Here is a 57671-nt window from a genome sequence, read left to right on the forward strand (position 1 = left end):
ACGAAATTTGGCGCAGAGCATGCTGCAGAAATCTTCCATGTCCTCCTGAACGCCAACGAGTGGGAACTGATCAATGGCTTTCATCGATGCCGCCAGTTTCTCGTCCACATTCAAGCGTGTTTGTGCGTCGGTGCCGAGCGGGTAGAGCATCTCCAGCTGTGCCATGGACGCATCGGGCGTCGACCGCGAGAGGTGCTCAACATAGGCGTCCAGATCACCTGCACGTCGACTGGCGTCGGCCAGCAAGTTATCAACGTCAAACTTGGTATAAAAATATTCGGAAAGAAAGCGGTCGACGGGATTCCTGAGTACCGTGACAGCTATGCGTTCCGCCGGGATCTTGTCGGCCTGGCGAGCAATGAAATGCCCGCTGATGACTGCCGCGTGACGCCATTGCAACAATGCCTCGTCCAGCATCATGCCCTGAAGGGCAGGGGTTACTGATTCTTCGCCCAGCTGGTCCACGAAGAAGCGGCGGAGCGCAGTTCCCCCGGTCTTCGGTACGTGCAGGTGCAATAGCTTTGTTGTTTGTTGAATCATTTCTAGGCCCAGTGGGTCTCTGCGAACGCTTACGAGGACGTCGTCGCTTTTGCGGCATGTACCATGCCGAGCTCGCGGTGGAATCAAACCCGCGGTTCTGGCGCAGTGAGGATTAACGCCTAGCCCAGAAGTACGTTGACGTCAGCGTAGCGTAAGGTACACGTAATTGAGACGCCGTGCGCACTTGTCGGTAAACGGCGCGTGCGGCGGACAAATGGCAGGGTTTTACAGAAGCAATGGCTGCCTCCTGGTAATGCCATCCATCTGATACAACGAGAAGAATGAGTGCGCTGCCGCGGTGAAAGTGGGCGAATGCTTTTCCGACCCGTGACGTCTACGTAGCCGACCTCGATGAGGGGTGCGCTAGAAAGCCGTCATTCTTGGCATGTTGTACCCGCACTGAGCGGGCCCATGGCGCTTCGTTCTTGCTTTTGCTGCACCGCGTCACTGTGCGGTGCAGCAGCCTTCCAGCGCCACAAAAAAAGCCGCGCAGGTCATGCGCGGCTTTTTTCGGTCGAGAAATGAAAGGGGGTCAGGACCGCCCGTAAACATCCTCAAAGCGAACGATGTCATCCTCGCCCAGATAGCTGCCTGATTGAACCTCGATAAGTTCCAGCGCCACTTTTCCGGGGTTACGCAGGCGATGCACACTTCCAAGCGGAATATAAGTGCTCTGGTTTTCGCCGAGCAGAAACACGCGGTCGTCACAGGTGACTTCTGCAGTGCCAGAGACAACGATCCAGTGCTCAGCCCGGTGGTGGTGTTTCTGCAGGCTGAGTGCTGCTCCGGGCTTCACGACGATGCGTTTGACCTGGAAGCGTTCCCCGGATTCGATAGAGTCATAGCTGCCCCACGGGCGGCGCACGATGCGGTGGAACGAGTGTTCGCTGCGGCCAGCTGCCTTCAATTCGTCCACTACCCGCTTGACGTCCTGCGCAGAATCGCGGTGCGCAACCAGCGTGGCATCCGGGGTCGTAACGACGATCAGGTTGTCTACACCCACCGTAGCCAGCAGGTGTCGTTCGTGGGAGCGCAGAAGGGAATTGCTTGTATTGACCGCGATGGTGTCGCCTTCACGCAAGTTGCCCTGGGCGTCACGCACGCCGGCAAGCCACAGTGCGGACCAGGACCCGATGTCGCTCCAGTCGCAAGTGACCGGAATGACGGCGGCACGGCGCGTCTTCTCCATCACGACGTAGTCGATGGAATTGTCAGGAACCTTGGCAAAGGCTTCCGAATCGATTCGCACGAAATCAAGGTCAGCCTGTGCCGAGGCGTGGGCGTGCCGCACCGCCTGAAGCATGTCCGGCGCATACAGTTCAAGTTCCTCGAGATAACGCGAGGCCTTGAAAAGGAACATGCCCGAGTTCCAGTCATAGCCGCCGTCAGCGAGATAAGTCTCGGCGGTTGCCAGCGCTGGCTTTTCGACAAACTCCGCGACCTGATAGGCGCCACCGTCAATCGCTCCGGCACGGCGGATATAGCCGAAACCGGTCTCAGGCCGATCCGGGCGAATGCCGAAGGTTGCCAGCCAGCCGGCGCGCGCCGCCGGCAATGCCATGTTTACGCCCTCGGTAAAGCTATCCGTGTCGCCAATCAGATGGTCGGCCGGTAGCACCAAAAGGATCGCTTCCGGATCGCGCTTGATAGCCTGAAGTGCCCCAAGCGCAATCGCCGGAGCCGTATTGCGAGCCACCGGTTCAAGCACGATCGTGGCGTTTCTGACGCCACTCTCAAGCAGCTGCTCGGCAGCAAGGAAGCGATGATCTTCGCTGGCCACCACGATCGGAGGGGCAACTTCGGGTAGTAGTCGGGTGCGCTCGACAGTCTGCTGGAACAGGGTGCCTTGCCCGGTCAACGACAGGAACTGTTTGGGCAGGTTTTTGCGGGACACCGGCCAAAGCCGGGTACCGCTACCGCCGCTGAGGATAAGAGGGATCAACATGGGTATTCACTGTCCAATGGATGCAAGTTCGTGCATGACCAGCTGGAGGCCGTCGCGCCACGAAGGAAGTGTAAAGGCGAATTGATGTTGGAACGCTCTATTGTCAAGCACGGAATATGCTGGACGCTTGGCCTGTGTGGGGAACTCAGTGGTTGTGATGGCCTGGATATGTGGTTGCCTGGTGGAAAGCCCCAGTGACTTTTCCAGTTCAAAAATGGCCGTGGCGAAGCCATGCCAGGTCGTCTCGCCGCTGGCAACCAGGTGATACAAGCCTTCCAGGGCGGGCCGCTGTTCCGCCGTGCTGCCTTTCCATTGCTGCAGCGCAGCTAGGGTTGCGCTGACGATTAGATCAGTGGAAGTGGGCGTGCCGTACTGGTCTGCGACAACGCTCAGCGATTCTCGTTCTGCACCGAGGCGGCTCATGGTGCGGAGGAAGTTCTGGCCATGCGTCGAATAGACCCAGGCGGTGCGGAAAATGAAATGGTGCGCACCGCTGGCGCGCAGTGCGTCCTCGCCGGCGAGCTTGCTACGCCCGTAGGCACCCAGGGGCGCGGTGGGCACATCTTCGGTGTACGGATGCGTACTAGTCCCGTCGAAAACGTAATCAGTCGAGTAATGCACGACCAATGCATGGTGTTGTCGTGCCCAATGCCCCAACATCTCGACGGATTCCCCGTTGACGCGAAGGGCGAGCGTTTCCTCGCTTTCTGCGCGGTCCACCGCCGTATACGCGGCGGTGTTGATAATGACGTCGGGTCGCACCCTGTCCAGTACGGCTGTAAGTGAGCTCGGTACCGTCAGGTCTATCGCCTCAATTTCGACGCCATCGAAGCGCCGACCATCACGACTGGCACTGGTCAAATTGCCAGTGGCGGCGAGTCCGCCTTGCAGAATAAAGCTACGTCCAAGCTGGCCATTGGCGCCGAGCAACAGAATGTTCATGGGGCGAACCCGGGGAGAAACTCAGCCGGAATGTCGCCCAATAACGGTGCCTTGCGGTCCTTGTCCGACAACAGTGGCTCACTGATGGGCCAGTCGACACCGATGGCGGCATCATTCCAACAGATCGCGCGGTCGGCAGCGGGTTCGTAAAGTGCAGTGCATTGATATGTGAACAGGGCTGCCTCGGAAAGCACGCAAAAACCGTGCGCGTAGCCTTCGGGAATCCAGAAATGCTTGTGGTTGTCGCCAGTCAGCATGACCGCAGTCCACTGGCCAAATGTAGGTGACCCGCGGCGTATGTCTACAGCAACATCGTAAACCTCACCCTCCAGCACGCTAACCAGCTTGCCTTGTGGGTTGGGCCATTGGTAATGCAGTCCTCGCAACACGCCACGGGCAGAGCGGGAAACATTGGTTTGCACGAAACGCGCGTCAATGCCGAGCTCGCGAAATTTCGCCTGATGAAAGCTCTCGTAAAAGTAGCCTCGGGCGTCACCAAAAACTCTGGGTTCGATCACCTGCACGCCTGGCAGCGAAGTCGAGCTCACTTTCATTGTGCAAAGCCCTGCGTTGCCAGGTCGTTCAGATATTGCCCATAGCTGCTTTTGATCAGAGGTGCAGCCAAGCGCTGCAATTGCTCACGGTCAATCCATCCATTGATAAATGCCACTTCCTCGGGGCAGCACACTTTGAGACCTTGACGCTTCTCGATGGTCTCGACGTAGTTGCCGGCCTCCATTAGTGATTCATACGTACCCGTATCCAGCCACGCATAACCTCGGCCCAGCTGCTCCAAGTGCAGATCGCCATCTTGCAGGTAACGGCGATTGAGATCCGTGATCTCCAGTTCGCCACGTGCCGAGGGTTTGAGCTCCGCCGCGTAGTCGCACGCCCTGTTGTCATAGAAGTACAAACCGGTGACGGCGTAGTGGGATTTGGGCATGGCCGGCTTTTCTTCCAACCCGATGACTCGTCCATTGCCGTCGAATTCCGCGACGCCGTAACGCTCTGGGTCCTTTACCCAGTAGCCAAATACAGTGGCGCCTGAATCGCGCGAGGAGGCCCGCTTGATGCGCTCAGTCAATCCAACGCCATAGAAAATGTTGTCACCCAATACCAGGCAGCTCGGGGCCCTGGCGATGAATTCGCGACCAATGAGAAAAGCTTGAGCCAGGCCGTCTGGTGAGGGCTGCACGGCATACTGAATGTTGATGCCCCACTTCGAGCCGTCCCCTAGCAGGCGTTGGAACAGGACCTGCTCATGCGGCGTATTGATCAGCAGGATGTCGCGGATGCCCGCCAGCATCAGGGTGGCGAGTGGATAATAAATCATCGGTTTGTCGTACACCGGTAGCAGCTGCTTGCTCACAGCCTGCGTAATCGGGTACAGCCGCGTACCGGAGCCACCGGCGAGGATCATGCCCTTCCTCGTACTCATGCCCCCATCCTCTCAAGGCGATAGCTGCCATCCAGGACTCGCTGCGTCCATGTCTGGTTAGCCAGGTACCAGTCCACTGTTTCCGTGATGCCCGTTTCAAAGGTCCGGGTAGGGCGCCAGCCCAGTTCACGCTGGAGCTTGCCCGAATCGATCGCGTAGCGGCGATCGTGGCCAGGACGGTCCCTGACGAACGTAATGAGTGATTCGCGGCTGATGCCATCAGACAACGGCTTTCGCTGGTCAAGCAAAGCACAGATGGTCTTTACCACCGAGATATTCTCGCGTTCCGCGTTCCCGCCGACATTGTAAGTTTCGCCGATGCGTCCGGCCTCCAGTACGCGTCGAATAGCGGCGCAATGGTCGCCCACAAACAGCCAATCGCGCACATTCAGTCCATCGCCGTAAACCGGTAGCGATGCTCCATGCAACGCCTTCTGGATAATTAGCGGAATGAGCTTTTCAGGAAACTGGAAAGGCCCGTAATTGTTTGAGCAATTGGTTGTAAGTGTCGGGAGTCCGTAAGTGTGATGAAACGCACGGACAAGGTGATCGGACGCTGCCTTGGATGCCGAATAAGGTGAATTCGGCGCATACGGCGTCGTTTCGGCAAATTTTCCGTCGGTGCCGAGTGAGCCATACACCTCGTCAGTCGATATATGCAGAAATCGAAACGCATGCCCTGATTGTTCGTGGAGCTGCTGCCAGTAGTCGCGGGAGGTTTCGAGTAAAGCGAGCGTTCCGACAACATTGGTGTCGATAAATGCTGCGGGCCCATCGATGGACCGATCGACGTGGGATTCCGCCGCGAAATTCACGATGGCGGAGGGCCGATGATCCTTCAGTAGCTGAGCTACCAGCGCACGGTCACCGATATCACCGTGCACAAATATATGTCGGTCATTTCCGCTGAGAGCAGACAGCGTGTCCAAGTTGCCGGCGTAAGTGAGCTTGTCCAGATTGACGACGCGCAAACCATCATCAATAGCCTGCAGCACAAAGTTAGCGCCAATAAAGCCTGCACCGCCAGTAACAAGGATGGTTTTCGGTTCGCTTTGTAAAATATTCATTTAGTCCCTATCAATGAAATCTCATTATCGGCTCCCCGATGGGCCGGCGGACAATGGGATACGGCTGCAGACATCGGTCAATGATGCCTGTTCTCGACCGCCTGACCAAGCAACGCCCCCCGGGGAAAAGCCGGTTTTATGCCTCCTTGCGTTTAACCTTCGTTCGAGGTCGGCGTATCGGCTGGGGTGACCAGAGGGTAAGATGTCTCCCCTTTATCTACCCGAGAGCCCTTACAGGGGGCGTGGACCTTATGAAGACCGGTGACAAGCGATCAAAGATGGGCCTCGGAACGTTGGCAATTCACGCCGGGCAAAGCCCCGATCCGAGTACCGGCGCGATCATGACGCCCATCTACGCTACCTCGACGTATGTCCAGGAAAGCCCGGGCAAGCATAAGGGCTACGAGTACTCGAGGACGCAAAATCCTACGCGCATGGCCTATGAGCGCTGCGTGGCAGCCCTTGAAGGGGGTAAGGCAGGCTTTGCGTTTGGCTCGGGCCTGGCTGCTGCGGCGACCACGTTGGACTTGCTGGACAGTGGCAGCCACGTGATTGCCATGGATGACCTGTATGGCGGTACCTACCGTCTATTCGAGCGCGTGCGTCGCCGTTCTGCCGGTCTGGACTTCAGCTTTGTCGACTTGAACGACGAGGCGGCGCTCAAGGCTGCCCTTAAGCCGAACACCCGGATGATCTGGGCAGAGACTCCGACCAATCCCATGCTCAAGCTCGTCGACTTGGCCAAGGTCGCAAAGTTCGCCAAAAAGCATGGCCTGATTCTGGTCGTCGACAATACATTCTGTTCGCCCATGCTGCAGCGGCCGTTGGAGTTCGGCGCAGACCTCGTTCTGCACTCTGCCACCAAGTATCTCAACGGTCATTCTGACATGGTGGGCGGCGTCGTCGTGGCCGGCAACGATCACCTGGCCGAGCAGATGGGTTTCCTGCAGAACTCGGTTGGCGCGGTGGGTGGCCCGTTCGATTCGTTTCTCGCGATGCGCGGCTTGAAGACCTTGCACCTGAGAATGAAGGCGCATTGCGAAAGTGCGCTGGAGCTGGCCCGCTGGCTTGAAGCTCACCCACAGGTCGAACGCGTCATCTATCCGGGGCTCAAGAGCCACCCCCAGCATGCGCTGGCCAAGCGCCAGATGGACGGGTTCGGCGGCATCATCTCCATGGAAGTGAAGGGTGGGCTGCGCAAGGCCAAGCGGATGCTGGAGCGCTGTCACCTGTTCGCGCTTGCGGAGTCTTTGGGGGGAGTTGAGAGCTTGATCGAGCACCCGGCGATCATGACTCACGCTTCCGTACCCCCGGCCAACCGAAAGCGACTGGGTATCAGCGACAGTTTGATTCGACTGTCGGTAGGTATCGAAGACATCAACGATCTCCGCGAAGAATTGCGCGTGGCGCTTGCCTGAGCCTCGGTCAAAGCCGTACTTATGGATAGAGCGGGAATGACATCGGCAAATGGCATGCGACGTATGTCGCTCGCACTTCTGGGCGCGATCAGTCGCTTTGGTACGACGTCGCTGTATCCCAAACTATCCGGCCTTCTGCCCAAGGGCCTGAAGGCACGTGTGCACCGACTGCTGCTGGACGCCGCAGTGGGGCAGCAGTCCGAACTTACTCTACCCACGGAATCGGACCATGCCCGAGCGGCTGCTCCGTTGCCAGCGAAGCAGCCAGGCGATTCGCGACCGGATGAGCCGCAAGGACATGGCGTCAATCTGATTGGCTACGTGCGCGGCGGCCTGGGACTGGCCGAGAACATTCGCTCTTTCGCGAGAGCGTTGCGCGCCAGGCGTTTTCCCTTGGCGTTGATCGATGCCAACGTGATTGAAGCGAGCCGCAACATCGACGACTCGCTCGTTCCGGATGTTGAGAAGGAAGCTCGACACGAGATCGACATCTTCTTCGTCAACCCCGATCAGTTGAGTGAAGCCATGGATGCGCTTCACGGAAGCCGTGCCCGCTATCGCATTGGTTACTGGTTCTGGGAGCTTGAAGACATTCCGCAAGAATGGTTGCCGGCCATCGATAAGGTTGATGAGATCTGGGTGTCGTCAGAGTTCGTCAAAGCCGCTTTCGCAAAGGTGACCCAAAAGCCCATCACGCTGATACCCATGGCGGTGGAAGTCGACACGAGCCATCTACCGGGGCGGCAGGTTGGGGGCAAATCAGGGCCCTTCACTTTCCTTTTCAGCTTTGACTTCCATTCCTATATCGAGCGGAAGAATCCAATAGCATTGATCGAAGCTTTTCGCCTGGCTTTCCCCGTCGAAAGAACAGACGTACGCCTGATCATCAAGTCGATCAATGGCGAAGTTTTTCGGCGACAGTACTACGAACTCCTGTCCAAGGCTGCGGGTGACAGTCGGATCGTTACCAGCGATGGCTTCATGTCACGCCAGCAGATGCTTCAGCTGGTGAATGGGGCTGACGCGTACATATCCCTGCATCGTTCGGAAGGGTTTGGCCTGGGGTTGGCAGAGTCGATGTACTTGGGCAAGGCCGTCATCGGGACAGGCTACTCCGGCAACCTCGAGTTCATGAAGCCCGATAACAGTTGTCTCGTGGACTTCTCCATGACTCGCCTGAAACAGGGTGATTACGTCTATGGTGAAGGGCAGTACTGGGCGAACGCCAACATCGAAGACGCTGCGCGACACATGCGCAAGCTCGTCGATGAACCTGCTTACCGGGATGCGCTGGGTCGTCGGGCGGCGGACTACATGCGGTCTCACCATTCGCACAAACGAAGCAGCGAGGCGGCGGTTCAACGGTTGCAGCAGATCCAGCAGGAGCTCGGCCTGGAGATTTCTGCCACCCAATTTGGGGAGCAATGAAGAGATGTTTGTTAGCGCGGAAGAGCATTCATGAACGAGATGCTTGAGGCTGTATGGCGTTATCGCCATTTCGTGGTGTCGTCGATCAAAAATGATCTGCGCTCGCGTTTCGCCCGAAGCAAGCTGGGCGCGCTGTGGATGATCCTGCAGCCGTTGGCGCAGGTCGCGATCTACTCGCTGGTGCTGTCGCGCATCATGTCGGCGAAGTTGCCAGGCATCACCAACCCTTACGCCTACTCGATTTATCTGCTGGCAGGTATGCAGGGCTGGTCGCTGTTCAACGAAATCGTCAGCCGATCGTTGACGGTGTTTGTAGACAATGGGCGCCTGCTCAAGAAGATTGTTTTCCCGCGAGTTTGCCTTCCGATCATTACGGTGGGTTCTGCTCTCGTAAACAACTTCATGCTATTCCTGGTGATGGTGGTGGTATTTGCCATGCTCGGTCATTTCCCGGCAGCTGCGCTACTGTGGATGCCCGTGCTCATGCTGCTGACGGCGGCTTTTTCGTTGGGCCTCGGTCTTCTGCTGGGCGTACTGAACGTGTTCGTGCGCGACATCGCCCAGTTCATGATGGTAGTCCTGCAGTTGTGGTTCTGGCTTACCCCCGTCGTGTACATGTCGTCGATCGTGCCTGCTCAGCTGCGCTCGCTCATGCAGCTCAATCCCATGTACTGGATTATCGATGGTTACCAGCAGACGCTGGTTTTCGGGCATAACCTAAACGCCATGAACTTCCTACCTGTAGTGGTTACCTCACTGGTGCTGCTGGTGGTTTCCTTCTTTCTGTTTCGCAAAGCGGCGCCGGACATGGTGGACGTGCTATGACGGATGCTGCTCTTACCGTAACGAATGTTGGCAAGTCCTATCGCGAGTACGGCAGCGAGTGGCGCCGTTTTGGCATGTGGTTTGGCTGGCGCTCTCCCCGCATCAAGGAACACTGGGTTCTACGCAATATCAGTTTCAACGTTCGCCGCGGCGAAGCGGTAGGCGTCGTCGGGCAGAACGGTGCGGGTAAAAGCACGCTGCTGAAGATCATCACCGGCACACTGGGCGCGACCGAAGGCAGCGTTGCAGCGAGCGGCAGAATTGCAGCCATTCTTGAGCTTGGCATGGGCTTCAATCCCGATCTGACGGGTCGCCAGAATGTCGAGCACAGTGCGGGGCTGATGGGCTTCTCGCGTGGCCAGATCCAGGAGTTGATGCCCGAGATCGAGGCATTCTCCGAGATCGGTGAGTACTTCGATGAGCCGATGAGAACCTATTCCAGCGGCATGCAGATGCGCGTGGCTTTCAGTCTCGCCACTGCCGTGCGCCCGGAGGTGCTTATTGTCGACGAAGCATTGTCTGTCGGCGATGCGTACTTCGTGCATAAATGCTTCAAGCGTATTCGTCAGTTTCGCGAAGAGGGAACCACGCTGCTTATCGTGTCTCACGATAGAGGAGCGATACAGGGTCTTTGCGACCGGGCAGTCATGCTCGAAAAGGGCCGGTTGATTGCGGACGCCTCGCCGCAGGAAGTGCTCGATCTCTACAACGCACTGATTGCTGAGAAAGAGAACGGCTCTATTCGCCAAGTCAGTTCTGCCGACGGCCAGGTGGCAACGGTCTCGGGCACCGGGGAGGCCAGCATCGAACGTATCTGGCTACAAGACGAGCAGGGCCGACCGCTGGAATACATCGGCGTAGGAGATCCGGTTGACCTGGTGATCAGGGTACGCGTGAATGCACCGATCAGCAGTCTTGTCATCGGCTATATGATCCGGGATCGGCTTGGTCAGCCCATGTTTGGCACAAACACGTCGTATGCCGAACAGGTGATCGAAGATGCTCGCCAGGGCGACGAGTTTGATCTGCATGCACGCTTCGCCATGAATCTTGGCGTAGGCACCTATTCAGTTTCCGTCGCGTTGTCGAGCACCGAAACGCATTTGGTTGATAATTTTGAGTGGCGCGATCTGGCCCTCATCTTCACCGTGGCCAATACGCAACGTACTCCGTTTGTTGGGTCTTCGTGGATCCCACCAAGGATGAGTATCGACTGCAATGGCAAGCACATGTCTTCAGAGCCTTTGCTGGAGGCTCAGGATGGCCCCCGGCTGGTGACTGGGCGGTAATGTGCTGGAAGGCGGCGCATTTTCAAGATTCGAGGAAAGATGCATGAGTGATAACAAGCAGTCGAACCCCGACCGCGTTGCGGAGCCGGCGCCGGTATTTCCCGTGAATGCCTCCTTGTCCATCGACGAGCTCATGGGTCGTGTGCGCGCTGAGGTTGAGCGTCGTCGCACTTTGCTGCAGGAGGAGGGGGCTGGTGACAGCGCGGACCAGCGACCTCTCCCGCGCTGGGGTGGCTTTGGCTCCAGGCTGCCCATCAAGGACAGTTATTCCCTCGGTGAATTTCTGCAGCTGTGGGACGAGGAGTTTGTTACGACCGTATACCGGGCCGTCCTGCGCCGCCCTCCGGATTCCGCTGGCTATAAGGCGCAACTCGATGCTTTGCGCAGTGGTCAGCAGAATCGCGTGCAGCTGCTTGGCCAGATGCGTTTTTCGGAGGAGGGGCGGCGCCAAGGTGTTCACATCGATGGTTTGCTGATTCCTTACCGGCTGCAGAGTCTTCGTCGCATTCCATTCGTGGGCCGTCTGGTTGCACTGGTTCAGACGCTGGTACGTCTTCCCATGCAATTACAGTCGTTGGCTACGAACTCCGGACGATCGTCCCAGGCATTGGTTGGCCTGGTTGGTCGCATCGAAGAGAGTATTGAGCAGCATTTTCATGCCATCCATGCGGACATCGCCGAGCGTGCCAAGGCCTCAGTGCAGAGCCTGGTTCAAGCCAAGTTGAGCGAGCTTGAAAAGGAACTGGTCCCGATGCCCGGCAAGCTCACAAGCCTGGACGCGCAATTGGACGCCTTGCGTGCCGACATTAATCGCTGGAATGGCATTGATTCCAATGTCGTACGGGCCCTTATCGAACAGCGGCTGGTAAGCCGTGCTGCTCACGACTTGCTCTCCGCATCGGTCAATGAGAATCGTCGCGGACTGGTTGATTTGCAAAGGAAGCTCATGGCGCTGGCGGAGTCGAGCGTGACACGTGACCCCCTCGCAGCGAATGGGAATGCAGACGCAGTCGCGGCGTCTGCGTCCATCCTTGATGCGGAGTACGCCTCATTCGAGGACACTTTCCGAGGTGAGCGAGGCGATATCAAGAAGCGCGCTGAACATTACCTCGACCATCTCGCTGAAGCCGATATCACGCCATCTTCTGGTTTGGTGGTCGACCTTGGATGTGGCCGTGGGGAATGGTTGGAGCTGCTGCGCGAGCGTGGCTATCAGGCGCGTGGTGTCGATCTGAATCCGGTCATGCTTGACGACTCGAGGTCCCACGATCTTGATGTTGTGGAAGCGGACGCGTTGACCTATTTGCGTGGTCTCGCAGATGTTTCGGTGGCTGCCATTACGTCGATGCACCTCGTTGAGCACCTGCCGCAGTCAGTGCTGATCCAATTACTTGACGAGGCATTGCGTGTCCTCAAGCCCGGCGGATTGCTGGCGCTTGAGACGCCGAACCCCGAGAACATCACGGTGAGCGCCTGCTGGTTCTATTTGGATCCAACGCATCGCAATCCCATTCCGCCGGCTTTGTTGCAGTGGACGGTGACCAATCGCGGTTTCGCAGATGCAACCGTTCACCGTCTCAAAGAGCATCGTGGTATCTCGACGCTGGAGCCGATGTTGGTGGATCAGCCTGGCGCAACGCAGGTCAATGAGATGCTCGGTTGGTTTACGGCTGCACCGGATTACGCCATCGTGGCTCGAAAAGCATGATCGCCCCTCTCTCTCCACCCTTGGACAGGCCTGCGAGGCTCTATGTCACCGGCGGTACCGGCTTTGTCGGAAGGCATGTGGCCAATCTGGTGGCCGAAGGTGCGTTCGGGGCCTGCGAGCTTGTTACTGCTTCACATGGCTTGGACATTCGTGATGCAAAGGCCGTCAGGGATGAGCTTTTCAAGGTAAAGCCCGATCAGGTCATCCATTTGGCGGCACGCAGTTTCGTGCCCGCCTCTTTCACCGAGCCGCAGGAGACCTTGGAGGTAAACCTGCTTGGCACGCTGCACATACTGGAAGCCCTCAAAGAGCTCGAGTTCAGCGGTAGGATGCTCTACATAAGCTCTGGCGATGTCTATGGTGCGGTGCCTGAGAACGCCTTGCCTGTGGACGAGACTCGCCCGCCGGCACCCAGGAGCCCTTATGCGGTTAGCAAGGTATCTGCGGAGCTACTGTGCAAGCAGTACCACCTGAGCGCCGGACTCGATGTGGTAGTTGTGCGCCCCTTCAACCATATTGGACCTGAGCAGCATGAGCAGTTCGTCGTGCCGGGGTTTGCCAAGCAAGTGGCTCGCATTGCCCGGGGCCTGCAGCCTCCAGTGATCGAGGTCGGGGATATCGACGTTACCCGCGATTTTTGCGACGTGCGGGACGTGGTGCGTGCGTACGCAATGCTTTTGCGTTCGGGTCGTGCTGGAGAGATCTATAACGTTGCATCGGGTAGCGAGATCAAGGTTCGTGAGATCTTGCAAAAGCTGTGCGGGTTTGCCGGCATTTCCCCGGAAATTGTCCAGGATGCATCAAGGTTGCGCCCGAGTGAGCAGCGCCGAATGGTGGCGAGTGCGAAAAAGTTAAGGGACGACACCGGGTGGCAGCCAGTCATCTCGCTTGATTCTTCACTACAACAAATTCTCGAATCATTTAGGACGAAGGTTACGCAATGAGCAAAAGTGCATTGATCACCGGCATCACCGGCCAAGATGGCGCCTATCTCGCCAAGCTGTTGCTGGAGAAGGGTTACAAGGTACATGGCATCATGGCGCGTCGTGGCTCCGACAGTCTTTGGCGCCTGCGCGAGCTGGGTGTTGAGCGCGATGTATCTTTGATCGACGGTGACCTCACCGACGTCACCTCGTTGATCCGAGCCATGGAAACTGCCCGCCCCCAGGAGGTTTATAACCTGGGTGCGCAGAGCTTCGTTGGCACGTCATGGTCGCAGCCCATTCTTACCGCTCAGGTGACCGGCGTCGGCGCCGTCAATGTGCTTGAGGCCGTGCGTATCGTTGACGCCAAGGCACGCTTCTACCAGGCGTCCACCAGCGAGATGTTCGGGCTGATCCAGGCCGCGAAGCAAGATGAGAATACGCCGTTCTATCCCCGTAGTCCTTACGGGGTGGCGAAGCTGATGGCGCATTGGGCAACGGTCAACTATCGCGAGAGTTTTGGCCTGCATGCTTCCAGCGGCATCCTTTTCAATCATGAATCGCCGCTGCGTGGTCCTGAATTCGTCACACGCAAAGTGACGCAAGCTGTGGCGCGCATCAAGAAGGGCCTGCAGAAGGAACTGCGCCTTGGCAATATCGATGCGCAGCGCGACTGGGGTTTTGCCGGCGACTACGTAGAAGCCATGTGGGCCATGCTGCAGCAGGATAAGGCAGACGACTACGTCGTTGCCACCGGCACCACGACAACGGTCCGAGACATGTGCGAGATCGCCTTCAAGCACGTGGGTCTCAACTATCAGGACCACGTCGTCATCGATCCGGAGTTCTTCCGTCCTGCCGAAGTGGACATCTTGCTGGGCAACCCGGCGAAGGCAAAGGCACACCTGGGCTGGGAACCGAAGACGTCTCTCGATCAGCTTATTGCGATGATGGTCGATAGCGACCTGAGGCGCTTGGAAGCCGTGGATTCATGAAAGTAGCGGTAGTCACCGTTCGCCCGTCGTCAGGTGAAGAGGGCGGGGCGGAGCGCCTGTACCAGGCACTGGTGCAGGCGTTTGTCGATCTTGGTCACCAGGCTGACGAGGTGACCTTGACGACTGACGAGTCGACGTTCGATCGCATTCTGGAGAATTACCTCCATTTCTATGATCTGGACCTGTCCGAATACGATGTCGTCGTGTCGACGAAAGCGCCGACGTGGATGGTTCGCCATCCACGACAGGTGTGCTATCTGATCCATACGATTCGCGTCTTCTACGACATGTTTTCGCGCGCCTTCCCCAACGCGCCCCGCAGCGTGCAGCAGCAGCGAGAGCTGATTCATCTGCTCGACACCAAGGCGTTGGCGCGACCTGGCTGCAAAGCCGTGTTTTCGATCGGGCATGAAGTGTCGGATCGGCTGCTCAAGTGGAACGAGATCAAAGCGGGCGTCATGCATCCGCCGCTTTGGCAGAACCCTTTTCACGCTCAACCATCCGAGCCGTTTCTTTTCCTGCCCGGAAGGCTGCATAGCTGGAAACGGACGCATTTGGTGGTCGACGCCATGCGGCACGTGCGAAGCCCATTGCGCCTTGTGCTGGCGGGCACCGGTGAGGCAGAAGCGGATCTCAAGCGGCTCGCCATGGATCTGCCCAATGTGAGTTTCCTGGGCCGGGTGTCCGAGGAAGTGCTGGTCGATCACTATGCGCGCTGTCTGGCCGTTCCATTCACGCCACAGAATGAGGACTACGGGTACGTTACGCTTGAGGCTTTCGCCAGCGGCAAGCCTGTCGTCACGTGTGAAGATTCTGGCGAAGCCGCGTTAATTGTTCGACAGCAAGAGGGAGGGCTGATTGCAAAGCCAGATCCGAAATCCATTGCTGCCGCGATTGACTGGTTGTACGAGCATCCGGAAGAGAGCAAGACGATGGGCCAGCGCGGGCATGAATGGGTAAACAGTTTGCGTTGGTCCCAAATTGCGGAAACGCTGCTGGCGGCAGCCCATACGTAGCCCTTGGGGTCGGGGATTGTAGTGTTCGACTATTGATACGCGAGATGGATCAGGACGTGGCCAAGCAACTCAAGGTGGTAATTGTCGACATGCAGCCCATCACCCCAGCCGTGGGTGGGGGGCGGCAGCGGCTGCTCGGTCTGTACCATGGGTTGGGTCCGAAGGTCGATGCGGTCTACGTTGGTACTTACGACTGGCCCGGTGAATCTTTCAGGGATCAGCAGCTCACGTCGGCATTGCGGGAAATCTGCGTCCCTCTAAGCGACGCCCATCACCGCGCTGCGCGCGATACCGCCATCTCGATGGATGGTCGCGGGATGATCGATATTGCGTTTCCTGCGCAGGTTCATCTTTCGCCGGAGTACCTTTCCGTGGCCAGACGCGAGATGGCCGATGCTGACGTCGTGATTTTCTCGCACCCTTGGTGTTACCCGCCCCTTTCCACTGATCTGCGAGCCGATCAGTTGGTTGTTTATGACGCTCATAACGTCGAGGCGGTTCTCCGTGTTTCGCTGCACGACGATTTGCCCCAGGCCGCAGCGTTGATGAAATCGGTCGTCGCCACAGAGGCTGCATTGCTGGAGCGCAGTGACCTCATCTACTGCTGTTCGGCGGAGGAAGTTGCGCTGTTCCAGCGCATATTCGAGGTGCCGATCACCAAGCTGCGCATTGCGCCGAACGGCACGTTTACTGCGCCGTTCGCGAACGACATGCTGGAGCTTCGCCGCAAGGCCCGCGCATCGTCACCCAACCGGCAGGGACCGGTGGTTGTGTTTATGGGGAGCCAGTACGGACCCAACGCGGAAGCTGGGCGATTCATCGTCGACGAACTGGCACCGCACTTGCCGGGGGTGACCTTCTTGCTTGTGGGGGGCGTTGGTGAGGGGCTCACGGCGACGGCTCTACCCAACAATGTGGTTTGCACCGGCGTCGTCGACGATGAAGCCAAGTGGCGGCATCTTCTTTCGTCGGATATCGCGATCAATCCGATGTTCTCGGGTGCCGGCACCAATGTGAAAATGTTCGATTTCATGGTGGCCGGGCTTCCTGTGTTGACCACGGCTGTCGGTGCGCGCGGCATATCGGAGCAGACCACCGAAAAGGGCGAACTGGTTCTGTCCGATCGTCGCCAATTCCTGGCGAAGCTGCAGGAGATGGTCAACCAAACCATTGACCCAGAGCGGCGATTAGCTAGCTACGCGTTCGTGCAACGGAGATTCAGCTGGGAGGCAATCTCGCTGACCTTGGGTGACGAACTTCAGTGGCACGTGAGCTCACGGCAGGCGTCTCGGACGCCGGTTCTGATGGTTTCCACATGGGGTGTCGCCTGTGGCATCGCAGAGCACGGTCAGTATCTGGCGAGCGGCCTGAGGGACGCGGGTGCCGACCTTGTTATTTTTGGCAATGAGCTAAATGGGCATGAGCCTCTGGGCGTTGGTCCGGATCTCAAATTTCCAGTGGTTCGAGGTTGGCGCTGGGACAACAAGTACTGGCGCGAGAGCGGGGCGAATCGCGATCTCTTTGAGTCGACCCTGGATTCTTTGAAGCCGCGCATTGTGATTATGCAGCACCACACGGGTTTCATGCCCATTGGCGAGTACCACGGCCTGGTTGAGGCAGCGGTTCAGCGAGGCATCCCCGTCGTTTTTGAATGCCACAACGCCAGTCGTCTTGCGCAGGGTGAAGTAGAGTTGCTGCGTGAATCGGGCGCAACGATCACCGTGCACAGCACAAGGGAGGCAGAGCGGTTTGGTAACGCGCCGGACATCACGGTTCTGCCGCTCCCGGTAAGAATGCATACCAGAAGCGACGCTGTGGAAGAGGCATTGGCACCCAAAGCAGGTCCCGTAGTTGGTGGCTTTGGCTTCTTCCGAGAGTACAAAGGCATCGATATTACTCTTGAGGCCATGAAGCTATTGCGTCGACGACATCCGAATCTGCGATATCGGGGTTGGCACGCGATCTATCCCGGCGAAGAGAATTCCGAGTTTGTGGTTAAGTGTTTGGAGATGGCAAGAAGGCCGGGCCTGAAGGATGCCGTGACACTCGAAACATCGTTCGCTGAAATCGAAGATGTCATCGAGGGTTTGTCGCAATGCGATCTTGTGGTGCTGCCGTATGCGGACTCCCATGAAGGGGCCAGCGCCTCCGCGAACATGGCGCTTGCTGCTGGCGCCCCTTTGGTGATCTCGACCTCCGGCATCTTTTCGAGCCTTCAGCACGTTGCCAAGGTCGTACCGCAGCGCACAGCAAAAGCGTTTGCCAAAGCGATGGAAGAGTTGCTCAATGACGACGCCAAGCGATCAGACCTTGCTGAGAAGGCACAGCATTGGTCTGAGGCTAATAGCTACCCGTCGATGGCTCGTAAGCTGCTGGACTGGGCTCACGAAAGGAATGGTCGCTCCATGTCTGGTAGCGTGACCTAAGCCTAGCGCCGGCTCTACTTCTGCTGCCATCCTGTGGCCAATCTATGGGGTGCGAGCAAAAGCGGCTTGCGGCTGACTCTCCAGCGTATCCATTGGCGAGTCGGCAAGGACGCGCGTTTGCGTTTCGCACACCAAGTCCGCGCTTTCAGTGGTCTTTGGGCCACCGAGAGCACGGCATAAATGGAATGGCTTGCTGACTCTGGTCGACTGATTGACTGCTAGTAGCTGGGTGTTCCATCGGACTCAATCTCGATGGTTCCATCGCCAGTTACAACGATAGCCTTCGCGCTGCGCGCTATCGGCATTCCATGCTGATGGAACCAGAGTACGTTCTCCTGCACGATACTGGACTCAATGAAGTACTTGCCAGGCTCTCGTGGCGGGATGACGACCACGTCGACCGAGGCATGTTCACCCGGCGCCACATCCGAAGTCAGATCCTTTCGCGCATCCCAGTGATCAAAGGCTCCAAGTTCCTGGTGCGCGGGAGCGGTTCTCCAGGAGAATCGGATCGGATGATCTTCGTCGGAGATCGAGTGCAGCGTATCGCCGGAATGATTGTCAGCCTGTAGCGTCACGACCAGCTTTCCATCAACGATCCTCGGATTGACGACGCTCAAAGTGGTGCCAGCTACAGTCTGTTCTGGAACGCTTCCGCTGAAGTGAGTTCTTTTTGCGAGAACTGGGAGCGGCGTGCACGAGCTTTGGCTACCCAAAATGACGACGCGACGAACTAGCTGGCTGTATTCCTCATAGTTGATATTCGCGAACGAAGCGTAATTGGCCAAACGGTTGTTGACCACGTCGCATACAGTGGGCGCCGGATCAGCGAACGCTTTAGGAACGCTTCCCGAGTAGCCATTCAGTGTCGCGCGGTTGACGTGGGCTACGAGGCGCATGCCATCGAGCTCGTTGGCAAATGGATAGCCGCCATCATTCCGTGGTGGAACGTAGATGATGGCATTCTGCGGCAAATGGGGGGGGACTAGCGACGCCAATGCATTGAGGCGCTGATTAAGCTCCTTAAGCGGCACGGTTTCAGTCACGTACGTCGCGTACTCGACGATCATGAACATCAGTAAGGCGGCAGCCGTCGTCTTCCTCGCAACCGAGGTTGCAGGTGAGGCTGTCAGCCAGTCGAAGCCTCGGCCCGCCATGAAGGCGACGGGGAATATCGTTACCAATCCTATGCGGCTCATGGCGCGAATGGCGTTTGCCAACGGAAGGTTATGGATCAGGAAATAAAGACTGTATCCATTGATGTCTAGCGTAAGAACCAGAAGGATCGCAAAAGCGCCTACTGCAATCTTCGTTGACCGATCCCAATTTGTTTTGATACCGATGCCGGCTAGTACGCATGCCGATGCGCCAAAGAACATCTGATGTTCCCAGCGCATTGGAATGTTGGTGATGTGCCCGCTAAGTTTTCCCCAGACCAGTGACCCGTCGGTCAGCAGATAACTCCCTGGTCGCGGCAGCATGCTCTGGATCTCGGCATATCCGCGGCTCAGCTGATAGAGGTGCGAATAGTGCATGTAGGGATAGAACATATATGCCAGCGCGACCAGGCAAAGTCCGACGATCGCCACGCTGACCACGTCCCTTTTGATCCAAGCATCTCGAATACTCGCTCCAATGGCCTGATGGGGGCGCGAGGCGCCAGCTTCGGGTTTCAGCACCGCGTGCATGATTGCGTAGGCAATCAACATCAGCGTGAGGAAGTAACCTAGGTAGATTGAGCAATAGAATTGCCAGGTGACCCACAAAACGAGAAGCGCCAGCTGTCGCGACGCCTTTGTTTCCAAGAGCCGTTGAGCGGCGAGGACGGCCAAGGGAATCGCAAAGCGGTATGAAAGCTGTGCGTGGCCGTGTCGTGCTGCCACGTTGAAAGCAAAGGTGAAGATGAACGAACCCACCGCGCTTCCCCGGTGGCTGACGCCGGATCGCCGCAATGCGTAATAGCAGCTGATGAAGTTCAGCGGCACAGCCAAGGAATACCAGCCGATGAACGCACCTTCCGGACCAAGTCCAAACAGGCGCAACAAGATGTAGGCAAAGCCCGTGCCGAAATGGTTGTCGCTGAACGTGAGCGTGCCCGGATACGGGTAAAAATAAGGCGGCGACCACAATGACGAATCCTTGCCGGTCACCCAGCGGAACAGGTGCTCAAGGATGTCGTTGTTGAACCTGGCATCACCCATATTGCCGGGTATGGCGCGAAGGAAATCCGATTGATGGAGCGTGATGCAGACGAAACCAAGCACCAGAAGGCACAAGGGCCAAAGGATTTCTCTGCTGGTCAGAGAAAAAGCGCTCTTTGGTTGGTGATCGGGGAGGTCCATGAAATACGTGCCGTTCGAGTTTTGATTACGACACCACCAACGTGGCATCGGCCATAGGTTGCGCGCTGGGTCAACGACCGATCGGGTAGTACTCGAAACCTTGTTCCTTCACGCTCGCCGGTTCATAGAGGTTACGCCCGTCGAAGATGACGGGCTCTTTAAGGAGGCTCTTGAGCTCTGAGAAATCGGGAGACCGGAATTCCTTCCATTCCGTCACGATGATCAAAGCGTCAGCGCCGGACGTTGCTTTAGAAGGAGCATTGACCAGGGTCACTCCCGGTGTATCGCCAAAGATGCGGTGTGCTTCGTCCAACGCAACCGGATCATAAGCAGACACGGTAGCGCCACGCGCCAGCAGATCGGCGATCAGTACGCGACTGGTTGCCTCTCGCATGTCGTCGGTGTTGGGCTTGAATGCCAGGCCCCACAGCGCAAAATGTCGCCCGGAGAGGCTTTCGCCAAAGCGCTTGCTGATCTTCTCCGCCAGTACGTGCTTTTGCGCATCATTGGCTTCTTCAACCGCCTTCAATACCTTCAGTCCATGGCCGGCGTCTTCGCCAGACTTGATCAGCGCCTTGACGTCCTTCGGGAAGCATGAGCCACCGTAGCCGCAACCTGCATAGAGGAAGTGGTAGCCGATGCGGGGGTCCGAGCCGATGCCGTGGCGCACCAGCTCGATGTCGGCGCCCAGCTTCTCAGCAAGCAGTGCCAATTCGTTCATGAATGAAATGCGCGTAGCCAGCATGGCGTTGGCAGCGTACTTGGTCAGCTCGGCCGAGCGCACGTCCATGATCACGAGCTTGTCGTGGTTGCGTTGGAATGGGGCATACAACGACTTCATGAGGCGCACACTGCGTTCGTCGTTGGCACCGATCACAATGCGGTCAGGCTTCATGAAGTCTTCAACCGCAGAACCTTCCTTGAGGAACTCTGGGTTGGACACCACCGAATAGCCGATCTGTACGCCGCGCTTGACGAGTTCTTCTGCGATTGCGGCCTGTACTTTGTCCGCCGTACCAACGGGCACGGTGCTCTTATCGATCACGAGCTTGTAGTCGGTCATCCGCCGGCCGATGTTTCGTGCGGCTTCAATGACGTACTGGAGGTCAGCGGAGCCGTCTTCGTCGGGTGGCGTACCTACCGCAATGAATTGTGCCGTGCCGTAGGCCACGGCACTGTCGATGTCCGTGGTGAAGTGGAGTCTACCGGCAGCCACGTTGGAAGCGATGACCTTGTCCAGCCCGGGTTCGTGGATGGGAACGCCGCCTTCCTGGAGGATACGGATCTTCTCAGGGTTAACGTCGAGGCATAGGACATCGTTGCCCATCTCGGCAAGACAGGCGCCAGTCACAAGGCCTACATATCCGGTTCCAACAACGGTGATCTTCATCGGTACATTACCTGCAGGCCAAATTCGCGGCCGTATTCGGGGGATTCGGGACAGGCAGCGCGAGCCTGATAAGGCTCGTAGGCCGGTGCAGCGGGTGTTGCGATGCCAGAGATGGCGCAAGTGAGCGCGATGCGCGCGCTCTGAGTACTAGGAGTCGTGGAGATAACTCTCTCGCTGGGGAGAGTGGTATCGCAGCAGTAGACGTCATTCTTCATCGCGGAGCGCCAATAGCTATTGCTGGCAGCGATAATTGACGTCCGTCGTACTGTGGCGGAACGGATCGGTTAAAGCGTCAGAGTACTGGCCCATCAGCAATCGGTGCTTCGGAAGCAGATTGTTGCGGAAGAAGCGACTGATGTGCGCCAGTCGTCGCCCTTTGTCCGTCAGAAGTACGCAACCGTCGTGGATCACAATGGTTCCAGATTGCAGTTGCTCGGTAAGGCGCACGTCTACCAGATGGTGCTCTTTGACGTACTCCTTGGTGAATACATCTTCGAACGCATCTTCGCGGATGCCACCGCCGCGTTGTTCCAGCTTCTCAAGAATGTAGAAGGACAGCGAGCGATCAAGCACGGTGGGCACCGAGATCGCGTAGCTGTAACCGAGCAGCAGCCAGATGACGATCAGCTGCAGTTTCTCCACGGGGCCAAGCACACGGAACCATGGCACGATCCACAGCAATGCGCCGCATAGCACCGTGGCAACGACGCCATCGAGGATGGCGCTGTAGAACACCACGTTGACCCGGAGGTACAGCGAATGTACGACGTAGGTAGCCAGCAAAACAATGACGAAGACAGCCGTAATCGCGACGATGCGACCTATTTTTATCGCTTGAATACCCAATGCTTTCCTCCAAAATAACTGCAAACCATCTGTAGGAACGTGCCGAGCAGGAAGCCGATGCGATAGTCCAGTTTGGCTAGATCCGTCCAGACGAACAGCACTGTGGCTTGCATCAGGGCAAGCACCGCGTATAGAAGCCAGAACCGCGCCAGTTGATGCCAGACCGACTCGGTGGTGCCAGGAAAGACGAAATGACGGCTTCCAAGGAAAGAGGCGGTAATACCTGCTATGGCTGCGATGAAGTTGGCTACGCCCGCCGAAGGTACGTGGGCCAGATGAATGCAGGCGTTGAGCACCGCATAACTGACGCACGTTGCCGCCAGTCCGTTGATGACATAGCGAATCGGCTGATGCCTCAGGAGACTACTGATCGCTATGGACATGGGAGGTCGCGAGCACTTTGTCGACCAGCAGCCGGTAATCCAGCGGCAGCACCGTGCTGCTACGCGTAATGCCGGTAAGCATAAGCGTCATCAGGGTGATGGCGCCGGTTTGAAGAAAGACCAGCAGCAGAAGTCCTAATGCGACCGAGAACCAGCCCGGCGTCGCATAGCCCAGTGCCTTGAGGGCGATGGCGACACTCCCGCCGAGCAGAGAAAGAATGGCGACGGCTGCGCAGGCAATGCCGACGCGCACGAGGACATCCTCGGCGAAGATCATCAGCCCCTTGAATCCGTGCAAGGCAAGACCGACGAAGTTCATTTTGCTCTTGCCCGCATAGCGCGGGCCGCGGTCCAATGCGCACGTTCGCCAACGCAGGCGCGACACCAGGACCGTACCTGCCACGTGCGTGGCCAGTTCGCCCATGGAGGCCAGGCGGCGTACAGCGGCGCCGTTCATGGCCATAAAGTTGCCAAAACTGATCCTGCGCCCAGTCAGCAGGTTGAACAGCCATTTATAGACCAAGTAGAACGTCTTGAAGCGCAGCGTTTCGACGCGGCTCTTGCGCTGTGCTACGACCACGTCCACTTCGGCACCGTCCAAATCATCGAGCAAGCTGTCTATGGTTTCGGGCAAATCTTCGCCATCGGAATCCATGATGACCACACGGTCGATGTCTCTGAAATGGTCAGCAACATAGGTCAGGCCCACCGAAATAGCGCGTTGGTGTCCGACATTGCGCTTGAGGCGGATCACCGTACCGTGCACTTTGGCGTCAAACATGCCCTGCAGTGTCAACGGCTGTCGTACAGAGCCGTCGTCGACTGCAACGACATGAATCTCCGTACCGCAGGACTTCGCCAGTTGGGAGAAAAGAATGGTTGACGCCTCGGTGTCCTCGAACACAGGCGTGACGATGATTAGCTTGGGATGACGCATGTGCGATCAGGCCCCGATCCGCTTGCGGAAATAGGCCACGGTTTCTTTCAAGCCATCGTCCAGTGGCACTTTGGGGCTCCAGTCGAGCTTGGTCTTGGCCAGACTGATATCGGGTTGGCGTTGCTTCGGGTCGTCGCTCGGGAGGGGCATGTGGACGATCTTGGATTTGCCGCCCACTAGCGAAATCACCTTTTCCGCAAGCTCGAGCATGGTGAATTCACCGGGGTTGCCGATATTGATAGGACCGGTGATGTCGACGGTGCTATCCATCAGACGACGCATGCCTTCGATCAGGTCATCCACGTAGCAGAAGCTGCGCGTCTGAGTGCCGTCGCCATAAATTGTGATCGGCTCGCCCTTGAGCGCTTGTACAATGAAATTGCTGACGACGCGGCCATCGTTGGGATGCATGCGGGGGCCATACGTATTGAAGATGCGCATGACCTTGATCTCCAACTGGTGCTGGCGCCAGTAGTCGAAAAACAGCGTTTCCGCACAGCGCTTGCCTTCGTCATAGCAGCTGCGGATGCCTACGGGGTTCGTGCGCCCCCAATAGGACTCTGGCTGCGGATGGACCTCTGGGTCACCGTACACTTCGGAGGTGGATGCCTGCAGGATTCGCGCGCGCGTCCGTTTAGCCAGGCCCAGCATGTTGATGGCACCGTGCACGCTGGTCTTGGTAGTCTGTACCGGGTCGTGCTGGTAGTGAATGGGCGATGCGGGGCATGCCAGGTTGTAGATCTGCTTCACTTCCACGTACAGCGGGAATGTCACATCGTGACGCAGCAGCTCGAACGATGGGTGGCCGATAAGATGGCGGATGTTGTCCTTTGAGCCGGTAAAGAAGTTGTCCACGCAGAGGACATCATGTCCGGCCTCAATGAGGCGGTCGCATAGGTGGGAGCCCAAAAAGCCTGCACCGCCGGTTACCAGAATCTGGCTCAAATTATTCTCCATGGATGAAACGTGGCGTATCGGAACCGCAGGGTTGGCTACCAGGGGAAAGTGGCATGCTCATTCATTGCGCCACAGGCGCGAGCAATGGGCTGTCGAGCTGGCCAGTCCCCTTTTGATTGGCATACGTCGACCCCCCTCGATTTTAGCAAACAAGCATACTGTGTGCGCTGACCGAATCGGTCTACACAAGGCGCGTACTCAAGGTGGTCGCCTTCCGGCGGGCCCGGTGCGAGTGCTGCCTATCCGCTTCCCACAACGGTGGCACGTGCTGCCCGAACCGACCGTGGAAGAGGCTCTGTACGGTGCGTCGGGGATGGGCTGGGTTGTCGGCATCGGCTTGAAGGGCCTAGGTGCTCAGGTTTGGACACGCCCGCTGGAGATCCACGGGCTGGCCGGACGGCTGTTCCAGGCCGTGGGCAGGCATCTGCACGAACAGGTACCACGGCGTCTGCTCCCCAAAAGGGCATTTGAGCGGCACGCGCAGCCTCCCTCCTCCTCATGCGGAAGGTCAGCGTCCCTCTGTAAACTGGCTTCACGTTCAACCTCCTCATCGCTGGGAGGTTCCCTCGGTGCACAATGACGGGGTGGTGGCGCAGAGGGATCACTTCGGGCGGTAGACAGTGCACCGGAGTCCTATGCTAGCTTGCTCGGTGCAAATCGAACGCCCTGTTGGGGAGTTTCCCTAGGGTTCTTCTACAACAATCACCTAATTGTTCAATGGCAAACAAATCCATCCGCTTCATCCAGGGCTTTCGCGGCATTGCGGCACTCCTTGTGGTCCTTTGGCATTCGAGTCGGTACTTAGGACCCTACGGTACTGGCACTGGAGCCATGTTGTTCCAGGGGGGGGCAGCAATGGGGGTTGATCTTTTCTTCCTGATCAGCGGATTCATCATGGTTTACACCACGGCGAACAATGATGGATCTCCGCGGTATCTCTTGGATTTCTACATCAAACGGATAACCCGAATCTGGCCAGTCTGGGCAATAGCGCTTGCCATCTACGTTTTTGCAAAGTTCGACTTGTCCTATCTGACTGACATTCCGAAGTTAAAGTGGTTGCTGCATTCGCTCGCGTTCATTCCCACCGCGAACGTTAGTGGCGATTTCGCGCCCGTGTTCGGTTTCCCCGTCCTGGGCGTGGGCTGGACTCTCAACTATGAGATGTACTTCTACCTGTTCTTTGGCGCCTGCATGCTGTTCGGGCGATGGCGCTGGCTGGCCATGGTGACTTGGCTGTTCGTCACACTGGTGGGTATTCCCTTGATCACCGGGCGTTTGGGAGTTATTGGTGGTTGGCAGGCATGGCTCTCGCCGGCTACCGACTATCACTTCCTTCCCCGGTACCTCAGCCTGATAACCAATCCGCTCATACTCATGTTTGCTGCCGGAGCGGCGATCGCGAAGCTATATCAGTCGGGTTTCGTTGTGGAAAGCCGCTTCTATCTTCAGATGGCGATGTTTTTGACAACGGCTTTGGTGATATGGCAGTACATGTATCCATTGCGGACCGATCACGGTGTCCTTCAGTGGGGTTTGACACTGATACCGCTGATGACCGTGTTCTGCATTGCCAGCAAGCGCATCGAGATTCCTGTTCCCACCTGGCTGGTGTACCTCGGTGATATCTCGTTTTCGCTATACCTTCTGCATGGCACTGTTCAAGAGTCGCTCGACGGCCTCGCGAATATTCGTGGGCTTGACAAAATATCCACGGGATACTCAGCGATTGTTTTGAGCACAGCGCTCTCGATTGTGGTGGCGGGTCTATCGCATCGTTACATTGAACGTGGGCTATGCGAGCACCTGAAACGTATTTCGCTCGCTCTGTTTACGATTCGTCGTCAACCTCGACAGGTTCTTGATGCTGTCGCGTCACAGTGACCTTGGCGAAGTAGCCGTCGATCATCAATTTCTGAGTCTAAGTCGGAGGCAACAATGAGTAAGGAAGTTAGCAGCAAAGAGACGGAGCTCTTCAAGGCGCTTCTCGATTTCGCTGAGTTACCATCGAAATTGGCGTCGACGCCGAATGCCGTTGCTGAGAACTTGCCAAGGGCTCGAGAGGTGGTTGAGCAGGTTGCCGCTATCGGCCTGAGCGAGGGCTATACCGACTACTTCAAAGCCTCTGCTGAGCGCTATGCGCACTATCTGGCGGCAGCTATTGGACTGCTGGGGCCCGAAAGCAACATCCTTGACGTCGGCAATGCGCCAGGACACGTGGGTATCGGGCTTCATCTGTTGGGCCACAAGGTTCGCGGATTGAACATGAATTCTGAGTACCGCTCCAACTATGCCTCACCGGAGTGGATCCAGACATTCGATATCATCGAGATGAATTTTGAGCACGAGCCAATACCTGTTGCTGATGGCAGCTTCGATGCCGTTATCTTCACCGAGGTACTTGAGCACATCGCTACGCGGAACCCGGTTCAAGTCCTTCGCGAACTGAAGCGGGTTCTACGCCCCGGAGGTTTGATGATCTTTTCGACCCCGAATGTTTGCAACATTTCGAATATTTATGCGCTATTGCACGGCCATAACATTTTCTGGGACAAGGAAATTTTTTACGGAAGCCTCGACCGGCACAACCGCGAGTTCACGCCGGCAGAGGTACAGAAATGTTTCGAAGAGGCAGGTTTTACAGAAGTCGAGTTCTGGGGTTTGAATGATCATTCAAACTGGCGAGGAGGCGGAAACATGTTCGCCTATGAATTTACCGGCCAGTTTGGAACGGACCATCCATTGCTGCGGAATACAACGGTTGCTGTCTACCGTAGCTAACGTGGTGAGGTCCTTCTGACGGATGCCTGGCAGTGGTGAGCAAAGTTGTTGTCATGCCCTTGCCAATGGGTGCAAAGCAAAAGCAGAGTTTCCGGTCCGCTTTGGTGGCGGACTTCGGAGGGCAACTACCCGCCAATGCCGTCATGGGGAATCTCTTGGTTGTAGGTGGTCAGGCACTACTCGGTGAGTTCCAGAAATTTACCGAGTAGTCTGAATACGTGCATGTCGAGCTGACGTCGTAGGTAGCGTTCTTTGCTCTGGCATTACCTGCACTGTGTCCGTAAGGATCGCGCTTCAGCCGCCAGGCAAGATCGGAATTTCCCCTGGCAGACGCGGATACCTTTTCCGCCCGGTTGTTCTCGATTACGGGTCGCGCAGCAGGTCGATACCGCCTTGGGCCCCCAAAGTTGGTTGCGCCAGCCTTTTGGTATGGGTGGTTCTGTCAGGCCAGATTTGCCAGTTGCTTTGCCTATGTGCAGCGTTCTTGATGGCTTGGCGGGTGGTCGTCGCAATGCATGACGACCCCATCGAGCGCTACACATGCGAGATTGATTTGCACGGCTGCCGCACGCGGTCTCATATTGAATGATTCGGGTATCGCCTGAATACAGGCAGCGCGACATCTGCGGTAAGGTTGACCTCTCTGGCTTACACTCGGCACGAATTGCCCAGAAGCCGAATTCAAGCGATGGCATGGCCTCTTGCGAATACGGCCGGCAGACTCAAGTCACCGAGAATGCACTTATGCGGTGTCGTGTGCCACAGCAGCAGCGCAGACACATGCATAGTCAGTATGCGTATCGCAAACCAATCGATTGGCCGGCGCTGCCAAGCGCTGAAAGGTGCATGACATCCGCTACGCAAGCGTCAGCATCTTGCGAATTTCCAGCACCTTCTCGTGCATCAATGCTACATCCTGTTTCGACTCCACATTGAGTCGAAGCAGAGGCTCGGTATTGGAGCTGCGCAGGTTGAATCGCCAATCACCAAAATCGGCACTCACACCGTCGGTGTGATCGAGCACGGGATTCTGACCTGCAAAGTGCTCTATGACTCGGGCGATGGACGCTTTGGCGTCTTGCACCATGAAGTTGATCTCGCCACTGCATGGGAAGGCTGCCATGCGGTCTTCGACCATTTGCGCCAGCGACTGACCGGTTGACGACATCAGGCTGGCAATCAGCAGCCAGGGAATCATGCCGGAGTCGCAATAGGCAAAGTCGCGGAAGTAGTGGTGCGCACTCATCTCGCCACCGTAGATGGCATTCTCAGCGCGCATGCGCTCCTTGATGAAGGCGTGGCCGGTCTTGCTCATCACCGGGATTCCGCCGGCTGCCTTGACCATCTCGATGGTGTTCCAAGTGAGACGGGGGTCGTGAATGACTTTCGCACCTGGGTGTTTGCGCAACATCGAGGTGGCCAGCAGGCCCACGAGGTAGTAGCCCTCGATGAAGCGGCCAGTGGCGTCGAAGAAGAAGCAACGATCGAAATCGCCGTCCCAGGCCACGCCGAAGTCCGCGCCGCTGTCGATTACGGCCTGTGCCGTGTCGTGGCGGCACTCCGGCAGCAGAGGATTCGGGATGCCGTTGGGGAAGCTGCCATCCGGCGTGTGGTGCACGCGAATGAACTCGAAGGGCAGATGCGGCGCAAGCGCATCAATCACCAGTCCGGCGCCACCATTGCCTGCGTTGACCACGATCTTTAGCGGCTTGAGGGTGCCGCGCTCCAGGTAGCCGAGCAGGTGTTCGACGAATGCAGCGCGGTCATGGTGCGTGCGCTCGCTGCCGGTGAGGGCGATGTCAGGCACTGCTTGTGAGCAGGCGTCGCGAATGGCGAAGAGGCCGGAATCACCGCTAATGGGCCGCGAACCTTCGCGAACCAGCTTCATGCCGTTGTAATCCATCGGATTGTGGCTGGCGGTAACCATGACGCCACCTGCGGCTTTGAGGTGAGCCGTCTGGAAGTAGACCTCCTCAGTGCCGCCGACGCCGATGTCAATCACGTCGCGGCCGCCACGGCGTAAGCCGTCGGCCAAAGCCGCCTGTAGGCCAGGGCTGCTCAGGCGCACGTCTCGGCCAAGCACGACGGGGCCCGGGTCGAGCTGATGAGCCAAGGCAAAGCCGATGCGCTGGGCCAGTACGTCGTCGAGTTCATCGGGTACGCGGCCACGAATGTCATAGGCCTTGAAGCAACGCAGATCCATTACGACGACTTCCTCGCAAGCGATAGTGGGTGTGGCTGGCGTCTCGCATCCCCTGCAGCGAGTCACTGGTCATGGCTGTCCCGAGACGATCAGGGACAACGGCCGTGCAAGAAGCAGCCCTAAGGGTCGGCAGTTTACCGGCTCCCGCGGGGGAGCGCATGCGTGGCTGCCCCCTGGTGCCCGGCGTGGCCGGCGCAGAGGCGGGAAGGGAGCATCGAGGATCGCACCGAGCAGCCGCTTGGGTGCGCGTCTGGTACCCGGAGCGGCGGTGTTCCGCCCCGGGCCTCCAGTGTGGATCAGCCGAGAGCGGCTTCCAGCTCGGGAATGATCTTGAACAAGTCACCCACCAGGCCGATATCGGCAATCTCAAAGATCGGCGCTTCGCCGTCCTTATTGACCGCCACGATCGTGCCCGCATCCTTGATGCCGGTGAGGTGCTGGATGGCGCCGGAGATGCCAATGGCCATGTACAACTCGGGGGAGATGATCTTGCCCGTCTGGCCCACCTGCAGGTCGCTGGGCACGTAGCCGGCGTCGACCGCAGCGCGTGAGGCACCCACGGCGGCACCGATCTTGTCGGCAAACTTGTAGATGATCTCGAAGTTCTCCTTCGAGCCCACGCCACGACCGCCGGAGACGACTTTGTTGGCGCTCTGCAAGTCCGGGCGATCGCTCTTGCCCGATTGCAGCTCGACGAAGCGGGTGTGCGAGGGCAGGGCGACGTCAGCGCTGAGCGCTTCCACCGGCGCGCTGTTGGCGCCGTTGGCGGCAGCAGCCCAAGAGGCGGTACGGATGGTGGCGACGACGGTGCTACCCGCATCAGCCTCCACGGTGATGATGGCGTTGCCAGCGTAGATCGGGCGCTTGAAGGTATGGCTGCTTTCCACGCTCATCACGTCGCTGACCTGGGCCACACCCAGCAGCGCGGCGACGCGCGGCAACACATCCTTGCCGAACGTGGTCGACGGTGCGAACACGTGGCTGTAGCCAGCAGCAGCCTTGGCGATCTGCGGGGCCAGCACAGCGGCCAGCGGGTGCGCGTTCTCGGCGCGGGCGATAGTGAGTACGCGGCTCACGCCCTCGATCTTGGCGGCCTCGGCGGCGATGGCATCGACGCTATCGGCCAGCACCAAGACGTCGATGGCTTCCGGCTTGACGGCGGCAGCCGCACTCACGGCGCGCGCGGTGGAAGAGTTCAGCTTGCCGCCCAGATGTTCGGCGATGACGAGAATCTTGCTCATGTCGTTATCTCCCAGGGCTGCTTAAAGCAGACCCTTCTGCTTCAGCGCCGCGACTAGTTCAGCCGCATCCTTCACCATCACGCCCTTGCTGCGCTTGGCCGGCGCGGCGTAATGCGTGGTCTTGAGGTGGTCGTTGGCCGTCACGCCCAACGAGGCCAGCTCGATGGTGTCGATCGGCTTGGACTTGGCCTTCATGATGTCCGGCAGCTTGATGAAGCGCGGCTCGTTGAGGCGCAGATCGGTGGTGATGACGGCCGGCAGTTCGGCTTCGATCACTTCCAGTCCGGCGTCGACTTCGCGGGTCACCGTGGCCTTGCCGTTGGCGATCTCGACCTTGCTGGCGAAGGTGGCCTGCGGGCGGTCCCACAGCGCAGCCAGCATCTGGCCGGTCTGGTTGGCGTCGTCGTCGATGGCCTGCTTGCCCAGGATCACCAGGCCAGGCTGTTCCTTCTCGATCAGCTTCTGGAAGATGCGTGCCGCCGTCAGCGGCTGCACGGCGTCGCCGGTCACCACGTGGATGGCGCGGTTGGCGCCCATGGCCAGGCCGTTGCGCAGGTGGGCAGTGAGGTCAGCAGGGCCAATACCCACCACCACGACTTCTTCCGCCATGCCCTTCTCGCGAAGGCGCAGGGCTTCTTCCAGCGCGATGTCGTCGAACGGGTTGGCGGAAAGCTTCACTCCGTCCGTCACCACGCCCGTACCATCGGGCTTTACCTGGATGCGGACGTTGTAGTCCACGACACGCTTGTAGCCGACCAGAATCTTCATCAGCGGTTCCTTCGAAATGCCGAGCGCCATAGGGCGCAGGAATTGGTACAAGCGCTCATTCTAACCTTTTGGGCTGGCTCAGTGCTTGGGCGTATGGTTTTCGCGCAAGGCCTGGCCTGGAGCTGTTGCCAGAAGGGCGTGGATGCACCCGGCCAAGCGGGAGGGCTCTCCGGGGGCAGCGTGTTCAGTGGAACCCAGGTCCGCAAGGTTGCGGTGCGCGTTTCACCAGGCAGTTTGGTCGGCTGGGACCAGGGCGATATCATGCCCATCCTCAAAGTCGACGCTGCCCGGGCCAGCATCCAAAGGTGTATGTCAGATCCGCGACTATCGATTGTACTTTGCACCTATAACGGTGCTGCGTACCTGCAGCAGCAGCTTGAAAGCCTGCTCAACCAGACACGCCGTCCTGATGAAATCGTCATTGGCGATGACAGCTCGCTCGACGATACGTGGACCATGCTTCAAGCATTCGCCGAGCGGGCTCGGTCTTCGGGTGTCGGCGTAACGCTGGTGCGGCACCCGGTGAATCTGGGTTACGTCGGAAACTTCTCAGCCATGTTGCGCCAGGCTACGGGCGACCTGCTGTTTCTGAGTGACCAGGACGATGTCTGGCGTCCCGATAAGCTCGAGGTGATGGCACGTCGCTTCCAGCAGGATCCTTCGCTGGTTCTTCTGCACAGCGACGCACGCCTGGTGGATGAGAAGGGAGACAGCATGCAGGCCGGTCTCTTCGAGTCACTTGAACTCAGCGATATCGAGCGTCAAAAGGTGCGTGCCGGCGCTGCTTTCGACGTGTTACTGCGACGAAACATCGTGACCGGCGCCGCTGCATGCATGCGGCGCATCGTGGTTCAAAAGGCACTTCCGATTCCGTCTGGGTGGGTCCACGACGAATGGCTGGCGCTCGTTGCGTCGGTCATTGGTCGCGTCGATTTTATCGATGAGACGCTTATTGATTATCGGCAGCATGGCAATAATCAGATAGGTATCCAGAAGCGAACCTGGAAGATGCGACTCGATGATCTTTTGCTGCCCCGCGCCAAGCAGATTGGAGAGAAAGTGGGGCGACTTGGGGCATTCGCCGATCACCTTCACACTATCGATCCCTTTCCTGTGGGCCAGTACGGGTGCGTCAAGGATATGCAGGCGCATCTCCTGGTTCGCCAGCAGATTCGTGGTGTGCGGGTCGGCAGGCTGATTTCCATTTGGCGTGAATACGCCAATGGCAGATACCGGCTGTATGACACGGGTGCACGTAGCGCACTTCGTGATTTTCTAAGACGCGATTAGCCTCACTTTGTGTCACGGCTGTGCACAAAACCCGAACGCAACGACCTAGCAAAGAGCTTCCATCCATGCCCATTTTGAAAGGCGAGCGTGTCGCCATCCTGCTTTGCACTTTCAATGGCGAGCGCTATCTGCCCAGGCAGTTGGATTCCATAGTGGCGCAGGATCATAGGGACTGGGTCATCTATGCTTCTGATGATGGCTCGACCGACGGCACGCTTGCGATACTACGGAGCTATCAACAAAGGCTTGAAAGCGGGCGTCTGGTGATTCTGCAAGGACCGCATGCAGGTTACGCCGCGAACTTCATGTCGCTGTTGTGCTCGCCAGTAGTCTCCGGCGATTACTACGCCTTTTGTGACCAGGACGACTGCTGGGAAGCAGACAAACTATCGCGCGCATTGGCATGGATGCGCACGCAGCCAGAGGGCGTTCCCGCGCTTTACTGCGGCAGAACCCGGCTGATGAACAACCACGAGCAGACCATTGGTTACTCGCCACTGTTTCGTCGGGAGCCGAGCTTCAGGAACGCCCTGACGCAAAGCCTCGCTGGTGGCAATACGATGCTGCTCAATGCCAGTGGGCACGCGTTAATGGCGCGCACGCTGCCGGGCGTACGCGTTCAGTCGCATGACTGGTGGGCGTACTTGCTGGTAACCGCCTGTGGTGGGCGTGTCCACTACGACGCCAATCCGTCCCTTGGTTACCGTCAGCACGGCGAGAACCTTATCGGTTCGAACGCGGGCATGCGCGATCGAATTGCGCGCCTCAAGCACATGCTTGTCGGTAACTACCGCGAATGGAATGACGCCAACCTGGCCTTGCTGCAGCCATTTGAGGCCAACTTCACTGAGGAAAACGGCCGCGTGCTGGCGCTGTTCAATGACATGCGTGGCGCCGGTTTCTTCAAGCGGGTGGTGTCACTGAAGCGCGGGGGCTTCTATCGTCAAACCCTGGCCGGCAACGTGGGCATGGTGTTGGCGGTCGCCTTTCGACGCTTCTGATGCAAGCGACGAAAACAGCGACGCCCCGATGATCGGGGCGTCGAGTGAGTGCTCGCGTTGTGCTCAGAGGTTCTGGTAATTCGGACCCGAGCCACCTTCCGGTGTCACCCAGTTGATGATCTGGTACGGGTCCTTGATGTCGCAGGTCTTGCAGTGCACGCAGTTGGCGGCGTTGATCTGCAGGCGCTTGCCCGCTTCGTCTTCGACCATTTCATAGACATTGGCCGGACAGAAGCGGGTACACGGATTGCCGTATTCGACAGCGCACTTGGTCACGCACACATTGGTGTCGGATACCTGCAGGTGTATGGGCTGGTCTTCGTCGTGCTCGGTGGCGGCGAAGTACACGCCGGCAAGGCGGTCGCGGGGTGCCAGGTCGCGCTGTACGTAATCGCGCTTGGGCTCTTCTTGCTGACCCAGTTTGTGCAGCGAGGACCAGTCGGCTTTGTTCTTCAGGGTCCACGGCGAAGCGCCTCCGACCATGGTTTCCCAGGCGGCATTGATCATGCCGAACCACAGACCCTTCTTGAAGGCGGGTTTGACGTTGCGCACCTTCTTCAGCTCGGCCATCACGTCCGAGGCGCGCAGCCTGGCGTCGAAGCCTGCCGGGTTCAGCTCGTTGGCGGCGAGGTGTTCGGCGGCCAGCATGCCGCTCTTGATGGCCTGATGCGTGCCCTTGATCTTCGGTACGTTGAGCAGGCCGGCGGTGTCGCCAATCAGCAGGGCGCCAGGCATTTCCACCTTGGGTAGCGACTGGTAACCACCGGTAACGATGGCGCGCGCGCCAGCCGACAGGATGGTGCCGCCTTCCAGCAAAGACTTCACCGTCGGGTGATTCTTCCATTGCTGGAAGGCCTCCCACGGCTGGTAGTTCGGGTCGGTGTAATCCAGACCGCTGACGAAACCCAGGGCGATGCGGTCCTTGTCCAGGTGGTACAGGAAGCTGCCGCCATAGGTGTGGGTATCGGAGGGCCAGCCGAAGCTGTGCACGATCTTGCCTGGCTTTACGCGACCGGCGGGCACCTGCCAAAGCTCCTTGATGCCGATAGAGTAGCCCTGCGGGTCGCTGTCCTTATCCAGCGCAAAGCGCTTGATCAGCTGCTTGGTGAGGCTGCCACGCGCGCCTTCGGCCAGCACGGTGACCTTGGCCTTGATGTCGATGCCCTGGGTATAACTGGGCTTGTGCGAACCATCCTTGGCCACGCCCATGTCGCCGATGCGTACGCCAGCGACCGAACCGTCATCGTTGTAAATGGTGTCGGCGGCCGCGAAGCCCGGAAACACATCCACGCCGAGTGCCTCGGCCTGCGGCGCCATCCAGGCACACATGGCGCCCAGCGAGACAATGATGTTGCCGTGGTTGTTCATGCCTGGTGGCACCGGCAGCTTGCGTGCGCCGGTCTTGCTGAGCAGCAGGAATTCGTCCTCGGTGGCCGGTACGCAGATCGGCGGCGGATTGTCGCGCCAACCCGGCAACAGCGCGTCCAGTGGCTGCGGTTCGATCACGGCGCCGGAGAGAATCTGCGCGCCGATGGTCGAGGCCTTCTCGATCACGCACACGCTGAGGTCCGGCTTGAGCTGCTTCAGGCGGATGGCAAACGACAGCCCGGAAGGGCCTGCGCCAACGACGACAACGTCGTATTCCATGGTTTCGCGGTCGCTCATGGCGGACTCCAGCAGATCTTGGGCAGCGTAGTTCCGTTCCCTGACGTATGGAACGGGCAAACCCGCATTGTCCGGGTTCGGGCCACGGCCAGCAACGGACCATGGTCAGATCCTTGCAAACCTTTCATGTGGGGTGGTGATAATCCGTTCCAGAGACATCTAGGGAAGACAGTATGAATCTCCACCAGCCTCCGATCAGCGACCTCGACCTGCGCCGGGCCACCATGTGCCAGCTATTGCATTGGCTGGCGGTAGATCGGGTGCAGCCACAGGGGCTGGCGGAGACGTACCTGGAGGCTATCGAGCGCCTCAATCCCCATATCAATGCCTATGTCGGCGTGAGTTCGGCCTTGCTGCAGGAACAGGCGCTGGCGGCACAGCATCGTCGTCGCGATGGCGTGATCGGCCGGCTCGACGGCATCCCGGTGGCCATGAAGGACAACTTCGATACGGCAGGCTGGCCCACCAGGGCCGGTCTGGCCGGGCGTCGAAAGGTCGCCAGTGAGGATGCGCACGTCATTGCCCGTCTGCGTGCATCCGGGGCGGTACTGGTTGGCAAGACCAATATGGATGAGGGCGCGCTGGGTGCGGTGACGGATAACCCGCACTACGGGCCCACCCACAACCCCCATCGTCACGGCTACACCGCCGGTGGCTCATCGGGTGGTGCCGCCGCGGCAGTGGCGGCGGGCCTGGCGGTGGCCGCAGTGGGCTCCGATAGCCTGGGGTCGGTGCGTATTCCCGCCAGTTACTGCGGGGTTTACGCGCTTAAGCCGACTCATGGCGAAATCTCGGCGCGTGGCCTGGTGCCCGCAGCGCGACGACTCGATACCGTGGGGCTGCTTGCGCGTAGCGCTGACGACCTCACCGTGTTGCTGCAGGTGCTCGCCGGTTATGACGCGGATGACCCGCGATCGCGGCGTCGCCGCGTCGCCTTGTCGCCGCCGGACTGGGAGCCGGGTCGCCTGCGCGCTGGTTTCTTGCCCAACCTGGCCGCGCTGGGTGTGCTGCCTGAAGTCATCGCGGTTTTCGAGGCGGCGTTGGCCAAGTGGCCCCGCGAATTGGGCGAGCGACGTACCGTGGATTTCTCAGACTGGGATTTTGCACGCACGCGCCGTGCCGGCCTGCTGCTGATGGAAGCGGAAATGCTCGGCACCTTTGCGGCCGATCTCGCTGACACCGAGCATCGTGCCTCCGAACATTTCCGTCGCCTGCTGAGTTATGCGGCCGGCAAAAGCGCGGCCGACTACGCCGCTGCCGACCGCGTGCTCGATGCGGCGACGCTCAAGATGCGCCGGCTGTTTGCGCAGATTGATGTGCTGGTGATGCCCACCACGCCGCAGGGTGCTTTCCCATTCGACGGGCCAGTACCCGATTCACAGGCGGATCTGACCAGTTTTGCCAGCCTGGCCGGTTGTCCTGCTGTGAGCATTCCCATGGGATATCTCCCGGATGGCATGCCCATCGGTCTGCAGCTGGTGGGCGCGCGTGGGTCAGACCTGCGTCTTCTCGAGCTGGCTTCGGTGTGTGCCGCGACGTTGGACGTCGAGCCGACGTTCCCGGCGATCATCTGATCCACACGCAGCAGAAGGTAGACGTGAGTTTGTTTGACGATGCATCGCGCGGAGGTTGGCGGCACTTGCCGTTGCCAGGCGCCGAGCTGTCGCTGTGGTCGCATTGGCTCGGCGTGGCGCAGGCGGATGCCTTGCTTGCGGAGTTGCTGGCCAGCATTCCCTGGGAAACCCATCGCATCCGCATTTTTGGGCGCGAAGTCGATTCGCCACGCCTTAGTTGCTGGATAGGCGACGCCGACGCCACCTATATCTACTCACGCACGCGTTTCGAGCCGCATCCTTGGTCACCGGCCTTGGCCACATTGCGTACCCAGGTCGAAGCCGCTTGCGGTGCGCGCTTCAACAGCGTGCTCGCGAATCTGTATCGCAGCGGCCAGGATTCCATGGGCTGGCATAGCGATGACGAGCCCGAACTGGGCAAGCAGCCGGTGATTGCTTCACTGAGTCTCGGGGCTGTGCGGCGCTTCCGACTGAAGCCGCGTCGCCAGGAAAACGCTCGCGATGCGTGCGCTGTCGAGCTGGATCACGGCAGCCTGCTGCGCATGGCAGGGGATACGCAGCGCTTGTATCTGCATAGCCTGCCCAAAACGACAGCAGCGATGGGGCCACGCATCAACCTCACGTTTCGATGGGTCGATGCCGCCATGCGAACCCATCATGACCGTTATCCCGATGCCAAGGGATAACGATCCGGCTCTTAGTTTGCGTGCGTCCCGTGTGGGTCGAGTGGCTGCTGCAACGTCCAGGTCACGAGCTGCGACGCCAGCGTGTCGCTGGCCTGTCCAAACGCGGTGACCACCTGCGGCACCGCGGTACCGCTCGCGGGCTGGGTGACTTCGAAGCGTCGCGTGGCCACGATGCGCAAGCCGTTGTTCTGCACCAGTCGTGCATCAAACCGGATCACGATCACCGGCTGCCCGCCCTGATACTCGGACCGGAACGCTCTCAAGTCGCCAGCTAATGAGTAGTCTGCCTGCAGGCTGTCTTCGTCGCTGCTGAGCCCGGCAATGCGCCCGTCGTCGCGGAAAGCATCCACCCAGCGATTGCGTAGCAATCGGGTCGCGGTGTCGCTCCAGCGCGCACCTTTGTAGACGCTGACGATGTCGCCCTCGGGCAGTACCGTAATACGCGAGCTGTCGATCATGCGCTCGGCTTGCGGTGTATTGACCCGCAACGTCCAGTTCACTGCGGGCGCCTGCGCATGAGGCAAAGAGGTGGCGGGAAGACGATAGATGCTCTGTGGCTCCGACTTGGGTAACACCGAGCACGCGGCCAGCAGGGCGACAGCTGCCCAGGCGGAAAGGCGGGCGAGCAACCTCATGGCACAAACTCCTTGTTGCGTTCACGACCGAGCAGGAAGCCAGCCGGGTTGTCGTCGAATCGACTTGATATGCGCTGCAGCGATCCCGCCGCGTCGCGCAACTCGCGCACGGCCGGTCCCAGTTCGTTGAAGCCTTGCATGCCACCGTTGATCGCGGCGCGATTGTCGCTGAGTAAGCGGTCGATATTGGCCGTGGATCGCTCCAGTGAGGCCATGGCGTTACGTGCGCTGTCCAGTGCGGCGCGTCCCTGGTTGTCGACCAGGCTGTCGGCATGGCGGATCAACGTCTCGGTTTGCGCGAGCGTGTCGTTGGCTTGTTTGCTGGCCTGAGCCAGTTGCTGCAAGAGCACGCGAATGTCGTCGCGCTGACCGGCGATGGCGCCGGTGGCCTTGTCCAGATGATCGAGCGTGCGGCTGATGCGGTCCACGTTCTCCGGCGAAAGCATCTCGTTGGCCCGTGCCACCACTTCGTTGATATTGACCACCAGGTCCTCGCCATTCGCGAGCAGGCGGCTCAGTGGCGAAGGGTCGGCAATGATGGTGGGCGGCTCATCGTCCTTGCGGACCAACGGAGGACTCTCAGGCGAGCCGCCGCTGAGCTGGATGATGGCGAGACCGGTCACGCCGGTCAGTGCCAGCTTGGCGCGCGTATCCTCGCGCACGGGTGTATCGGCACCCAGGCGGATGGTGGCGATGACTTTGCGCGGGTCGTCCTTGTCCAGCCGGAGCTGGGTGACGCTGCCCACCATGATGCCGTTGTATTGCACCGCGCTGCCCTTCGACAGGCCGGTCACGGCCTCCTTGAATACGACCTGGTAATCGACGAACTGCCGGTCCGAGCTGGCCTTGGCCAGCCACAGGGCAAACAGCAGCGCGGCGGTCACCACGATCACCGTGAACAGACCGATCAGTACGTGATGGGCACGGGTTTCCATGTCAGTTCACCTCAGGCGTTGGTCCGCGCTCGTGCGCCTCTTCGGCGGCACGACCGCGCGGGCCGTGGAAATACGATTGCACCCACGGGTCGTCGTACTTGGCGACCTCGTCGAGCGGGCCGACCACCAGGACTTTTTTCTGCGACAGCACGGCCACGCGGTCGCAAATGGTGTAGAGCGTGTCCAGGTCGTGGGTTACCAGGAACACGGTGAGGCCCAGGGCATCACGCAGGGTCAGAATCAGCTGGTCAAATGCGGCCGCGCTGATCGGGTCCAGTCCAGCGGTGGGTTCGTCGAGAAATAGAATTTCGGGATCCAGCGCCAACGAACGCGCCAGCGCGGCACGCTTGACCATGCCGCCGGACAGTTCGGAGGGGTACTTGGCCTCCGTGCCCGCCGGTAAGCCAGCCAGCGCCAGCTTGACGCCCGCCAGCATCTGCGCATCCGGGCGTGCCAGCCCACCGTGTTCGATCAACGGCATGGCGATGTTCTCCACGACGTTGAGCGAAGAGAACAGCGCACCATTCTGAAACAGCACGCCGAAGCGGCGTTCGAGTTGCGAGCGCTTCTCGGGGGCAAGGCTCATCAGATCCTGGCCAAACACTCGCACCTCGCCCGAGGTGGGGCGACGCAAGCCGACAATGCTACACAGCAGCACCGACTTGCCGGTGCCCGAGCCGCCGACCACGCCAAGGATTTCACCGCGACGCACGTCAAGATCCAAGTGTTCGTGGACCGCTTGCGTGCCGAAGCGATTTACCAGGTTGCGCACCTGGATCACATCCTCTTGCGGCGATGTTTTGGGTAAGGCGTTCACCAGCCCATCTCCATATAGAACAGCGCTGCCAGCGCATCGAGCAGAATCACCACGAAGATCGATTGCACCACGGCAGATGTCGTGTGCTCGCCCACCGATTCAGCGCTGCCACTGACCTTGAAGCCTTCGAGGCAGCCGATGACCGCAATAAGGAAGGCGAAGACCGGTGCCTTGACGATGCCGACCAGGAAGTGGCGCACGGCGATATCCGACTTCACCACGCCGATGAACATCACCGGCGGAATGTCGAGCACCAGGGAGCAAACCAGGGCGCCGCCCACCAGGCCCGAGATCATGGCAAGAAAGGTCAGCATGGGCAGCGAGGCCAGCATACCCAGCACACGTGGCAGCACCAGCAGCTCCATCGGGTCGAGACCCAGCGCACGAATGGCGTCGATCTCCTGGTTGGCTTTCATCGAGCCGATTTGCGCAGTGAACGCGCTGGCGGTGCGGCCGGCCAGCAGAATGGCCGTAAGCAGAACACCGAACTCGCGCAGGAACGAATACGCGATCAGGTCCACCGTATAGATGGTCGCGCCAAAGTCGGCCAGGACAGTGGAGCCGAGGAACGCCACCACCGCACCCACCATGAAAGTCAGCAGCGCCACGATGGGTACGGCGTCGAGACCGGTTTGCTCCACGTGTGCGACCAGCGAGGTCATGCGCCAACGGCGAGGTTGCCAGATGTTACGGGCCAGCGTTTCCAGGGTGAGTCCGATGAAACCGAGCAGTTGTCCCTGTTGATGCCAGACATGCTCCATCGTGCCGCCGATACGAGCGAGTAGCTCGGTGATCGAGTTCTCGCGTCGGGCGGCCTTGGGTCGCTGGTAGTCGGCCATGGCCCGGCCGATGGTCTGCAGCAGCGCACGTTGAGCGGCGGGCAGCGTGGGTTCTGCCGTGGCCAGATCACTCAGTCGAGCAGCGCCCAGCAGGTTCGCCAGCAATGAAGCGCCGGCGGTATCCAGCGCACCGAGGGCGCTCAGATCGATGGCGGTGCTGTCGGCTAACTGGGCCTTGGTTGCGGCGACGACCTTTTCCAGCGTGGCGTAATGGGCCAGTGTCCAGTCGCCCGCCACACGCAGGCGTGGGGGTGTATGGGTGGCATCGAGTTGTGCGCTTCCCGTCGCCATCGATGTGCTCATGCGGTCGATCTTAGTGAAGTGTGGCGTACGGTACGTGACGAAATAAAGGTCAATGTTGCCGTCGGTCAGCGCAGGCGACTCTGAAGCGTTTCCCATGCCCTCTGGCTGGTGGCGCTGTCACATGCCGAATTTTCAGCTAGATTTGTTCGAATGAGTGCCCGTGTTTCCGGGCTTCTGAGCCAAAGGCCGGTAGATCAGCGTATGTCTTCCCTGTCACATCTAGACGCCCTCGAAGCCGAGAGCATCCATATTTTCCGCGAGACAGCGGCTGCTTTTGAGCGGCCGGCCATGCTCTATTCCATCGGCAAGGACTCCTCAGTCCTGCTGCATCTGCTGCGCAAGGCGTTCTATCCGGCCAAGCCGCCGATGCCGTTGCTGCATGTGGATACCACCTGGAAATTCCGCGAAATGATCGCCTTCCGTGATCAGGTGGCCGCGGCCGGTGATGTGGAGGTGCTGGTGCATATCAACCAGGAGGGCGTGCGGCAGGGCATTTCGCCGCTCACCCACGGCTCGGCGGTTCATACCGACGTGATGAAGACGGCTGCACTCAAGCAGGCCCTGGACAAGTACGGCTTCGACGCCGCCATCGGTGGCGCCCGTCGCGACGAGGAGAAGTCCCGCGCGAAGGAGCGCGTGTTCTCGTTCCGCAACGCCCAGCATCGCTGGGATCCCAAACATCAGCGGCCGGAGTTGTGGCACACCTACAACACGCAGATCCACAAGGGCGAGAGCGTGCGGGTGTTTCCGCTCTCCAACTGGACCGAGATGGATGTGTGGCATTACATCCGGCGGGAGCGAATTCCGGTGGTGCCGCTGTACTTCGCCAAGCCCCGGCCGGTCGTGCAGCGTGATGGGGCGCTGATCATGGTCGACGATGAGCGCTTCACCCTGCGCGATGGCGAGCAGGTCGAGATGCGCGACGTGCGTTTCCGCACGCTGGGGTGCTATCCACTGACCGGTGCCGTGGCATCCACGGCCGACACGCTGGACAAGATCATCGACGAGATGGCGGCCTCCCGCAGCTCCGAGCGTGAGGGCAGGGTGATCGACCACGACGCCAACGCGTCCATGGAGCGCAAAAAGCAGGAGGGGTATTTCTGATGGCGACAACGGAAATCATGACCGCCACCGCGCAAGACACCACCAATCTGTTGCGCTTCATCACCTGCGGCAGCGTCGACGACGGCAAGAGCACCCTGCTGGGTCGCTTGCTGTACGACGCCGGCATGGTGCCGGACGACCAGCTCGCTGCGTTGGTGCGTGACAGCCGCAAGCTGCATGCCGACGGTCCGGATGCGCTGGATTTCTCCCTGCTCACCGACGGCCTTGATGCCGAGCGGCAGCAGGGCATCACCATCGACGTGGCTTATCGTTATTTCCACACCCCTGGGCGCAGCTTCATCGTGGCCGATTGCCCGGGGCATGAGCAGTACACCCGCAACATGGCCACTGGCGCCTCCAACGCCGAGCTGGCGGTGGTGCTGGTCGATGCGCGCAAGGGCTTGTTGCCGCAGACGCGCAGGCACACCTATATCTGCGCCCTGATGGGTATCCGCCAGGTGGTGCTGGCGGTAAACAAGATGGATCTGGTCGATCATCGCGAGGACATCTACGCCGCCATCGCCCACGAGTACCGGGAGCTGGCCGTGCAGCTGGGCATTGGCAACGTGCACTGCCTGCCCGTGGTGGCGCCGACCGGTGACAACGTGGGGCAGCGTTCGGCGCGCATGCCCTGGTACCAGGGGCCGTGTCTGCTCGAGCTGCTGGAGTCGGCCGACACCGCCGCGACGCAGGCCGCCGAGTTCCGCATGCCGGTGCAGTGGGTCAATCGTCCTGATGCTTCGTTCCGCGGCTATGCCGGCACCATCAGCGGTGGCCGCCTTGCCGTCGGCAGCGAAATCGTGGTGCAGCCGGCGATGCGTCGTGCCCGCGTGGAGCGCATCGTCACCGCCGGCGGTGATCTGGCCCAGGCTACGGCCGGGCAGGCCGTAACGCTGACGCTCGATCGCGAGATCGACGTGAGCCGAGGCGATGTGATCGCCGATGCGGCGCGCCCGGCACCGGTTGCTGACCAGTTCGCCGCCCACGTACTGTGGATGGGTGACGAGCCGCTGCTGCCCAATCGTGCCTATTGGCTCAAGATCGGCTCGCGCACCGTCAATGCCCGGGTCACCACCATCAAGCACAAGGTGGACGTGAATACGCAGGCCGAGCTGGCCGCCCGCCGGCTGGAGCTCAACGAAGTCGGTTACTGCAACCTCGACCTGGATCATGCGATTGCGTTCGAGTCCTACGTCGACGATCGCACCCTGGGCGGCTTTATCCTGATCGACCGCCAGACCAACGCCACGGTCGGCTGCGGCATGCTCGATTTCGCCTTGCGCCGCGCCGCGAACGTGCACTGGCAGCACACCGATCTCGACAAGGAAGCGCGCAGCGCCAGCAAGGGCCAGCAGGCGCGTTGCCTGTGGTTCACCGGTCTGTCTGGCGCGGGCAAGTCCACCGTCGCCAACCTGGTGGAGCGCCGCCTGCACGCGTTGGGTTATCACACCTATATGCTGGACGGCGACAACCTGCGCCACGGCCTGAACAAGGATCTGGGCTTCACGCCCGAGGCGCGTGTGGAGAATGTGCGCCGCGTGGCCGAGGTGTCGCACCTGATGGTCGACGCGGGCCTGATCGTGCTGGTCTGCGTCATCTCGCCGTTCCAGAGTGAACGCCGTTTTGCGCGAGGCCTGTTCGGCGAGGGTGAATTTCTCGAGGTGTTCGTCGATACCCCGCTGGCAGAGTGCGAGCGCCGCGATCCGAAGGGGCTCTATCGCAAGGCCCGTGCCGGTGAGATCGTCAACTTCACGGGTATCGACTCGCCTTACGAAGCGCCCGAGCATGCCGAGTTGCATCTCCACACGTCCGGCCTGAGGCCGGAACAGTTGGCGGAGCAGGTGGTGGAGCAATTGCTTGCGGGCATGAGCGAGACGCACCCGCACCGATAAGTTCTACGACCTTTCCGCTGGTCATTCCCGCCTGTGCCGGAATGACCAGCGGGGCGAAGATTCCGGCCTGCTGAGGCCTTTCTTTTCGTCCCGATATTGCGTCGCACGATACCCGCGATACGCCGGCGCACGGCGTGTCGCATCGGCTTCGGGTTGGAATGTATCCACGCGCCCGGCGATAATGTCGTTTTCCTCAGAGCACCACTGCGATGACCGAGAAGACCGTACTCAATGACACCCATCGCGCGCTGGGTGCGCGCATGGTCGATTTTGGCGGCTGGGACATGCCGATCAACTACGGCTCGCAGATCGAGGAGCATCACGTCGTGCGCCGGGATGCCGGCATGTTCGACGTGTCGCACATGACCGTCGTCGACCTGCACGGCCCGCGCACCCGCGAATTCCTCCGCTACCTGCTGGCCAACAATGTCGACAAGCTGAAGGCGCAGGGCAAGGCGTTGTACTCGTGCATGCTCAACGAGCAGGGCGGCGTCATCGACGACCTGATCGTCTACTTCCTGGGTGAGGAGTTCTTCCGCCTGGTGGTGAACGCGGCCACCCGCGAAAAGGACCTGGCGTGGATCGAAACCCAGGCCAAGGCCTTCGACGTGCAGGTGAAGGAGCGCCCGGAGTTCGCCATGATCGCCGTGCAGGGCCCTCAGGCCCGCGCCAAGGTGATCGGGTTGCTGGCGGATATCGACCATGAGCGCATCGGCAAGCTCGGCAAGTTCGCCGCTGCAGCTGCGCAGGGCCCGCATGGCATGCCGCTGTTCGTGGCGCGCACTGGCTACACCGGCGAGGACGGTTTCGAAATCATCGTGCCGCAGGAGCACGCCGTCGCCCTGTGGCAGGCGCTGGCCGCCGCTGGCGTGGTGCCGGCCGGCCTGGGTGCGCGTGACACGCTTCGCCTGGAAGCGGGCATGAATCTCTACGGCCAGGACATGGACGAAACCGTGTCGCCGTGGGAAGCCAACCTGGGTTGGACCATCGCGCTCGACGAAGGTCGCGACTTCATCGGCCGCAAGGCACTCGAAGCGCAGAAGGCCGCCGGCGTGAAGCGCGTGATGGTGGGCCTCGTGCTCGACGACAAGGGCGTGCTGCGCCACGGCCAGCCGGTGCTCACTGCCAACGGCGCGGGCGAAATCCTCTCCGGCAGTTTTGCGCCGACCCTCAACAAGGCCGTCGCCTTCGCGCGCATCCCGGTGGGTGAGCCGGGCGATGTGCGTGTCGACATTCGCGGACGCGAAGTGCCGGTGCGCGTGGTGAAGTACCCCTTCGTACGCGACGGCAAGCCCTGCGAGGGCATCTGATTTCATACCACCTTCACGGTCGCGTGCGGCCGGTGTTGCCTGTCGGGTGAAGCGGCTAGAATTGCCGCTCCACCCATGAACCACATTAACGACTGGATTCGATCATGAGCGAGATTCCCGGCGATCTGAAGTTCCTCAAGTCCCACGAGTGGGCCCGCGTCGAAGACGATGGCCTGGTACGCGTGGGTATTTCCGACCATGCGCAGGGCCAGCTGGGCGACCTGGTGTACGTGGAGCTGCCGGAGATCGGCGCCAGCGTGCAGGCCGGTCATGGCGTGGCGGTAGTCGAGTCGGTCAAGGCCGCCTCCGACATCTACAGCCCGGTCTCGGGCGAGATCGTCGCCGTCAACGAAGCGCTTAACGACAAGCCCGAAACCATCAACGAAGACGCCTTCGGCAACGGCTGGATCTTCCTGGTTCGCGCCAGCGACCGCGGCGAACTGGACGAGCTGCTGGATGCCGACGGCTATGCCGAGCTGATCGAGAACGAAGACCACTAAGCCTTCGCGCTCGACGTTTCACCCGACGCCGGCCGCCTTACGCGGCCGGCGTCTTTTTGGATCACAAAAAGGCGAGAGGCACGCTCTCGGTCGCTTGTTGGTGATCAACATCGGGGCCGCTCAAGTGCGTTTTCAAAGACGGGCGGCCATGCCGTTAGATGTCCATCACGGTGTCGACCGACATGGGTCGCCCATCCTCGATTCGGGTCTTCGAGGGCTCGAAGGGGTGGTTGGACAGGCTAAAGCGACGTCCTGTCGGGTGGGGCGCGAAAAATTTTCAGTCGAGTTCTGTTCATCCCCGGAGACGGGTTTTTTGGCTCACGACTGACGAGATAAATGTGTCGAATGAAGCACATAACGCTTTTGCGCGCTTAATGCGGCGTAAAGTCTCAAATGCCTTGTTTTAAGCGGTTTTTATATCGCAAGTGATTATAGGAAAGTGTTTTTGTCTGGCGGTATGGACGTCTGATTGAAAATGCATTGCCACCCCCTGAGGCCTTGTCGGGCGGGGGTTTGAACCCTCCTGGGGTGGATGAAACGAATTGATTTCATGGCTAAAATCAATTGACAGCTGAAATCTTCAGGAATAGCTTTCGCAACGGAACACGGAGAACGGGTGCCATGGCAGCATCGAAATTTATCAAGCCTTATATCGAGCATGGAGAAAAGGCCGGCGCAGTACGCAAAATCACGGTCTCGATTCCACTGCACATTCTGAGGCCACTGTCTGACGAACGCACCCGTCGTCAGGTGAACAACCTTCGGCACGCCACCAATAGCGATCTGCTTGTGGAGGCGTTCCTACATGCTTTTACTGGGCAACCACTGCCAACTGATGAGGAGCTGAGACGAACTATGGCCACTGCCAAGAAAGCCGCAAAGAAAGCTGTTAAGAAGGCCGCTGTGAAGCGCGCGGTCAAGAAGGCCGTTGTGAAGCGCGCGGTCAAGAAGGCCGCCGTGAAGCGTGCCGTCAAGAAGGCCGCCGTGAAGCGTGCGGTCAAGAAGGCTGTTGTGAAGCGCGCCGTCAAGAAGGCCGCTGTGAAGCGTGCGGTCAAGAAGGCCGCCGTCAAGAAGGTTGCCAAGAAGGCTGTCGCCAAGCGCGTAGTCAAGAAGGCTGCCGCCGCCAAGGTGGTCAAGGCCACCAAGGCTGTGAAGGCCCCCAAGGCCGCCAAGGCCAAGAAGTAAGCTTTAAGCCTTACTCTTAAAAATAAGCAAGAACGACTTTTCTCCCCGCGGTGCCCAGCGCGGGGAGAGTCATTCGAAAGAGCGACTCGTCCCGGCCCATGCCGGGACGCTTCGTTTCCGGGGTACGCAAAGCACACCTGGATACCGCTACGCATCGGGCCTGATGGCCTATTGATCTCGCCGGCGACACGGCCAACGAGCAGCAAAGGCGACGCGCGATTTGCCGTAGTGCTGCATTACGGTTACCTTTCGCACATCCGCGCCGCGGCTGGCCTGGGGGCCCGTCGCTCCTGGATTCACAGGGGGAAAAAGCGCGGGTATCTGATGCCACTCGGTGAGAGATCATGGATACCCGATATATAAATCGTGCGCGCCGCCGTGCGCGTGGGGTCGTTCGGCCCGCTACTGTTGCCATTGTTGCTGTTGTTGCCGTGCTCGCCTCGGCTGCGTGGTTCCTTATCATTCGACCGCACCAAGCCATGGTCGACGCCGAGACGGGCGCACACCCGTCTACGCCAGTGACGGCCAGTCAGGCGCCCCCGCCACCAGCCAATGTGGCGGCCATGAGCACCAATCAGCTCTTGTCCGAAGCGCGCAAGGCGGTCAATCAGCAGCGTCTGCTGGCACCCGCCGGCAATAACGCGTTCGAGTTCTATCTGAAGGTGCTGGAGAAGCAGCCGGGCAATCAGGTGGCTACCGATGCACTGCGCGAAACCTTCCCGGTCGGCGCAAGCCTGGCGGAGCAGGCGATCAACCAGCGCGACTTCAACGATGCACAGCGCCAGATCGACCTGCTCGCCAAGGCCGACCCGGCCAATTACACGCTGACCATTCTCCGCTCCAAGCTCGAAGCCCAGCGCAAGCTGCTGGATCGCGAGCAGCAGCTGGCCTCCGACAAGGAGAAGCAGCAGCAACTGGCTGCGCAGAAGGCGGCGGACAAGGCCGAGGTAGATCGCCAGACGGCCGAGGCCCAGCAGAAGGCGCTGGCCGATCAACGTGCAGCGCAGGCGCGTCAGACTCAGCAGCAACAGGTTGCGGAGGCATCGCGTCAGCAGCAGGCGGCGACGTCCACGGCGGCTGGCAGCACTGGCAATGCCGGCTCGGCGGCAACGCATGGCCCGGTGTTGCTGCGTAACGTCGCTCCGCGTTACCCGACCACGGCGATGCGCTCCAACCAGGAGGGCTGGGTGGAGGTGACGTTCACCATCACGCCGGACGGCAATGTGGATGACGTGAAGGTGCTGGATGCCGAGCCGCGTCATGTGTTCGACCGTGCCGCCGTCGAAGCGGTGACCCGCTGGAAGTACCAGCCGGCCACGCAGGATGGCGCGCCAGTGTCGGCACAGGAAAAGCGCCGGATCGTGTTCAAGCTCAACTAACCGGTGCCGTGTCGCGATACCGCGGCACGGAAATCAAAGAAGGGCGTCGCATGGAGACATGCGGCGCCCTTTTCGTTTCAGGCGTTGGAGGCGATCAGCGTTTGGTGCTGTGACCGCTGGTGGCGGTCTTGCTCTTGGTGCGCGTCTTGCCCTTGTTGGTGTTCACCACGGGGGCATCGCTTTCGACGCCGGCCCAGTCGACGTGCGGCAGCCCGAGCAGGCTGTCCATCACCATCGGCAACAGGCCTGCGGGTACCGGGCCATCGGAATTCCACAAGGTCACCACGCCTGCGTGGTACTTGGGCAGGAAGCCGATCATGGTGCGATAGCCCTCGACTGCGCCGGCGTGGAAGATCATCGTTTCGCCGCCGTACTCGAACACGCGCCAGCCCAGCGCGTACTCCGCGTCGGTGACGCGCGCACGCCGCCACGGCGAGGAACGCTCCTCGTTCGGCGTGGGCACCTCCGGCGCGTGCAGTGTCTCCAGCAGCTGGCGCGAAAGCACATCGGGGCGACCACCCATCTGGGCAATCAGCCATTGCTCCATGTCGCGCAGGCTGGCGTTGACGCCCGCCGCCGGGGCGACCCGGTAGTACGCCTCTTTCGGTTCGAACGGGATCCAGTTGCTGCCGTTGGGGCGGTGCGGGCGCGCCCAGCTCTTGCTGGTCTCCAGGCCCTCACGGCCGTAGCTGGCCGTCTTCATGCCTAAGGGAAAGAACAGGCGCTTATCCACTTGGCGGCTGAAGAAATCGCCGGTCTGCGCATAGACCACGTCACCGATCAGGCTGAAAGCGATGTTCTGGTAGCCGTAGCACTGTCCTACTGCGCAGGTGAGATTGACCTCGTCCAGTCGGCGCGCCAACTCCTCGTAGGAAAAGTTCTCCTCAAGCATGTTGTCGTAGGTGTTCTTGGGCAGGCCCAGTCGTTGCCCGAGTATGTCGCGGACGGTGGCCTGCGCGGCGTCGCTGTCGCTCTTGAGCCGGAAGAACGGCAGCACCGCGACGAGCTTGGTGTCCCAGGAGAGCTTGCCCTCGTCCACCAGCACGCCGGCCAGTGCGGTAGCGAAGGCTTTGGACAGTGAGGCGAGACGAAACACGGTCTCTGGTGTCACGCGCTCCTGCGTGGCGGCATTGGCGTAACCGAGGGTGTCCTCAAACACGACCCTGTTGTCGACCACCACGGCAGTAGCGAGGCCAGCCACGGCATGGCGCTCGTCCAGCCGGTCCAGCCATTGCTGGTACGACGTCACCGTTTCCTTGATGCGATCGGGTGGCAGCGTTGCGCCGGCGGTGGGCGGCGGGTTGATGGTGTCGGATGCCGCCGCCGCGCGTGCAGCAAGCGGCGCGCTGGACAGTCCCAGGGCGGCGGCGATGACCCATGAAATCGTACGGAGCGTCATGCGGCTTGGGCGCGTAAGTGGCGCCGTCGGGCGCCGGTGGAAGGGAAGAGCTCCACATGGGAGCAGGGCCAGTGATGTTGAGCTGGGTCCCTCCATGGCGCCCGGCGAGAGTACCGCAGGCGAGCCTGAAAGTCCTCGTAGCCATTCGGCGTATGGGTAGCCCATACCTGTTGCCTTAAGACACGCCGCCGCCTTCCAAAGTTTCACCAAGGATGAGCGCGCTGGCCCGCTCGGCAATCATCACTACCGGGGCATTGGTATTGCCGCTGGGCAGGCTCGGCATCACCGAGGCGTCCACGACACGCAAACCCTGCACGCCGCGCACACGCAACTCGCTGTCCACCGGCGCATGGGCGTCGCTGCCCATGCGGCAGGTACCGGCAGGGTGATAGATGGTCTCCGCCTTGCGGCGGATGAACTCAGCGTATTCGGCGTCGGTGCTGAGCGCTCGCTCTGGAAAGACCGGGGCGCCACGGTACGCATGGAAGGCGGGTTGCGAAAGGATATCGCGCGACAGGCGTGCACACTCGATCATGCGCCGCAGATCATGGCCTTCCGGATCACCGAGGTAGTTCGCACGGATCGCAATGGGCTGGCGCGGGTCTGCCGAGCGCAATCGCAGGGTGCCACGGCTGCGCGGGTGCAGGTAGCACGCGTGAACGGTGTAGCCGTAGCCGGGCAAGCGATGGCGACCGTGATCGTCGAGCAACGCCGGCACGAAATGGAACTGCACATCGCAGCGTTCGTCGGTGGCCAGCCGGCTACGCACGAAGCCGCCACCTTCGGCCACGTTGGAGCTGCCCGGGCCATCACGGTGACGCAGGAAACGCCAGCCGGCAGTCAGTTCGTTGAGATGATCGTAAGTGACCTTTTGCGTGCTGCCATCAAGCGTGCAGATGTCCAGGTGATCCTGCAGATGGCCGCCTACATCCGGTAGATCAGCCTGCACGGTGATGCTGTGCTCGCGCAGGTGATCCGCAGGCCCTACACCGGAAAGCATCAACAGCTGTGGTGTGTTGATGGCGCCGCCCGCGAGAAGGATCTCGCCCGCTTCCAGCACCGCATCTTCGCCCTGAAGTTGCACCCCCACCGCACGCCCATGGCGGATCACCACTCGAGCCACCGCGGCCTTGGTGCGCACCTCGAGATTGGGGCGCTGCCGTGCAGGTTGCAGATACGCCACCGCGGTGGAGCAGCGACGACCGTCGCGCTGCGTCACCTGGTACAGGCCAAAACCTTCCTGTTGGGGGCCGTTGAAGTCGGCGTTGCGCGGAAAGCCCGCGCTGACGCCCGCATCGATAAAAGCACTCGACAATGCGTTGTGATAGCGCAGGTCGCTCACCCCAAGCGGGCCACCGACACCGTGCAGCGCGCTGGCGCCGCGCGTGTTGTCCTCGCTGTGGATGAACCAGGGCAGCACCTGGTCCCACGACCAACGCTCATCGCCAGTGGCTTGCGCCCAGCGGTCGTAGTCGCCGGGCACGCCGCGCATGTAGATCATGGCGTTGATGGCGCTGGAGCCGCCGAGCGTCTTGCCGCGCGGCCACCATAGGGTGCGGTTCTGCAGTTGCGGTTCCGGTTCGGTGCGGTAGTTCCAGTTGAAGTGGCGATTGCTCGCCAGTCGGGCGATACCTGCGGGCATATGAATTAGCGGATGCCAATCGCTGGGACCCGCTTCGAGCAACAACACCCGTTTGCCAGGATGGGCGCTCAAGCGATTTGCGAGCACACAGCCTGCCGAACCGGCACCCACGATGATGTAGTCGTACGTCACGTTATCCCCTGGCCATGACTGTCATGACAGCATGCTAGTCTGTTTGCGCTTGGTTATAGTCGCCGCCCAACTCAGCGCCTATGAGCAGGTCCATCCCCCACGCTGGAACCGCCGGTGAATACCCCCCGACCTGCCGCAGCGAACGAAGGTCTCGCATCGACTCTTTCGACGCTCGCCTTCTTCTTCGTGATGATGGCCTACTACATCATCCGCCCCGTACTAGGGCAGCTCAGTGGCGCCGTTGGTTCGAAGGAACTGCCCTTGTTCTACGGCATGACCTTCGTGGTCATGCTGCTGCTGACGCCGGTCTTCGGTGCCATGGTGGCGCGCTTTCCACGCAAGCGGCTGCTCGGTTGGAGCTATAGCTTCTTCATCCTCTGCCTGATCGCGTTCGTGCCAGCCTTCGTGCTGCAAGATCGCATCGGGGCGCGCCAGCTCGGCTCGGTGTTCTTCGTCTGGGTGAGCGTCTTCAACCTGTTCGTCGTGTCGCTGTTCTGGAGCTTCATGGCGGACATCTTCCAGAGCGTGCAGGCCAGGCGGGTGTTTCCCATCATCGCGTTGGGCGGCATGGCGGGCGCTGTCTGCGGTCCCGGTCTAGGCAGGCTGCTGGTAGGCGTGATCGGTGTGCCGGCGTTGCTGATCGTGTCGGCGGTGGCCTTGCTCGTCGCGCTGGGCTTGCTCATCACGTTGTCTACTCGCCACGACCATTGCTCCACGGAGGCGCATGGCGAAGCCGTCGGCGGTTCCCTGTGGGCCGGTATTAAGGAGCTGTGGACGCGCCCCTTTCTGCGTTACATGGCGATACTGATGGTGCTGGGTGATGGCATCGGCACACTGGCTTACGCGCTGATGGCGGACTACACCAACGTCCACTATCCGGATCGCGTCGCCCGGACCAACTTCTATTACAACCTGGATCTGGTCACCAACCTGCTGGGCGTGGTGCTGCAGCTGACACTCACCCGCTGGTTGTTGCTGCGCAAGGGGGCGGCCTGGGGGCTGGTGGTGCCTTCGCTGGTCAATCTCGCGCTGCTGTTGCTGGTGGTCGTGCTCGGCATCGGCAACATCAACGTGTTCGGTCTGTCGGTGCCCATGCTCGCGATCATGATGGTGGGCACGCGAGGCTTTGCTTATGGCATGACCAAGCCGGCGTCCGACGCGCTCTATACCCGTGTACCGCGCGAGACGCGTTACAAGGGCAAGAACTTCGTCGAGACGGCCATCTGGCGTTTCGGCGATCTGGTCGTCACCAGTGGTGTCACGGTGCTGGGGACCCTGGGCGTCGCGGTGACTGGCATGGCCGCCATTGGCGCAGGTGTCTCTGCGCTGGCCTCCTGGGTGGCTTCGCGCGCTGGGCGTTCACCCGACCTGCTGCCGGAGCAGCAGGTCGAAGCGGCGCGCGCAGGCATGGCCGAAGCCTGAACCACCCGCGCGAGGAATGGTCAGCTGGTGATGTAGCGCTGCAACTGCTCGATCTGCTCGGCCTGCGCGTCGATCACTTCCTTCACCAGGTCGCCGATCGAGATGACACCCACCACGCGCTCGCCACTCACCACCGGCAGGTGGCGAATGCGGCTGTCGGTGCACAGGCGCATGCAGTCGAACACATCGGTATCCGGCCCCACGGTGAGGGCAGGGCTGCTCATGATCTCCGAGACCGCGGTCTGTGCCGAAGAGCGGCCTTGCAGGATCACCTTGCGAGCGTAGTCACGCTCCGAGACGATGCCTATCAGCCGTTCGCCACGCATCACCAGCAGCGCGCCAACACGGCGCTCCGCCATGTGCTTGATCGCTTCGAGCACGGGCGCGTCCGGTGCGATGCTGAAAATGTCGCTGCCCTTGCCTGCCAGCAAATGCTTGACTTGACGCATGCTTGAACCTCCCACGCGGCCGCGGACCGGCCGCAGGAGACCAGTCTAGCGCCGGCGTGCCGGCATGGTGTTGGGGGGATGTGAAGCGGCGCCGTCCGCCGTCTGTTCAGGGCTTGCTGCTGCGTGGCCGGCGTTGCTCTTCAATGAAATACAACGGCCGCTGCTTGCTTTCGGAGTAGTTGCGGCCCAGGTACTCGCCGATAACGCCCAACCCCAGCAGCTGGATGCCGCCGAGAAACAGGATGACCACCATCAGCGACGGATAGCCATGCACGGGGTCGCCAAATAGCACGGCCTTACCAAACACCCACAAGCCATAGAGGAAAGCCAACATCGACGATAACAGGCCGATCCAGGTCGCGAGCTTTAGCGGTGCGGTGGAGAATGAGGTAAAGCCCTCGATGGCCAGCTGCATGAGCCGCCAGTAATTCCACTTGGTCGAGCCCGCCTGCCGCGGCTCACGCAAGTAATAGACGGCTGTCTGCCGGTAGCCGATCCAGGCAAACAGGCCTTTCATGAAGCGCTGGCGCTCACGTAGCTGGCGCAGCGCCTCCACTGCGCGACGTGACAGTAGGCGGAAATCGCCGGTGTCTCGCGGTACGTCGATATCGGACAGACGCTCCATGCTGCGGTAGAACAACGCCGAGGTGAGCCGCTTGAACCCTGATTCGCCAGCACGTGCCGTCCGTGTGGCATACACCACGTCGAAGCCGGCGCGCCATTGTTCCACCAGCGAGGGAATCAGCTCGGGCGGATCCTGCAGGTCGGCATCGATGACCACTGCGGCGTCGGCGTCGACGTGATCGAGACCGGCAGTCAGTGCCGCCTCCTTGCCGAAGTTTCGCGAGAGCTTCAGGGCGCCAGTGCGCGAGTCTCGCGCGGCCAGCCCTTCGATCAGCGCCCAGGTGGCATCGCTGCTGCCGTCATCGACGTACAGCACGTCACAGTCGAGTGGTAGTTCGGCGAGCACGCGGCTCAGTCGACCGTGAAAGGTCTCCAGCACTGCGGCTTCGTTGTAAGCAGGCACGACAACGGTAAGGCGAGGCATGGGCGGCGCAAGGGTTCCCCGGAGTTCGGCGCATGCTAGAGCAACAATCGCCTTGCGGCGAGCGCGCAAGCGCCTGGGCATTGTCAGCGGCGGCGGGTATCTCGCGGAGGCCTGCGGCTTTCTAGGTAAGCGGGGCCACCTAACTGGGCCATTTGCTGCTGGATCCAGTTGGCCCGGCCCTGCACATACGCCGTGGGGCGATCGACACGGAAACGACGAGGGCTAGGCAGCACCGCAGCCAGCTTGGCGGCCTGCGCTGGCCCCAGCTGCGAGGGTGGCACGCGGAAGAACACATCGCTGGCGGCGCCCACGCCATAGATACCGTCGCCGAGCTCCGCGATGTTCATGTACATCTCGAGGATGCGCTGCTTGGGCCAGGTCAGCTCGATCAGCACGGTGAAATACGCTTCCAGCCCCTTGCGCACGAAACTGCGTCCGTTCGAAAGGAACAGGTTCTTGGCAGTTTGTTGGCTGATGGTGCTGGCGCCGCGCAGGCGGCGGCCTTCGTCGGCGGCATCCATGGCGTTCTGGATGGAGTCAAAATCGAAGCCATGGTGGAACGGAAATTTCTGGTCCTCGCCGGCCACCATCGCCAGCGGGACATAAGGCGACACCCGGTTCCAGGGCACCCAGCGGTGCTGCAGCCGAAAATCCTTCTCGCCATGCAGCAGCGCGTTGAATTGGCGCTCCATCATCACCGCCGAGGTTAACGGTGGCACGAAGCGCAACATGAACACCATCAGCCAGGTTACGACCAGCCAGGACAGCAGCAACAGGGCAGACAGGCGTAGCAGGCGGGCGAACAGCGAGCGTCGTGAGGTCATGGCGGCGCGTGGGCAGAATTGGCGGCAGTATACGGGCCATCTCAGCATCTCCCGAGGCACTGAGGTGGCCTTGTTGAGCTGGGATGCAGGCGACCCCATGTAGGGATATTGCTCTGAGAGGTCCATCCTGTGGAAACCGTGCTTGTTGAAGATGTGCTGCACCGCTTCATGCTCGAACGAGCGGGCGTGCGCGGCGTGCTGGTCCGACTGGGGCCGGCCTGGCGCGAAGTCGCTGGCCGCTCGGCGTATCCCGCGCTCCTGCGCTCGGTGCTGGGTCAGACCCTCGCTGCCAGTGCACTGCTCACGGGCAACATCAAACTGGAAGGTGCGCTCTCGGTGGAACTGAAGAGCGGTGGCCCGTTGCGCCTGCTGTTTGCCGAATGCACCGATCAAGGACGCCTGCGTGGCCTGGCACGGTGGACCGATCCGCTGCCCGAAACACTGGACCTGGCTGCGCTGCCCAAGGCCGTCATGGCCATCACCATTGGCCATGCCGAGCGTGGACAGCGTTACCAGGGCCTGGTCGATCTGCAGCATCCCAACCTGGCCTCTGCGCTGGAGAATTACTTCAGTCAGTCCGAGCAGTTGCCGGCACGCATTGTGCTGGCTGCCGACGGTGAGCATGCGGTGGGTCTCATGCTGCAGAAGCTGCCCGATGAGGGTGGTTACGACGCTGTCGAGGACGAAGATGCCTGGACGCGCATCCAGCACCTCACCGCCACCCTGGGTGAACAGGAGCTGCTGAGCACGCCGCCAGAGCAGTTGCTCTATCGCCTCTATCACGAAGAGTCGGTGCGTTTGTTCGAGCCGCGACCGTTGGCATTCGGTTGTAGCTGCACGCGGGAGCGCGTGGAAAACGTACTGCGCTCGCTGGGTCGCGATGAAGTCGAAGCGGCGCTGGAGGCGCGTGATGGGGAGATCGAGGTGATCTGCGAGTTCTGTGCGCAACGCTATACGTTCGATCGTATCGATGCGGAGCACTTGCTGAGCGTGAGTCCTGCGGCGAATGCGCCGACCACTGCACAGTGATTTCGTTGGCGTGTTGAGAAAAAGCCCGCGCTAAAGCGCGGGCTTTTTTTATCCGTCATTCCGGCCTAGGCCGGAATGACGAGCAAAGGCCGAGGCTTATGGCAACGCGAAATGATGCTCCCGCTGCAACCACACTTCGGCCATTTTCGGAGTCGCAAACAAAAAGCCCTGACCAAAGCGGCAGCCGATACGAAGCAGTGCCTGGCGCTGGTCCTCGTCTTCGATACCTTCGGCAATCACCTGCATCTGTAGCGAATTGGCCAATGCCTGGATGGCACGCACCACGGCCGTGCCATGTCCACCTTCGCGTGGCAGTTCGACAATGAACGAACGGTCGATCTTCAGCGTCTCGATGGGGTACTGATGCAGGTAGCTCAGCGATGAGTAGCCGGTACCAAAATCATCCAGGGCAATGCTGACGCCCTGCGATCGCAGGTTGTCGAGCATGCGTTTCACTTGGACAGCATTCTCCAACAGCGCGCGCTCGGTCACTTCGATGCGCAGACAACGCGGCGGCAGGCGATGTGACTGGATGAGATCCAGCATGCGCTTGTCCAGGTCCGGCGAGCGGAAGTGACGACCCGAGACATTGATGCTGACAAAACCATCGCTGCCCGCCAGCGCCTCGGCCTGGGCGCAAACCTGGTCGAAGATCTGCCAGTCGATGCTTTCCGAGCAGCCGCTTTCTTCGGCCACGGCGAGGAAATCGGCGGGTGTCAGCAGGCCGCGATCCGGGTGGCGCCAACGCAACAGGGCCTCATAGCCCACGGTGCGACCGGTTTGCAGCGCCACGATGGGTTGAT

49 protein-coding genes (2 of these 49 running past the window's edge) are annotated in these 57671 nt (G+C 60.1%); 23 read left to right on the forward strand and 26 right to left on the reverse strand.

Annotated elements, in window-relative coordinates; genetic code table 11:
- The 6 genes from AC0GUR_RS14545 to rfbB all read right to left on the reverse strand — a co-directional run.
- Positions 1-540, reverse strand: partial view of a Wzt carbohydrate-binding domain-containing protein gene (locus tag AC0GUR_RS14545; protein ID WP_472878212.1) — the 5' portion only. Its footprint begins 1152 nt before the window's first position; only the first 540 of its 1692 coding nucleotides appear in the window; its start codon is at positions 538-540; its stop codon lies beyond the left edge, outside the window.
- A 532-nt stretch (positions 541-1072) separates the two neighbouring features.
- Positions 1073-2485 (reverse strand): mannose-1-phosphate guanylyltransferase/mannose-6-phosphate isomerase, encoded by a 1413-nt coding sequence (locus tag AC0GUR_RS14550; protein WP_472878213.1) that lies wholly within the window; start codon positions 2483-2485, stop codon positions 1073-1075.
- A 6-nt stretch (positions 2486-2491) separates the two neighbouring features.
- Positions 2492-3427, reverse strand: coding sequence for a dTDP-4-dehydrorhamnose reductase (gene rfbD / locus AC0GUR_RS14555; protein WP_472878214.1), 936 nt, complete (start codon positions 3425-3427; stop codon positions 2492-2494).
- Positions 3424-3981, reverse strand: coding sequence for a dTDP-4-dehydrorhamnose 3,5-epimerase (gene rfbC / locus AC0GUR_RS14560; protein ID WP_472878215.1), 558 nt, complete (start codon positions 3979-3981; stop codon positions 3424-3426). Before rfbC ends, rfbD begins: the two co-directional genes overlap by 4 nt.
- Positions 3978-4865 (reverse strand): glucose-1-phosphate thymidylyltransferase RfbA, encoded by an 888-nt coding sequence (gene rfbA / locus AC0GUR_RS14565; RefSeq protein WP_472878216.1) that lies wholly within the window; start codon positions 4863-4865, stop codon positions 3978-3980. Before rfbA ends, rfbC begins: the two co-directional genes overlap by 4 nt.
- Positions 4862-5932, reverse strand: a complete 1071-nt coding sequence (gene rfbB / locus AC0GUR_RS14570; protein ID WP_472878217.1) for a dTDP-glucose 4,6-dehydratase — start codon at positions 5930-5932, stop codon at positions 4862-4864. The genes rfbA and rfbB overlap by 4 nt, the downstream gene beginning before the upstream one ends.
- 251 nt (positions 5933-6183) lie before the next feature.
- Between rfbB and AC0GUR_RS14575 the strand changes: the two genes are divergently transcribed.
- The 9 genes from AC0GUR_RS14575 to AC0GUR_RS14615 all read left to right on the forward strand — a co-directional run bounded on the left by AC0GUR_RS14575 (position 6184) and on the right by AC0GUR_RS14615 (position 17960).
- Positions 6184-7350, forward strand: coding sequence for a trans-sulfuration enzyme family protein (locus tag AC0GUR_RS14575; RefSeq protein ID WP_472878311.1), 1167 nt, complete (start codon positions 6184-6186; stop codon positions 7348-7350).
- Positions 7351-7671: 321 nt separating this feature from the next.
- On the forward strand, positions 7672-8778 hold the full coding sequence (locus AC0GUR_RS14580) for a glycosyltransferase family 4 protein (protein WP_472878218.1): 1107 nt from the start codon (positions 7672-7674) through the stop codon (positions 8776-8778).
- Positions 8779-8808: 30 nt separating this feature from the next.
- On the forward strand, positions 8809-9603 hold the full coding sequence (locus AC0GUR_RS14585; protein WP_472878219.1) for an ABC transporter permease: 795 nt from the start codon (positions 8809-8811) through the stop codon (positions 9601-9603).
- Entirely contained in the window at positions 9600-10892 is a 1293-nt protein-coding gene (locus AC0GUR_RS14590) for an ABC transporter ATP-binding protein (protein ID WP_472878220.1), read from the forward strand. The genes AC0GUR_RS14585 and AC0GUR_RS14590 overlap by 4 nt, the downstream gene beginning before the upstream one ends.
- Position 10893: 1 nt before the next feature.
- Positions 10894-12600 carry a methyltransferase domain-containing protein gene (locus tag AC0GUR_RS14595; RefSeq protein ID WP_472878221.1) on the forward strand — a complete coding sequence of 569 codons (1707 nt, stop codon included), beginning with the start codon at positions 10894-10896 and terminating at the stop codon, positions 12598-12600.
- Entirely contained in the window at positions 12597-13544 is a 948-nt protein-coding gene (locus AC0GUR_RS14600) for a GDP-mannose 4,6-dehydratase (RefSeq protein ID WP_472878222.1), read from the forward strand. The genes AC0GUR_RS14595 and AC0GUR_RS14600 overlap by 4 nt, the downstream gene beginning before the upstream one ends.
- Complete coding sequence (gene gmd / locus AC0GUR_RS14605; protein WP_472878223.1) at positions 13541-14518, forward strand: GDP-mannose 4,6-dehydratase; 978 nt, start codon at positions 13541-13543, stop codon at positions 14516-14518. The genes AC0GUR_RS14600 and gmd overlap by 4 nt, the downstream gene beginning before the upstream one ends.
- A 71-nt stretch (positions 14519-14589) precedes the next feature.
- Positions 14590-15534: a glycosyltransferase gene (locus AC0GUR_RS14610; RefSeq protein ID WP_472878224.1), complete on the forward strand. Its 945-nt coding sequence runs from the start codon at positions 14590-14592 to the stop codon at positions 15532-15534.
- A gap of 56 nt (positions 15535-15590) precedes the next feature.
- Positions 15591-17960 (forward strand): glycosyltransferase family 4 protein, encoded by a 2370-nt coding sequence (locus tag AC0GUR_RS14615; RefSeq protein WP_472878225.1) that lies wholly within the window; start codon positions 15591-15593, stop codon positions 17958-17960.
- 218 nt (positions 17961-18178) lie between these two features.
- Here the strand turns inward: AC0GUR_RS14615 and AC0GUR_RS14620 are convergent, their stop codons facing one another.
- The 6 genes from AC0GUR_RS14620 to AC0GUR_RS14645 all read right to left on the reverse strand — a co-directional run bounded on the left by AC0GUR_RS14620 (position 18179) and on the right by AC0GUR_RS14645 (position 24803).
- Positions 18179-20302: a hypothetical protein gene (locus AC0GUR_RS14620; RefSeq protein ID WP_472878226.1), complete on the reverse strand. Its 2124-nt coding sequence runs from the start codon at positions 20300-20302 to the stop codon at positions 18179-18181.
- 70 nt (positions 20303-20372) lie between these two features.
- On the reverse strand, positions 20373-21692 hold the full coding sequence (locus AC0GUR_RS14625) for a UDP-glucose dehydrogenase family protein (RefSeq protein ID WP_472878312.1): 1320 nt from the start codon (positions 21690-21692) through the stop codon (positions 20373-20375).
- Positions 21693-21923: 231 nt separating this feature from the next.
- A complete protein-coding gene (locus AC0GUR_RS14630; RefSeq protein ID WP_472878227.1) occupies positions 21924-22538 on the reverse strand; it encodes a hypothetical protein in 615 nt (204 codons plus the stop codon).
- A complete protein-coding gene (locus AC0GUR_RS14635) occupies positions 22520-22921 on the reverse strand; it encodes a GtrA family protein (protein WP_472878228.1) in 402 nt (133 codons plus the stop codon). Before AC0GUR_RS14635 ends, AC0GUR_RS14630 begins: the two co-directional genes overlap by 19 nt.
- The gene (locus AC0GUR_RS14640; RefSeq protein WP_472878229.1) at positions 22902-23858 is read right to left on the reverse strand and encodes a glycosyltransferase; all 957 of its coding nucleotides are present in this window, start codon (positions 23856-23858) and stop codon (positions 22902-22904) included. Before AC0GUR_RS14640 ends, AC0GUR_RS14635 begins: the two co-directional genes overlap by 20 nt.
- Positions 23859-23864: 6 nt before the next feature.
- On the reverse strand, positions 23865-24803 hold the full coding sequence (locus AC0GUR_RS14645) for a UDP-glucuronic acid decarboxylase family protein (RefSeq protein WP_472878230.1): 939 nt from the start codon (positions 24801-24803) through the stop codon (positions 23865-23867).
- A 729-nt stretch (positions 24804-25532) separates the two neighbouring features.
- On the opposite strand from AC0GUR_RS14645, the gene AC0GUR_RS14650 reads away from it, so the two are divergent.
- Positions 25533-26699, forward strand: coding sequence for an acyltransferase family protein (locus tag AC0GUR_RS14650; protein WP_472878231.1), 1167 nt, complete (start codon positions 25533-25535; stop codon positions 26697-26699).
- 54 nt (positions 26700-26753) lie between these two features.
- Positions 26754-27596 carry a class I SAM-dependent methyltransferase gene (locus tag AC0GUR_RS14655; RefSeq protein ID WP_472878232.1) on the forward strand — a complete coding sequence of 281 codons (843 nt, stop codon included), beginning with the start codon at positions 26754-26756 and terminating at the stop codon, positions 27594-27596.
- Positions 27597-28452: 856 nt separating this feature from the next.
- On the opposite strand, the gene AC0GUR_RS14660 is transcribed toward AC0GUR_RS14655, so the two are convergent.
- The 3 genes from AC0GUR_RS14660 to AC0GUR_RS14670 form a co-directional block, all read right to left on the reverse strand.
- Positions 28453-29799: a phosphohexomutase domain-containing protein gene (locus AC0GUR_RS14660; protein WP_472878233.1), complete on the reverse strand. Its 1347-nt coding sequence runs from the start codon at positions 29797-29799 to the stop codon at positions 28453-28455.
- 296 nt (positions 29800-30095) lie between these two features.
- A complete protein-coding gene (locus AC0GUR_RS14665) occupies positions 30096-31040 on the reverse strand; it encodes an electron transfer flavoprotein subunit alpha/FixB family protein (RefSeq protein WP_472878234.1) in 945 nt (314 codons plus the stop codon).
- Between the two features lie 21 nt (positions 31041-31061).
- The gene (locus tag AC0GUR_RS14670) at positions 31062-31808 is read right to left on the reverse strand and encodes an electron transfer flavoprotein subunit beta/FixA family protein (RefSeq protein WP_472878235.1); all 747 of its coding nucleotides are present in this window, start codon (positions 31806-31808) and stop codon (positions 31062-31064) included.
- 138 nt (positions 31809-31946) lie between these two features.
- Between AC0GUR_RS14670 and AC0GUR_RS14675 the strand changes: the two genes are divergently transcribed.
- Entirely contained in the window at positions 31947-33098 is a 1152-nt protein-coding gene (locus AC0GUR_RS14675; protein ID WP_472878236.1) for a glycosyltransferase family 2 protein, read from the forward strand.
- 65 nt (positions 33099-33163) lie between these two features.
- Positions 33164-34099: a glycosyltransferase family 2 protein gene (locus AC0GUR_RS14680; RefSeq protein ID WP_472878237.1), complete on the forward strand. Its 936-nt coding sequence runs from the start codon at positions 33164-33166 to the stop codon at positions 34097-34099.
- A gap of 63 nt (positions 34100-34162) precedes the next feature.
- Here AC0GUR_RS14680 and AC0GUR_RS14685 read toward each other — a convergent pair whose 3' ends face one another.
- Positions 34163-35764 (reverse strand): electron transfer flavoprotein-ubiquinone oxidoreductase, encoded by a 1602-nt coding sequence (locus AC0GUR_RS14685; protein ID WP_472878238.1) that lies wholly within the window; start codon positions 35762-35764, stop codon positions 34163-34165.
- A gap of 173 nt (positions 35765-35937) precedes the next feature.
- Between AC0GUR_RS14685 and AC0GUR_RS14690 the strand changes: the two genes are divergently transcribed.
- Positions 35938-37338, forward strand: a complete 1401-nt coding sequence (locus tag AC0GUR_RS14690; RefSeq protein ID WP_472878239.1) for an amidase — start codon at positions 35938-35940, stop codon at positions 37336-37338.
- Between the two features lie 23 nt (positions 37339-37361).
- Complete coding sequence (locus tag AC0GUR_RS14695; protein ID WP_472878240.1) at positions 37362-38024, forward strand: alpha-ketoglutarate-dependent dioxygenase AlkB family protein; 663 nt, start codon at positions 37362-37364, stop codon at positions 38022-38024.
- Between the two features lie 11 nt (positions 38025-38035).
- Here AC0GUR_RS14695 and AC0GUR_RS14700 read toward each other — a convergent pair whose 3' ends face one another.
- The 4 genes from AC0GUR_RS14700 to AC0GUR_RS14715 are packed head-to-tail and all read right to left on the reverse strand — an operon-like array spanning position 38036 to position 41541.
- The gene (locus AC0GUR_RS14700; RefSeq protein WP_472878241.1) at positions 38036-38659 is read right to left on the reverse strand and encodes an ABC-type transport auxiliary lipoprotein family protein; all 624 of its coding nucleotides are present in this window, start codon (positions 38657-38659) and stop codon (positions 38036-38038) included.
- Complete coding sequence (locus AC0GUR_RS14705; protein ID WP_472878242.1) at positions 38656-39594, reverse strand: MlaD family protein; 939 nt, start codon at positions 39592-39594, stop codon at positions 38656-38658. Before AC0GUR_RS14705 ends, AC0GUR_RS14700 begins: the two co-directional genes overlap by 4 nt.
- Position 39595: 1 nt before the next feature.
- Positions 39596-40414: an ABC transporter ATP-binding protein gene (locus AC0GUR_RS14710; protein WP_472878313.1), complete on the reverse strand. Its 819-nt coding sequence runs from the start codon at positions 40412-40414 to the stop codon at positions 39596-39598.
- Positions 40408-41541 (reverse strand): ABC transporter permease, encoded by a 1134-nt coding sequence (locus AC0GUR_RS14715; RefSeq protein ID WP_472878314.1) that lies wholly within the window; start codon positions 41539-41541, stop codon positions 40408-40410. The genes AC0GUR_RS14710 and AC0GUR_RS14715 overlap by 7 nt, the downstream gene beginning before the upstream one ends.
- Positions 41542-41703: 162 nt before the next feature.
- Between AC0GUR_RS14715 and cysD the strand changes: the two genes are divergently transcribed.
- From cysD to AC0GUR_RS14745, 6 genes are all read left to right on the forward strand, one after another.
- Complete coding sequence (gene cysD / locus AC0GUR_RS14720) at positions 41704-42657, forward strand: sulfate adenylyltransferase subunit CysD (RefSeq protein WP_472878243.1); 954 nt, start codon at positions 41704-41706, stop codon at positions 42655-42657.
- Positions 42657-44549, forward strand: a complete 1893-nt coding sequence (gene cysC, locus AC0GUR_RS14725; protein WP_472878244.1) for an adenylyl-sulfate kinase — start codon at positions 42657-42659, stop codon at positions 44547-44549. The genes cysD and cysC overlap by 1 nt, the downstream gene beginning before the upstream one ends.
- Before the next feature lie 209 nt (positions 44550-44758).
- The gene (gene gcvT, locus AC0GUR_RS14730) at positions 44759-45859 is read left to right on the forward strand and encodes a glycine cleavage system aminomethyltransferase GcvT (RefSeq protein WP_472878245.1); all 1101 of its coding nucleotides are present in this window, start codon (positions 44759-44761) and stop codon (positions 45857-45859) included.
- Between the two features lie 104 nt (positions 45860-45963).
- A complete protein-coding gene (gene gcvH / locus AC0GUR_RS14735; RefSeq protein WP_472878246.1) occupies positions 45964-46359 on the forward strand; it encodes a glycine cleavage system protein GcvH in 396 nt (131 codons plus the stop codon).
- 621 nt (positions 46360-46980) lie between these two features.
- The gene (gene metJ / locus AC0GUR_RS14740; protein ID WP_472878247.1) at positions 46981-47544 is read left to right on the forward strand and encodes a met regulon transcriptional regulator MetJ; all 564 of its coding nucleotides are present in this window, start codon (positions 46981-46983) and stop codon (positions 47542-47544) included.
- Positions 47545-47888: 344 nt separating this feature from the next.
- On the forward strand, positions 47889-48923 hold the full coding sequence (locus tag AC0GUR_RS14745; RefSeq protein ID WP_472878248.1) for an energy transducer TonB: 1035 nt from the start codon (positions 47889-47891) through the stop codon (positions 48921-48923).
- A 94-nt stretch (positions 48924-49017) separates the two neighbouring features.
- Here the strand turns inward: AC0GUR_RS14745 and AC0GUR_RS14750 are convergent, their stop codons facing one another.
- Complete coding sequence (locus AC0GUR_RS14750; protein WP_472878249.1) at positions 49018-50322, reverse strand: serine hydrolase domain-containing protein; 1305 nt, start codon at positions 50320-50322, stop codon at positions 49018-49020.
- Positions 50323-50497: 175 nt separating this feature from the next.
- Positions 50498-52096, reverse strand: coding sequence for a GMC family oxidoreductase (locus tag AC0GUR_RS14755; protein WP_472878250.1), 1599 nt, complete (start codon positions 52094-52096; stop codon positions 50498-50500).
- Positions 52097-52210: 114 nt separating this feature from the next.
- Between AC0GUR_RS14755 and AC0GUR_RS14760 the strand changes: the two genes are divergently transcribed.
- Complete coding sequence (locus AC0GUR_RS14760) at positions 52211-53518, forward strand: NTP/NDP exchange transporter (protein ID WP_472878251.1); 1308 nt, start codon at positions 52211-52213, stop codon at positions 53516-53518.
- Positions 53519-53538: 20 nt separating this feature from the next.
- Here AC0GUR_RS14760 and AC0GUR_RS14765 read toward each other — a convergent pair whose 3' ends face one another.
- The 3 genes from AC0GUR_RS14765 to mtgA form a co-directional block, all read right to left on the reverse strand.
- Complete coding sequence (locus tag AC0GUR_RS14765) at positions 53539-53967, reverse strand: CBS domain-containing protein (protein ID WP_472878252.1); 429 nt, start codon at positions 53965-53967, stop codon at positions 53539-53541.
- Positions 53968-54073: 106 nt separating this feature from the next.
- Positions 54074-55015, reverse strand: a complete 942-nt coding sequence (locus AC0GUR_RS14770) for a glycosyltransferase family 2 protein (protein WP_472878253.1) — start codon at positions 55013-55015, stop codon at positions 54074-54076.
- A gap of 83 nt (positions 55016-55098) precedes the next feature.
- Positions 55099-55839, reverse strand: coding sequence for a monofunctional biosynthetic peptidoglycan transglycosylase (mtgA, locus tag AC0GUR_RS14775; protein WP_472878254.1), 741 nt, complete (start codon positions 55837-55839; stop codon positions 55099-55101).
- Positions 55840-55968: 129 nt separating this feature from the next.
- Here mtgA and hslO point away from each other — a divergent pair, with 129 nt between their 5' ends.
- Entirely contained in the window at positions 55969-56868 is a 900-nt protein-coding gene (gene hslO / locus AC0GUR_RS14780) for an Hsp33 family molecular chaperone HslO (protein ID WP_472878255.1), read from the forward strand.
- Positions 56869-56964: 96 nt separating this feature from the next.
- On the opposite strand, the gene AC0GUR_RS14785 is transcribed toward hslO, so the two are convergent.
- Positions 56965-57671, reverse strand: partial view of a bifunctional diguanylate cyclase/phosphodiesterase gene (locus AC0GUR_RS14785; protein ID WP_472878256.1) — the 3' end only. The gene runs 2197 nt beyond the window's last position; only the last 707 of its 2904 coding nucleotides appear in the window; its start codon lies beyond the right edge, outside the window; its stop codon occupies positions 56965-56967.

This window comes from Dyella sp. PARNA 12/25 (assembly GCF_055702865.1).

Bases quoted from the DNA above. Each gene is read 5' to 3' on its own strand.
- AC0GUR_RS14550 (WP_472878213.1), bottom strand. From the start codon at position 2,485: ATGTTGATCCCTCTTATCCTCAGCGGCGGTAGCGGTACCCGGCTTTGG.
- rfbD (WP_472878214.1), bottom strand. From the start codon at position 3,427: ATGAACATTCTGTTGCTCGGCGCCAATGGCCAGCTTGGACGTAGCTTT.
- rfbC (WP_472878215.1), bottom strand. From the start codon at position 3,981: ATGAAAGTGAGCTCGACTTCGCTGCCAGGCGTGCAGGTGATCGAACCC.
- rfbA (WP_472878216.1), bottom strand. From the start codon at position 4,865: ATGAGTACGAGGAAGGGCATGATCCTCGCCGGTGGCTCCGGTACGCGG.
- rfbB (WP_472878217.1), bottom strand. From the start codon at position 5,932: ATGAATATTTTACAAAGCGAACCGAAAACCATCCTTGTTACTGGCGGT.
- AC0GUR_RS14575 (WP_472878311.1), top strand. From the start codon at position 6,184: ATGAAGACCGGTGACAAGCGATCAAAGATGGGCCTCGGAACGTTGGCA.
- AC0GUR_RS14585 (WP_472878219.1), top strand. From the start codon at position 8,809: ATGAACGAGATGCTTGAGGCTGTATGGCGTTATCGCCATTTCGTGGTG.
- AC0GUR_RS14590 (WP_472878220.1), top strand. From the start codon at position 9,600: ATGACGGATGCTGCTCTTACCGTAACGAATGTTGGCAAGTCCTATCGC.
- AC0GUR_RS14600 (WP_472878222.1), top strand. From the start codon at position 12,597: ATGATCGCCCCTCTCTCTCCACCCTTGGACAGGCCTGCGAGGCTCTAT.
- gmd (WP_472878223.1), top strand. From the start codon at position 13,541: ATGAGCAAAAGTGCATTGATCACCGGCATCACCGGCCAAGATGGCGCC.
- AC0GUR_RS14620 (WP_472878226.1), bottom strand. From the start codon at position 20,302: ATGGACCTCCCCGATCACCAACCAAAGAGCGCTTTTTCTCTGACCAGC.
- AC0GUR_RS14625 (WP_472878312.1), bottom strand. From the start codon at position 21,692: ATGAAGATCACCGTTGTTGGAACCGGATATGTAGGCCTTGTGACTGGC.
- AC0GUR_RS14635 (WP_472878228.1), bottom strand. From the start codon at position 22,921: ATGTCCATAGCGATCAGTAGTCTCCTGAGGCATCAGCCGATTCGCTAT.
- AC0GUR_RS14640 (WP_472878229.1), bottom strand. From the start codon at position 23,858: ATGCGTCATCCCAAGCTAATCATCGTCACGCCTGTGTTCGAGGACACC.
- AC0GUR_RS14650 (WP_472878231.1), top strand. From the start codon at position 25,533: ATGGCAAACAAATCCATCCGCTTCATCCAGGGCTTTCGCGGCATTGCG.
- AC0GUR_RS14655 (WP_472878232.1), top strand. From the start codon at position 26,754: ATGAGTAAGGAAGTTAGCAGCAAAGAGACGGAGCTCTTCAAGGCGCTT.
- AC0GUR_RS14660 (WP_472878233.1), bottom strand. From the start codon at position 29,799: ATGGATCTGCGTTGCTTCAAGGCCTATGACATTCGTGGCCGCGTACCC.
- AC0GUR_RS14665 (WP_472878234.1), bottom strand. From the start codon at position 31,040: ATGAGCAAGATTCTCGTCATCGCCGAACATCTGGGCGGCAAGCTGAAC.
- AC0GUR_RS14670 (WP_472878235.1), bottom strand. From the start codon at position 31,808: ATGAAGATTCTGGTCGGCTACAAGCGTGTCGTGGACTACAACGTCCGC.
- AC0GUR_RS14680 (WP_472878237.1), top strand. From the start codon at position 33,164: ATGCCCATTTTGAAAGGCGAGCGTGTCGCCATCCTGCTTTGCACTTTC.
- AC0GUR_RS14685 (WP_472878238.1), bottom strand. From the start codon at position 35,764: ATGAGCGACCGCGAAACCATGGAATACGACGTTGTCGTCGTTGGCGCA.
- AC0GUR_RS14690 (WP_472878239.1), top strand. From the start codon at position 35,938: ATGAATCTCCACCAGCCTCCGATCAGCGACCTCGACCTGCGCCGGGCC.
- AC0GUR_RS14700 (WP_472878241.1), bottom strand. From the start codon at position 38,659: ATGAGGTTGCTCGCCCGCCTTTCCGCCTGGGCAGCTGTCGCCCTGCTG.
- AC0GUR_RS14705 (WP_472878242.1), bottom strand. From the start codon at position 39,594: ATGGAAACCCGTGCCCATCACGTACTGATCGGTCTGTTCACGGTGATC.
- AC0GUR_RS14715 (WP_472878314.1), bottom strand. From the start codon at position 41,541: ATGGCGACGGGAAGCGCACAACTCGATGCCACCCATACACCCCCACGC.
- cysD (WP_472878243.1), top strand. From the start codon at position 41,704: ATGAGTGCCCGTGTTTCCGGGCTTCTGAGCCAAAGGCCGGTAGATCAG.
- cysC (WP_472878244.1), top strand. From the start codon at position 42,657: ATGGCGACAACGGAAATCATGACCGCCACCGCGCAAGACACCACCAAT.
- gcvT (WP_472878245.1), top strand. From the start codon at position 44,759: ATGACCGAGAAGACCGTACTCAATGACACCCATCGCGCGCTGGGTGCG.
- gcvH (WP_472878246.1), top strand. From the start codon at position 45,964: ATGAGCGAGATTCCCGGCGATCTGAAGTTCCTCAAGTCCCACGAGTGG.
- metJ (WP_472878247.1), top strand. From the start codon at position 46,981: ATGGCAGCATCGAAATTTATCAAGCCTTATATCGAGCATGGAGAAAAG.
- AC0GUR_RS14745 (WP_472878248.1), top strand. From the start codon at position 47,889: ATGGATACCCGATATATAAATCGTGCGCGCCGCCGTGCGCGTGGGGTC.
- AC0GUR_RS14750 (WP_472878249.1), bottom strand. From the start codon at position 50,322: ATGACGCTCCGTACGATTTCATGGGTCATCGCCGCCGCCCTGGGACTG.
- AC0GUR_RS14765 (WP_472878252.1), bottom strand. From the start codon at position 53,967: ATGCGTCAAGTCAAGCATTTGCTGGCAGGCAAGGGCAGCGACATTTTC.
- AC0GUR_RS14770 (WP_472878253.1), bottom strand. From the start codon at position 55,015: ATGCCTCGCCTTACCGTTGTCGTGCCTGCTTACAACGAAGCCGCAGTG.
- mtgA (WP_472878254.1), bottom strand. From the start codon at position 55,839: ATGACCTCACGACGCTCGCTGTTCGCCCGCCTGCTACGCCTGTCTGCC.